General features: G+C 46.0%; 44 protein-coding genes (1 of these 44 running past the window's edge). 22 read left to right on the top strand and 22 right to left on the bottom strand.

Features of this window, described 5'->3' with window-relative positions:
* A protein-coding gene (locus K4039_RS26900) for a hypothetical protein (protein ID WP_265239553.1) crosses the window boundary here: on the bottom strand, positions 1 to 183 show its 5' portion. It extends 63 nt beyond the left edge of the window; 183 of the gene's 246 nt are visible here — the first part of the coding sequence; the start codon lies at positions 181 to 183; its stop codon lies off the left edge, out of view.
* A 160-nt stretch (positions 184 to 343) separates the two neighbouring features.
* Here K4039_RS26900 and K4039_RS26895 point away from each other — a divergent pair, with 160 nt between their 5' ends.
* Both K4039_RS26895 and K4039_RS26890 read left to right on the top strand, forming a co-directional pair.
* Complete coding sequence (locus K4039_RS26895) at positions 344 to 595, top strand: DUF2281 domain-containing protein (RefSeq protein WP_265239557.1); 252 nt, start codon at positions 344 to 346, stop codon at positions 593 to 595.
* Positions 596 to 988 carry a type II toxin-antitoxin system VapC family toxin gene (locus K4039_RS26890; RefSeq protein WP_265239556.1) on the top strand — a complete coding sequence of 131 codons (393 nt, stop codon included), beginning with the start codon at positions 596 to 598 and terminating at the stop codon, positions 986 to 988.
* Between the two features lie 159 nt (positions 989 to 1,147).
* On the opposite strand, the gene K4039_RS26885 is transcribed toward K4039_RS26890, so the two are convergent.
* The 6 genes from K4039_RS26885 to K4039_RS26860 form a co-directional block, all read right to left on the bottom strand.
* Positions 1,148 to 1,369 (bottom strand): hypothetical protein, encoded by a 222-nt coding sequence (locus K4039_RS26885; protein ID WP_265239555.1) that lies wholly within the window; start codon positions 1,367 to 1,369, stop codon positions 1,148 to 1,150.
* A gap of 153 nt (positions 1,370 to 1,522) precedes the next feature.
* Complete coding sequence (locus tag K4039_RS26880; protein WP_265239554.1) at positions 1,523 to 1,768, bottom strand: hypothetical protein; 246 nt, start codon at positions 1,766 to 1,768, stop codon at positions 1,523 to 1,525.
* 31 nt (positions 1,769 to 1,799) lie between these two features.
* Positions 1,800 to 2,045, bottom strand: a complete 246-nt coding sequence (locus K4039_RS26875) for a hypothetical protein (protein ID WP_265239553.1) — start codon at positions 2,043 to 2,045, stop codon at positions 1,800 to 1,802.
* 280 nt (positions 2,046 to 2,325) lie between these two features.
* Positions 2,326 to 2,598 carry a hypothetical protein gene (locus K4039_RS26870; RefSeq protein ID WP_265239552.1) on the bottom strand — a complete coding sequence of 91 codons (273 nt, stop codon included), beginning with the start codon at positions 2,596 to 2,598 and terminating at the stop codon, positions 2,326 to 2,328.
* Positions 2,599 to 2,786: 188 nt separating this feature from the next.
* On the bottom strand, positions 2,787 to 6,878 hold the full coding sequence (locus K4039_RS26865; protein WP_265239551.1) for a S8 family serine peptidase: 4,092 nt from the start codon (positions 6,876 to 6,878) through the stop codon (positions 2,787 to 2,789).
* A gap of 438 nt (positions 6,879 to 7,316) precedes the next feature.
* Positions 7,317 to 8,201: a 4-hydroxybenzoate solanesyltransferase gene (locus K4039_RS26860; protein ID WP_265239550.1), complete on the bottom strand. Its 885-nt coding sequence runs from the start codon at positions 8,199 to 8,201 to the stop codon at positions 7,317 to 7,319.
* Positions 8,202 to 8,296: 95 nt separating this feature from the next.
* Here K4039_RS26860 and K4039_RS26855 point away from each other — a divergent pair, with 95 nt between their 5' ends.
* Positions 8,297 to 9,913 carry a Ppx/GppA phosphatase family protein gene (locus tag K4039_RS26855; RefSeq protein WP_265239549.1) on the top strand — a complete coding sequence of 539 codons (1,617 nt, stop codon included), beginning with the start codon at positions 8,297 to 8,299 and terminating at the stop codon, positions 9,911 to 9,913.
* 110 nt (positions 9,914 to 10,023) lie between these two features.
* The gene (locus K4039_RS26850) at positions 10,024 to 11,451 is read left to right on the top strand and encodes a YdiU family protein (RefSeq protein WP_265239548.1); all 1,428 of its coding nucleotides are present in this window, start codon (positions 10,024 to 10,026) and stop codon (positions 11,449 to 11,451) included.
* A gap of 41 nt (positions 11,452 to 11,492) precedes the next feature.
* Here K4039_RS26850 and K4039_RS26845 read toward each other — a convergent pair whose 3' ends face one another.
* Positions 11,493 to 13,682, bottom strand: a complete 2,190-nt coding sequence (locus tag K4039_RS26845; protein ID WP_375339841.1) for a tetratricopeptide repeat protein — start codon at positions 13,680 to 13,682, stop codon at positions 11,493 to 11,495.
* A gap of 227 nt (positions 13,683 to 13,909) precedes the next feature.
* Positions 13,910 to 16,105, bottom strand: a complete 2,196-nt coding sequence (locus tag K4039_RS26840) for a tetratricopeptide repeat protein (RefSeq protein WP_265239546.1) — start codon at positions 16,103 to 16,105, stop codon at positions 13,910 to 13,912.
* 374 nt (positions 16,106 to 16,479) lie between these two features.
* Here K4039_RS26840 and mnmE point away from each other — a divergent pair, with 374 nt between their 5' ends.
* Complete coding sequence (gene mnmE, locus K4039_RS26835) at positions 16,480 to 17,865, top strand: tRNA uridine-5-carboxymethylaminomethyl(34) synthesis GTPase MnmE (RefSeq protein WP_265239545.1); 1,386 nt, start codon at positions 16,480 to 16,482, stop codon at positions 17,863 to 17,865.
* Positions 17,866 to 18,064: 199 nt separating this feature from the next.
* Here the strand turns inward: mnmE and K4039_RS26830 are convergent, their stop codons facing one another.
* On the bottom strand, positions 18,065 to 19,603 hold the full coding sequence (locus K4039_RS26830; protein WP_265239544.1) for a SagB/ThcOx family dehydrogenase: 1,539 nt from the start codon (positions 19,601 to 19,603) through the stop codon (positions 18,065 to 18,067).
* A 228-nt stretch (positions 19,604 to 19,831) separates the two neighbouring features.
* Here K4039_RS26830 and K4039_RS26825 point away from each other — a divergent pair, with 228 nt between their 5' ends.
* The 5 genes from K4039_RS26825 (at position 19,832) to K4039_RS26805 (ending at position 26,283) form a co-directional block, all read left to right on the top strand.
* Positions 19,832 to 20,353, top strand: coding sequence for a pentapeptide repeat-containing protein (locus tag K4039_RS26825; RefSeq protein WP_265239543.1), 522 nt, complete (start codon positions 19,832 to 19,834; stop codon positions 20,351 to 20,353).
* Between the two features lie 195 nt (positions 20,354 to 20,548).
* Entirely contained in the window at positions 20,549 to 20,887 is a 339-nt protein-coding gene (locus tag K4039_RS26820; protein WP_265239542.1) for a hypothetical protein, read from the top strand.
* Between the two features lie 140 nt (positions 20,888 to 21,027).
* On the top strand, positions 21,028 to 23,106 hold the full coding sequence (locus K4039_RS26815; RefSeq protein ID WP_265239541.1) for a dynamin family protein: 2,079 nt from the start codon (positions 21,028 to 21,030) through the stop codon (positions 23,104 to 23,106).
* Positions 23,107 to 23,230: 124 nt separating this feature from the next.
* A complete protein-coding gene (locus tag K4039_RS26810; RefSeq protein ID WP_265239540.1) occupies positions 23,231 to 24,907 on the top strand; it encodes a dynamin family protein in 1,677 nt (558 codons plus the stop codon).
* Between the two features lie 377 nt (positions 24,908 to 25,284).
* Positions 25,285 to 26,283, top strand: coding sequence for a VOC family protein (locus K4039_RS26805; protein ID WP_265239539.1), 999 nt, complete (start codon positions 25,285 to 25,287; stop codon positions 26,281 to 26,283).
* 210 nt (positions 26,284 to 26,493) lie between these two features.
* On the opposite strand, the gene K4039_RS26800 is transcribed toward K4039_RS26805, so the two are convergent.
* Positions 26,494 to 27,855, bottom strand: a complete 1,362-nt coding sequence (locus tag K4039_RS26800; RefSeq protein WP_375339840.1) for an NAD(P)/FAD-dependent oxidoreductase — start codon at positions 27,853 to 27,855, stop codon at positions 26,494 to 26,496.
* Between the two features lie 458 nt (positions 27,856 to 28,313).
* Here K4039_RS26800 and K4039_RS26795 point away from each other — a divergent pair, with 458 nt between their 5' ends.
* From K4039_RS26795 to K4039_RS26765, 7 genes are all read left to right on the top strand, one after another.
* Positions 28,314 to 29,126 carry an SDR family oxidoreductase gene (locus K4039_RS26795; protein WP_265239537.1) on the top strand — a complete coding sequence of 271 codons (813 nt, stop codon included), beginning with the start codon at positions 28,314 to 28,316 and terminating at the stop codon, positions 29,124 to 29,126.
* A 39-nt stretch (positions 29,127 to 29,165) separates the two neighbouring features.
* Complete coding sequence (locus K4039_RS26790) at positions 29,166 to 31,796, top strand: glucosidase (RefSeq protein ID WP_265239536.1); 2,631 nt, start codon at positions 29,166 to 29,168, stop codon at positions 31,794 to 31,796.
* Between the two features lie 306 nt (positions 31,797 to 32,102).
* Positions 32,103 to 32,597, top strand: coding sequence for a DUF2231 domain-containing protein (locus K4039_RS26785; RefSeq protein WP_265239535.1), 495 nt, complete (start codon positions 32,103 to 32,105; stop codon positions 32,595 to 32,597).
* Positions 32,594 to 33,211: a DUF2231 domain-containing protein gene (locus tag K4039_RS26780; RefSeq protein ID WP_265239534.1), complete on the top strand. Its 618-nt coding sequence runs from the start codon at positions 32,594 to 32,596 to the stop codon at positions 33,209 to 33,211. The genes K4039_RS26785 and K4039_RS26780 overlap by 4 nt, the downstream gene beginning before the upstream one ends.
* Before the next feature lie 61 nt (positions 33,212 to 33,272).
* Positions 33,273 to 34,190, top strand: a complete 918-nt coding sequence (locus K4039_RS26775) for a cytochrome c oxidase subunit II (protein ID WP_265239533.1) — start codon at positions 33,273 to 33,275, stop codon at positions 34,188 to 34,190.
* A gap of 312 nt (positions 34,191 to 34,502) precedes the next feature.
* Positions 34,503 to 36,176 carry a cytochrome c oxidase subunit I gene (gene ctaD / locus K4039_RS26770; RefSeq protein ID WP_265239532.1) on the top strand — a complete coding sequence of 558 codons (1,674 nt, stop codon included), beginning with the start codon at positions 34,503 to 34,505 and terminating at the stop codon, positions 36,174 to 36,176.
* 481 nt (positions 36,177 to 36,657) lie between these two features.
* Entirely contained in the window at positions 36,658 to 37,254 is a 597-nt protein-coding gene (locus K4039_RS26765) for a heme-copper oxidase subunit III (protein ID WP_265239531.1), read from the top strand.
* 20 nt (positions 37,255 to 37,274) lie between these two features.
* On the opposite strand, the gene K4039_RS26760 is transcribed toward K4039_RS26765, so the two are convergent.
* From K4039_RS26760 to K4039_RS26745, 4 genes are all read right to left on the bottom strand, one after another.
* A complete protein-coding gene (locus K4039_RS26760) occupies positions 37,275 to 37,613 on the bottom strand; it encodes a hypothetical protein (protein WP_265239530.1) in 339 nt (112 codons plus the stop codon).
* 201 nt (positions 37,614 to 37,814) lie between these two features.
* Positions 37,815 to 39,389, bottom strand: coding sequence for a GMC family oxidoreductase (locus K4039_RS26755; RefSeq protein WP_265239529.1), 1,575 nt, complete (start codon positions 39,387 to 39,389; stop codon positions 37,815 to 37,817).
* Positions 39,390 to 39,434: 45 nt separating this feature from the next.
* Positions 39,435 to 39,866, bottom strand: a complete 432-nt coding sequence (locus tag K4039_RS26750; RefSeq protein WP_265239528.1) for a fasciclin domain-containing protein — start codon at positions 39,864 to 39,866, stop codon at positions 39,435 to 39,437.
* Positions 39,867 to 39,928: 62 nt separating this feature from the next.
* Positions 39,929 to 41,077, bottom strand: coding sequence for a major royal jelly family protein (locus tag K4039_RS26745; protein ID WP_265239527.1), 1,149 nt, complete (start codon positions 41,075 to 41,077; stop codon positions 39,929 to 39,931).
* Between the two features lie 261 nt (positions 41,078 to 41,338).
* On the opposite strand from K4039_RS26745, the gene K4039_RS26740 reads away from it, so the two are divergent.
* Positions 41,339 to 42,241, top strand: a complete 903-nt coding sequence (locus K4039_RS26740) for an SMP-30/gluconolactonase/LRE family protein (protein WP_265239526.1) — start codon at positions 41,339 to 41,341, stop codon at positions 42,239 to 42,241.
* A gap of 195 nt (positions 42,242 to 42,436) precedes the next feature.
* Positions 42,437 to 42,985: a DoxX family protein gene (locus K4039_RS26735; RefSeq protein WP_265239525.1), complete on the top strand. Its 549-nt coding sequence runs from the start codon at positions 42,437 to 42,439 to the stop codon at positions 42,983 to 42,985.
* 61 nt (positions 42,986 to 43,046) lie between these two features.
* Here K4039_RS26735 and K4039_RS26730 read toward each other — a convergent pair whose 3' ends face one another.
* Complete coding sequence (locus K4039_RS26730) at positions 43,047 to 44,336, bottom strand: endonuclease/exonuclease/phosphatase family protein (RefSeq protein ID WP_265239524.1); 1,290 nt, start codon at positions 44,334 to 44,336, stop codon at positions 43,047 to 43,049.
* An 80-nt stretch (positions 44,337 to 44,416) separates the two neighbouring features.
* Positions 44,417 to 44,806: a VOC family protein gene (locus K4039_RS26725; protein WP_265239523.1), complete on the bottom strand. Its 390-nt coding sequence runs from the start codon at positions 44,804 to 44,806 to the stop codon at positions 44,417 to 44,419.
* 165 nt (positions 44,807 to 44,971) lie between these two features.
* Between K4039_RS26725 and ilvC the strand changes: the two genes are divergently transcribed.
* On the top strand, positions 44,972 to 46,021 hold the full coding sequence (gene ilvC / locus K4039_RS26720) for a ketol-acid reductoisomerase (protein WP_265239522.1): 1,050 nt from the start codon (positions 44,972 to 44,974) through the stop codon (positions 46,019 to 46,021).
* Positions 46,022 to 46,731: 710 nt separating this feature from the next.
* On the opposite strand, the gene K4039_RS26715 is transcribed toward ilvC, so the two are convergent.
* The 3 genes from K4039_RS26715 to K4039_RS26705 form a co-directional block, all read right to left on the bottom strand.
* Positions 46,732 to 48,390: an alpha/beta hydrolase gene (locus tag K4039_RS26715; protein WP_265239521.1), complete on the bottom strand. Its 1,659-nt coding sequence runs from the start codon at positions 48,388 to 48,390 to the stop codon at positions 46,732 to 46,734.
* Positions 48,391 to 48,869: 479 nt separating this feature from the next.
* Entirely contained in the window at positions 48,870 to 50,870 is a 2,001-nt protein-coding gene (locus K4039_RS26710; RefSeq protein ID WP_265239520.1) for a cation:proton antiporter, read from the bottom strand.
* A gap of 308 nt (positions 50,871 to 51,178) precedes the next feature.
* Positions 51,179 to 52,576 (bottom strand): amidase, encoded by a 1,398-nt coding sequence (locus K4039_RS26705; RefSeq protein WP_265239519.1) that lies wholly within the window; start codon positions 52,574 to 52,576, stop codon positions 51,179 to 51,181.
* 305 nt (positions 52,577 to 52,881) lie between these two features.
* Between K4039_RS26705 and K4039_RS26700 the strand changes: the two genes are divergently transcribed.
* Entirely contained in the window at positions 52,882 to 54,141 is a 1,260-nt protein-coding gene (locus K4039_RS26700) for a type IV pilus twitching motility protein PilT (protein ID WP_265239568.1), read from the top strand.
* Between the two features lie 88 nt (positions 54,142 to 54,229).
* Positions 54,230 to 55,033, top strand: coding sequence for a circadian clock KaiB family protein (locus tag K4039_RS26695; RefSeq protein WP_265239518.1), 804 nt, complete (start codon positions 54,230 to 54,232; stop codon positions 55,031 to 55,033).
* A gap of 149 nt (positions 55,034 to 55,182) precedes the next feature.
* On the opposite strand, the gene K4039_RS26690 is transcribed toward K4039_RS26695, so the two are convergent.
* Both K4039_RS26690 and K4039_RS26685 read right to left on the bottom strand, forming a co-directional pair.
* On the bottom strand, positions 55,183 to 56,823 hold the full coding sequence (locus tag K4039_RS26690) for a thioredoxin-like domain-containing protein (protein WP_265239517.1): 1,641 nt from the start codon (positions 56,821 to 56,823) through the stop codon (positions 55,183 to 55,185).
* Positions 56,824 to 57,172: 349 nt separating this feature from the next.
* Positions 57,173 to 57,671 (bottom strand): HNH endonuclease (locus K4039_RS26685; protein WP_265239516.1); only part of this gene is annotated, 499 nt, incomplete at its 5' end.

Genomic DNA, 57,671 nt, shown 5'->3' with positions numbered 1-57,671 from the left:
TTCAAAGCTGAAAGCTTCTGAGTCTAGAAAACTAGCGATCGCCATTTCGATCGCAGATTCGAGAGAGCATTCTAGCTGCGTAGCTTTTTCCATCAGGGCGACTTTCACATAGTCAGGCAAATGGGTCATCAGCGAATGAATAGCTTCTGGTGGCAAGTGTTGGATGTTGAGGGTATGATTCATTGTTCTCTGGGATAGCTGAATTTGAATCTCGGAGAGAAAAGAAGAGCGCTCTTTTTAGCAACCGCAACAGATGCCTGATGGACGCGGATGGAATAATGGCGACTAAATGAACTATAATTACTAAAATAAAGATCAGCTGTACTTTATCTATAATCTAATTATGACTGTTCTTGAACAAATCTACGCGATCGTCAAAACCCTTCCCCAAAACCAAGCTAGCGAAATTCTCACTTTCGCTGAGTTTATTCGTGCCAAATACCTGAATGATAACCAATCCACCGATACAGTAGATTCTTTAACTTCTTGGCAGGAATTGATTTATTCCCTCGCTGGAGCATGGGCAGATGACTTTCCTACTCTGGAAGAAATTCGTACCGAGTCGGGGGAAGACATTTTGCGGGAGAGCTTTTAGATGTACATTTTGGATACAAATACATTAATATACTACTTCAAAGGACAAGGACAAGTTGCTCAAAACCTTGTCAATATACCTCCTCAAGAAATTGGTATTTCCACGATCGTCTTGTTTGAATTGCAAGTTGGTATTGCTAAATCTACTTCACCCGCAAAACGCACTGAACAACTTCAGCAACTCTTGAGCCGAGTTAATCTTGTTCCTTTCGATCGCGATTCTGCTGTTGCTGCTGCCACAATCCGCGCTCAATTGGAGCAACAAGGCACTCCCATCGGGCCGATAGATGTTTTGATTGCAGGGACAGCTTTAGCATTTCAAGCAACTCTTGTTACTCACAATGTCAAGGAGTTTTCGAGAGTTGCAGGACTTGCGATCGCGGACTGGTATTGAGTATTTGGCATCATCAAGTACGGCTGGTTGTTGTTCAAAATTAAAGTACATAAATTGTAGAAACAGCTTATATAATTGACTTGCCAAAAGCAGGTATTTGATAACACGGCGATCGCCCTTTGCGGATAGTTCCAAAAGGGCGATGACTATCGAATCTAGCTATCCAGATACTTCCCAGTCGGTAATCGCTTGAGTTTGCCATTCTTCATCCCATCCTAAATCGAGTTCGTCAACTAGCTTGCAAGCTTCTGCTAAAGCTTGGTTTTCTTGCTGTTTTCGCCATTGTTGCAAGAGTGATTCTATCAAAGCGCTGGGGTTTTGCACTTTTTGATTGATGTATGTGAGTAAGTCTTCTGGTAAGCAGATAGAGATGTCGTTCATTGGTTAATAAGAATATTTTTTTTGTGACTATTCTAGCAATAATTGGATGAATCGGCAATTTTTTGTTACTTGAATGCAAAAATGGAAGGGCGAGATCTCTTTCGGATAGTTCCAAAAGGGATCTCGCACTTTCCAATTTTCTCAAAAATGGGTTTATGCTGCTTCCACTTGTAGCCGACTTTCTACTCGTTCGTATTCATCTTCTAACAGCCAGAGTTTAGCTTCTTGATAACTTGAACTGGCAAATACGATCTGATAATTTTGAGCAGGATCGTAGATAGAGCTATTACCTGAATTGTCACCCAGTAAAATTAGGACGTAAGGGGGTGATGCTGTCGGATCTACCCATAATTCTGTGAATTCCCAGTTATCGGCTAGGTTTGGTTCTGGGGATGACATGATATTTATCTCCTTTAAAAATATCTCGCATCTATTTCCTTTGAGGAGATTCTACCAATTCTGATTCCTGAAGACGTTGCGATAATAGGCAATCTTCAAAGCTGAAAGCTTCTGAGTCTAGAAAACTAGCGATCGCCATTTCGATCGCAGATTCGAGAGAGCATTCTAGTTGCGTAGCTTTTTCCATCAGGGCGACTTTCACATAGTCAGGCAAATGAGTCATCAGCGAATGAATAGCTTCTGGTGGTAAGTGTTGGATGTTGAGGGTATGATTCATTGTTCTCTGGAAATTTTTACGTTGTAGGGAGGATGTGCAGCTTGAAGGATGAGGGTTTCTAATTCATATAATAACCCTGGTCTTTGCCATTGGTTGAGGGTAACGAAAAGTAGAATCGAGATACCTTTGCGGATAGTTCCAAAAGGGATCTCGCTTTTATTGTTGGTGAGAGTTAGTGGAGGGCGATCGCACTTTCGTCTCAAATAAAAGGCGAGATCCCTTTGCGGATATTTCCAAAAGGGATCTCGCTCTGGTTAAAGAAGGGATCTCGCTCTTTGACTTACTGAGCATTTTCTTGCCCTAGAAGTCGATCGAGTTTGTTTTCAATTGTAGTGAGCTTTCTCAGCATCGTTGGACGATCTTCATCCAGAGAAGTCAGCAAGTTAGCAATTCCTGACTGAACGTTAATCAATTGCACGACAGCATTTTGCAATTGTACCATTCCGTCTCGAAGCTCCTGTCGTTCGAGTCTTGCTTCTGCCATGTTATCTAACATAGCTTGAGTTGCTCTAGCGTTGCTTTCTATTAGTTGCTTCAGTTCTTCATCGGTCATGTCGATGGCTGTTGGTAAATGAGATATTACTGAAGATTATAGCAGATGGAATCGGGGCGATCGCCCTTTGCGGATAGTTGCAAAAGGGATCTCGCTTTTATTGTTGGTGAGAGTTAGTGTCGGGCGATCGCTCTTCCCGCAAAGAAGTGCGATCGCTCTTGTTTTCAGAATAGCGATTGCTCATGCAACTATCTGGTAATTTTCTTTTGTGCCTCCCAAAAAGCCTGTAAAGGACTCATCGTTTTTGCGGTAACTGCATTAATCGAAGCTTGTTCTTGAGTGACACCAGGCGAGTTTTTGTACCAGTCTTTATTGACATTTAAAGCTGCATTTTCATCTGGTATAGTTGCAACAGTCAAATGAAGGTGAGGAGACATACCTGGTATATTCCCAGGATTACCAATTTTTGTTGTATTAGCTTTCACGTTTGTGTCAATACTTGTACCACTTGCTAGATGTAAATACCACCAAAAACGATTTACTGGCTTTCCGTCTACTTTTTCCTGAACAACAATAGCCCTGCCACTACTATGATAGTTAGGTATGTCTCGAACAACTGTGCCATCGACTGGTGAGTAGATATTATCTGTTGTCTTAGCTGAGATATCTATTCCAGTGTGAATCCAGCCAACTTTACCATCTACTACTGCTTTATCGATGTATACTTTGTCATAAGCATAACCAGAATCTGATTCGATTAAGCGACCTTGAAAAATTGCTTTGGAAAGCTCTACATACACTTGACGTACTTGTTGACTGCGTTCAATCTTCTGAAGTTCAGAGTATAACTTAGAGTTATTCTTCGGCTCTTCTTGATTAGAATAAAGCAAAGAATCACCTGTCTGCAAATCCCACCAACGATCGTCGCTAGAGATTGGCTGATTAGGCTTGGATATAGACGGAACAGATACAGATGGCAAAGCAGTACCTTCTTTGTAAGCGATCGCCTTAACGCCATTCCAGGAAATGTAACCCTTCTCAAAGTATTGGATTAGCGTTCCATCCCCTTGGCCCTTTTCCGCACTCTTCGGAGCACCCAACCAGCCATCCAATCCACCTGTTTTCAAGAATTTCTGACGGATCGCACCATAAAGCGGGAAAGTTCCATTTTTACTGCTAACAATTGATCCTTTATCAAATAGCTGATAGCTGGCACCATTATAGTTGATGACATCAGAAGTGGGATTGCCCAGCGTTCCTTGATAATTCTGGAAAACCGGATAGAAATTGCCGCCGACGTTGTGACCGTTGAGATTAATTGAAGTGGGCGGCACGACAATGGGATTGTCTGTGGGCGGCACGACAACGGGATTGTCTGTGGGCGGCACGACAACGGGATTGTCTGTGGGCGGCACAACAACGGGATTCTCTGTTGGAGGTAGTAAGGGCGGGTTTCCAGGCGGGTAGCCATTCGTGAATGCACTCGGTACCCAGTAAGATTTGCCGTTGTAATTTGTCCGAAACCACAAAGCATCTGGCTCTTGTGTGGTGATATCCTTGACTGCTTCCCCGTAAGTCCAAGCATCGAAAGTGAAAGTCTGACCTTTGTATCCCACATTCACATCGCTTTTATCGCTCAAATTAGTCCCAGTACGAAGATTTACACCAGTAGTTGACCAAATAATCGATGTAAAACTTCCTGTCTTTATGTCATAAGTCGCCCTTTCCCAAGGCGTGACTTTTCCTTCTAAGCCCCAAGTTGTCGGACTCAAGAAAGGACTAGGGGTGTAACTTTGTGGCTTGGTTTCCTTGGCCAAATCCACAGCCTTATTGAAATTCACCACCCCAAAACCCGTTTCTTCATCCCATCCGGGCGCCTTCAAATCGATCGCACTTCCAGTCAAAACATCAATCACTTGAGAAGCATTCAAAGCCGGATTGCTTTCCCAAACCTTAGACAACATCCCCGCCGCAATCGCCGCCGACGCAGAAGTTCCCGCCATTTGGCCGACATCATCACCAACCGTAGATAAAGTCGGATTGTCGATCGAACCACCGGGCACTAAAATATCCAAACCATAGCCGTAACTCGAATAATCCGATCGCCCAACTCCATTAGACGAACCAACCGTGATAATATTCTCAAACTCCTGAGAAGATTGACCCAAAACCGACATCACACCGCCATCATTACCCGCCGCCACAACCAACAGCACACCACTTTGACGCGCATTTTCCAACACAGCCCGCTCTCGCGCTGTAAACTCGTAACGAGTAGTAATGCTACCGTCAGCATTCTTTTGAGTTAAATCGAGGGGAAGCAGGGCGATCGCATTCTTCTTCTTTTGTCCCTTCGCTTCACTCACAAAATCATTTAAAGCTAAATCCCATTCCCCAGAACCAATCGCCCGACTTAGGTAAACATTCGCCTGATCGTTATAGCCATCAATCCCTTTATCATTGCCTTGAATTGCGCTTACCAAACCCCAGCTAAACGTGCCGTGTTCGTTTCCTTCTCCAGCATTTAACAACGGGTTGCTATCTTTGTCGATGCGATCGCGCCCCATCGTCACCTTAGAGTAATCCAAATCGGCATTCTTCGCAGCAAACCCAGTATCGATGATGCCCACAAAAGTGCGATCGGGCGCTGGCGGCAAAATAGTTTCAAAAGGCGGTTTAGTCTCTGGCGATTGTTCAGTGACAGGCGGTTGTGGGTCGATCGCAGGTGGTTCTGAGGGAGTCGTTGGGGCGATCGGAGGTTTTATTAGTACAGGCCCTGTAATCATCACAGGCGGTACAACAGCAACTGGCGGCGTTGTCTCAACTGGCGGTACAACAGCAACTGGCGGTACAGCAGGCGGCGTTGTCTCAACTGGCGGTGTTGTCTCAACTGGCGGTACAACAGCAACTGGCGGTGTTGTCTCAACTGGCGGTACAGCGGGCGGTACAACAGCAACTGGCGGTGTTGTCTCAACTGGCGGTACAACAGCAACTGGCGGTGTTGTCTCAACTGGCGGTACAACAGCAACTGGCGGCGTTGTCTCAACTGGCGGTGTTGCCGGCGGTACAACAGCAACTGGTGGTGTTGTCTCAACTGGCGGTACAACAGCAACTGGCGGCGTTGTCTCAACTGGCGGTGTTGCCGGCGGTACAACAGCAACTGGTGGTGTTGTCTCAACTGGCGGTACAACAGCAACTGGCGGTACAACAGCAGGCGGCGTTGTCTCAACTGGCGGTACAACAGCAGGCGGCGTTGTCGCTACTGGCGGTGTTGCCGGCGGTACAACAGCAACTGGTGGTGTTGTCTCAACTGGCGGTAAAACAGCAGGCGGGGTTGTGGCTACTGGCGGTGTGGGAGTGACATACTCGATCAATTTCTTGCCGCCATCGAGTTTAGTCCAATCCTTACTCGGATTGATTACTTTGTCGATCGACACAGCCTTACCAGTCGCACCGGTCAACTTGAAAACCAAATCGTTGTAATCTTTATCCGAACCCGTATCAACCCGCTGATCCTCCATCGCAAAGGCCTTGCCGGTGCCAGTAACATCAGCTATTTGACCGTACAGCCAAGCATCATCTGGATTAGTGCTAGATAACGACAGCAGCGGGCGTTTGTCACCGCCAGCATTGGGCTTATTAAAGATATCTTGCACAGTAGCGTTCGGCACCAACATCACAGCAAAAGCCTCACCCGGTTTCATCCCAAATGTTTTCGGGCCGCTGTAGGTTCCTTCGTTATAGTTGTCCTCTCCTAAAAGACCGTCAAACAGCGGATTTGCGCCTTCTGTAGGGTCGGAAATTACTACGTGACCAAAGGTAGAATTGCTCAGAGCTCGTCTTGCCGCTTCTTTGATAAACTCCTGAGAACCTGGAGTTAATTTCTCCATGCCCTGCACGCTGAAAATGGCAACTTCTCCTTGATAATTGCCACCGTCGTGCAACCAGTCAAAGCCAACTTGTCCCGTAGAATCTGTAGCGAAAAAGCCGGAATCAACTCCCAAACCTGTCAGCGGGTCAACTTTGCCGTCTGGTGTTAAACTAACTTGATAATTTGTATCGCGCGAAGGTGCAGAAATTTTGAGTGCATAATTTGTTGCACCCAAATTATCGATGCTAAATGTACCGGAATTTGTGCCGTCGGTGGCGATGTCTTTGACGACTTTTCCGTCACTGTCAAGCAGTTGCATCCCCACCACGGAAGTGAAACCTTCGGCGGTGACACGGAAACTTCCTGTATTCAGTCGATTGAAGCGATAGGTATCGATGGGGTCAGTTTTTCCCGCAAAGTCGATCGAGAAATAGTTGTCGTTGAGATTGCCGATAGAAGTAGTAGACATGGTGCACCTCGATTAATCCGATAATTTGGGCTGACATTTATCTATCTGGAGTGCGTCGGAGTTTTTATGCGGTTTGTAATATAACTTCACACAAGGTGTGGGTCAAACTCGCTGAACTTGCGCCGCTACTTATCTATCTGGAGTGCGTCGGAGTTTTTATGCGAAATTTCGGTTTTTGTAATATAACTTCACACAAGGTGTGGGTCAAACTCGCTGAACTTGCGCCGCTACTTATCTATCTGGAGTGCGTCGGAGTTTTTATGCAAAATTTCGGTTTTTGTAATATAACTTTACAAATACTTGGCAAAATCCCCGTTTTTAGGGGATGCAGAATGACGTTGAAAGAGATATAGGGCGGTTGAAACCGCCGTCTGTTCTTCAACCCGCGCACCATCCGGGTTTTGTTTGTATAGACGCGGTTTCAACCGCACGGTATTCTCAAAAAATATCCCCAACAATCATCCCCGCCAATATGACAAACCCAACCCAAACATTTTGGCGAAAGATTTGACCATAAACAGGTGTGGGAATATCATCCTTTCGCAGTTGACTGTACTGCAAAAACCACAAAATCGCCGCCGCACTAATCGCTATCCAAAAACCAACGTGCAACTGCAAATTAATGCCCATTGCTGCTAACAAACCGACCGTACCAACAAAGAAAAAACCCACAGCATTAGCTGCATTATCCCCGAAAAATATCGCGCTGGAATTTACGCCCAAACGCAGGTCATCTTCTCTGTCGCTCATCGCGTAAACTGTGTCAAATCCCATTGTCCAAAACACGACTGCTCCCCACAGCAACCAAGTTGCTATTTCTAATTGATTGACGGCGGCGCTCCAACTAATTAATACTGCAAATCCCCAGGCTATTGATAATACTAATTGCGGCACCGGAAAGAATCTTTTTGCTAGCGGGTAGCAGATAATTACTGGTACGGCTCCAACGCAGAGCCAGAAGCTTAAAGGATTGAGATAAAATGCCAGAATCGCGGCGCTTGCTAAGGAAATTAAGGCAACTCCTATTGCTGTTTGTACGGTGAGGGCGCGGGATGCTAGGGGGCGCGATCGCGTTCTTTCTACTTCGGGATCGATATCGCGATCCCACAAGTCGTTAATCACGCATCCAGCCGCACTCGTGGCTAAGGTGCCCAACACTATCACACCGACTAATGCTGCGGGCGGCGTTCCGTGGGCTGCTAAAAAGACGGCCCAGAGGGCTGGAATCATTAAAATTAGTCGCCCTGCTGGTTTGTCCCACCTCAAAAGCTTTACGATGGTTAGTAATTTGGATTCGGTTGGGCGATCGGGCTCTATAAGCATTTTAATTCTAGATTGGAGATTCTTAATATTTTAAGCCGATGGCTCAGTAAATTCATGGAATAATTAAAAATATCTGTCAACCCCGATACACTCCTATGGTTAATTCACTTGCTTCTGCGGAGTCAAATCGCATTATTGCCGCTATTGATATGGGTACTAACTCGTTTCACATGGTGGTGGCGCGGATCGATCCGAAATTGCCCGCGTTTACGATTATTGCTAGAGAAAAAGATACGGTTCGATTGGGCGATTGCGAGGCTAAAACAGGGTGTTTGAAGTCTGAAGTTATGCAAAGGGCGATCGCAACTTTGCGCCGTTTTCAAGATATTGCTAAAACTTTTAATGCTGAACAAGTCATTGCTGTAGCTACGAGTGCGGTTCGAGAAGCCCCTAACGGGCGCGAGTTTCTCAAACAAGTTGCTGACGAATTAGACCTAAATGTTAGCTTAATTTCCGGTCAAGAAGAAGCGCGGAGAATTTATCTCGGCGTACTTTCGGGAATGGAATTTAACAATCAGTCCCAGGTAATTATTGATATTGGCGGCGGTTCTACTGAGTTGATCTTAGGAGATAGTTCTGAACCGCGCTGTCTCACCAGTACCAAAATTGGTGCTGTACGCCTGACTGGAGAATTTGTCAAAACTGACCCGATTAGCAAGGAGGAGTTTGCCTATTTGCAAGCTTATATTCGGATTTCGCTGGAAAGACCGATCGACGAATTGCGATCGCAATTCAAGGCTGGCGAAACTCTGCGCTTGATTGGCACTGCTGGAACCATCGAAACTCTGGCTGCAATTAACGCTCGCGAAAAGCTGGGAACAGTTCCGAGTCCGCTGGCGGGCTATCAATTAAGTTTAAAAGATTTGCGCGATTTAGTCAATCGCTTTCGCAAACTTTCTTACTCGGAAAGGCTGGCAATTCCCGGAATGTCTGATAAACGGGCGGAAATTATTCTCGCCGGCGCTTTGATTTTGCAGGAGGCGATGGCACTATTAGGGATGGAATCGCTCACTGTGTGCGATCGATCTTTGAGAGAAGGCGTCATTGTTGACTGGATGCTGAGCCGAGGTTTGATTGAAAACCGCTTGCGCTATCAAGGTTCAATCCGCCAGCGCAGCGTTCTACACATGGCTGCAAAATATCAAGTTAACTTAGAACAAAGCGAAAGAACCGCAGAATTTGCGCTGAATTTGTTTGACCAAACCCAAGGAATTTTACACAATTGGGGAACTGAAGAACGCGAGTTGCTGTGGGCGGCGGCGATTCTGCACAACTCCGGTTTGTACGTCAGTCATTCGGCGCACCACAAGCATTCTTACTATTTAATTCGCAATGGTGAGTTATTGGGATACACTGAAACAGAGATTGAAGTAATTGCTAATCTAGCTCGATATCACCGCAAAAATCCTCCCAAAAAGAAGCATGAAAATTTTCAAATTCTCCCGAAAAGATACCGAGAAGTAGTGAGTAAACTGCATCCTTTTCTGCGGTTGGCTGTGGCTTTGGATAGGCGGCAGATTGGCGCTATTGCTGATTTCAAATGCGAACACCGCCCGGAAGTGCGAGAGTTTCACTTGCGGCTGCAACCGCTCAACCCCGCGGACGATTGCGCTCTGGAAATGTGGAGTTTGGATTATAAAAAGCCATGTTTTGAAGATGAGTACAATCTCAAATTAGTGGCAACTTTAGAACCGAGTCTGGTTGGAGTTTAAATACCAGCCAGAGCAACTGTAGGGTGCGCACTGCGCACCTTACGCATATATAGAACGACAATCAGCTAAAATATTTGGATCGATCGCCATTTTCAACATAAAATAGACAAATGTCAAATCCCTTACTTTCCCTCAACTACGAGCCCGCCCTCGAATCCCTCGGCGGCGACTACTTTGATGAAGTCCCGGCGGCCGATTTTCCCCAGCACATCCTCCGCTTCCGCAACGACCAATTATTACCGACATTGGGTTTAGACCCCTCAGAAGTAACCGACGAGCATTTCATCCAAGCATTCGGCAAATTTCACTGCGTGCGTCCATTTCTCGCACTCCGCTACCACGGCTATCAATTCAACGAATACAACCCCAATTTAGGCGACGGTAGAGGCTTTTTATACGGCCAAGTTCGCGGCACTGACGGCAGACTTTATGACTTCGGCACTAAAGGTTCTGGTCGCACTCCCTACTCGCGCAGTGCTGATGGTAGACTCACTCTCAAAGGGGGAATTCGCGAAGTTTTAGCTGCTGAAGCTTTGCAGCGATTGGGAGTTCGGACATCTCGCTGTTTTAGTTTAGTTGAAACCGGCGATGCTTTGTGGCGAGGTGACGAACCTTCTCCGACGCGATCGTCTGTAATGGTTCGTTTTAGTGAATCTCACATTAGGTTTGGCACTTTTGAAAGGCTAAATTATATCCGCCGCCCGGACTTAATTAAAAAACTTTTAGATTTTGTAATTGAATATTACTATCCTGAACTGCATTTAGCAGCTAGCAATTCTGGTGCTTCTTCAGAAGAAAAGTATGCACTATTTTATGCGGATTTAGTCAAGCGAGTAGCTGAATTGGTCGCTCAGTGGATGGCGGCAGGTTTTTGCCACGCGGTGCTGAATACTGATAATATGTCGATTACTGGTGAAAGTTTTGATTATGGGCCTTTTGCTTTTATACCAACTTATAAACCGGAATTTACGGCAGCTTATTTTGACCATTATGGTCTTTATTGTTACGGCAATCAACCGTTTGTTTGCAAGGGGAATTTGGAGAAGCTTCAGCAACCGCTAGCAGCCGCGATTTCTCAAGCTGATATGGATGCTGCTTTGGCAAAGTTTGGTGAGTATTATAATGTTGCTTACCGTCAGTTGATGCTGAATAAATTGGGATTTGAAGATTTGCCAGAGGCGGATGGTGATGAGCTTTTGAAGTTGACAATTAAGATGTTGGCGGAGTCTCAAGTTGATTATCATGATTTCTTTTGGCAATTGCGCAGACAGTTCGATCGCACTTGGCGAGATGATGTCAATCAAATTTTTAGTGACGCGGAACCTGGGGAGTTGTTAGCACCTTGGCGGGAGTTTTATTGTCACGTTTTGCAAAGTTTGTCGGCGGACGATATGGACAAAATGGCCCAAAGGTTGCGGAAGCACAATCCTGAACAATCGCTGTTGAGACCTACGATTGAGGCTGTTTGGGAACCGATCGCTCTTGAGGATAATTGGCAACCTTTTTATGATTTGGTTAAGCGAATTCAAGACTCTTAACGGTAATTTTGCAAGGTGCGCAATGCGCACCCTACGAATAACTATTTGAGCTTTTCAATCTCAAATTGTGTGTCTTTATAACCGCCAGTAAGTCCTTGATCGAGAAAGATTTTGCCCGCTTTTTCTAAGTCGCTAATCGCTCCTGCTTTGTCTCCTAACGATCGCCTAACCATTCCTCTACCGTAGTAAGCACCAGCATAATTTGGATTGATCCGAATGGCTTGCACGTAATCGCCGATCGCACTATTGTAATTATTTAACTGCTGGTAAACCTTGGCCCGATTGGCGTAAGCTTCAGCATCGTTGGGATTCAGCCCGATTGCTGCGGTAAAATCTGCGATCGCCCCTTGGCTGTCGCCCGCTGCGTTGCGAGCCAAACCCCGGTTGCTGAAAGCATTATAATCCTTGGGATTCACTGTCACCGCTTGAGTGCAATCGGCAATTGCTTTCGGATAATCCTTCAAATTTATATAAGCAATACAGCGATTGTTATAGGGAACCCCATCTTCATCGCTCAGCGCAATTGCTTGAGTGCAATCGTCAATTGCGGCTTGATAAGCTCCCAAATTTAACTGCGTACTGCAACGATTCGCGTAAGCATCTCCACTCTTGGGATCGATCGCAATTACCTGAGTATAATCCGCCAATGCTCCCTGATAATCTCCTAGGTGAAAGCGAGCTCTCCCCCGACTGTAAAAAGCATCAACATTCTGAGCATCCAGTTTAATTGCTTCTGTATAATCTCCAATCGCCCCCTGTAAATCGCTGTTACCAGCGCGAGCAATCCCCCGCGAATGATAAGCTTTAACCATGTTCGGCTGCAATCGAATTACTTCGGTAAAATCCTGAATAGCCGTCTTGTAATCTTGTATTTCTAAATAAGTAACTCCTCTTTCATAATATGTATTAATATCGTTGGGCTGGAGCTTCAAAACCTGAGTGTAATCCTCAATTGCTCCGCGCTTGTCGTTGAAATCACGACGGGCAAGAGCCCGGTTAAAATAAGCCTTGAAATATTTAGGATTGAGAGCGATAGTCTGACCATAATCGGCAATTGCTTCTTGATATTTTTTGAGGTCATAATTAGCATTACCCCGCTGATAAAAACTCTCAGCATTTTTAGGGTTTAATTGAATAGATTTATCAAAGGCTTGCAAAGCGGCCGCCGCATCTTGATTTCGAGAGCTTGCTACTCCCTTTTCGTAATATTCCTTAGCTTTGATTGGATTCGGGCGGCTACAATAATTAAACAAAAATACCAGAGCAATCGCCCCACAGCCAGCAAATATCAGCCACCAAAACCGAGTCCCCAACCGTAACCCAAAATTATTAGAAGACAGTAAGCTCGACGGAGATTTTTTTTTGTTTTGAGTCGTATTTCCCGCGTCTGGGCGGTGTCTCAACTTGCTGAGAGCTGCCAAAATTTCCTCAGCCGATAGATAGCGTTTGCTAAATTGGTGGCAGACCATTTTGTCGATTATATTTGCCAATACCGGAGAACATTGAGTTCGGTTGCGCCAAACAATTTCCCCGGTGTGAGAAGGATTCGGATCTTGCAATTTTGGCAAATCCGTACCGGGCAAACCCGTGATAGCTTGGATGGCCATCATCCCCACTGCATAAAGGTCACTGCTAAATTGTGGGTTGCCTTGAAATTGTTCGATCGGCATATAAGCCGGAGTCCCAGTCGCAATGGTGCGCGGAAATTCTGTATCGTAGTCGCTGACATGATTAGCAACTTCTTTAACTGAGCCGAAGTCAATTAAAACTAATTTGCCGTCTGGTTTACGGCGGATTAAGTTGGAGGGATTAACATCGCGGTGAATCACTCCCTGAGAGTGTACAAAAGCCAGAAGTTGTAACACTTCTTCCAATAGCAACAGCACTCGCTCTTCCCGCCAAGGTTGACCGGCCACAATTTCCCGATTTAGGGCGTGTCCGGGTACAAATTCTTCTACGAGGTAGAATTGATTATTTTCTTCAAAATAAGCGAGTAAAAAGGGAATTTGATCGTGTTTTCCCAGTTTTTCTAATATTTCTGCTTCTTGTTTAAATAAGCGGTAAGCTGTTTTGAGAACTGTGGAAGTGTTGCTGGGAGGCCGAAGCTGTTTGACTACACATTGAGGGTGGCCCGGACGGCGAGTATCGACAGCCAAATAAGTTTGTCCGAAAGCTCCCGAACTGAGAATTTGCACTACGCGATAACGCCTGTCTAAAAGTTGACCAACCATGTTCATATCAATAATTGGGAATTGGGAATTGGGAATTGGGAATTGGGGATTGGGGATTGGGAATTGGGAATTGGGGATTGGGAATTGGGAATTGGTAGTGGGTGATTTTGACTTCTTTCTTCTTCCTTGTTGGTTATTCATTTTCCTACCTAATGACTAATGACAGTTGACTAATGACTGATGACTGATGACTGATGACTGATGACTAATAACTGATGACTAATAGTTTATTTAGGGTCGTTGATTTGTGCTTGTGCGTTTTGAAAACCATCGGCTCTTCCTTGTTCTAAAAACAGGGTTGCAGCTTTCTGAAAATCCTCGATCGCCCCAGCCCGATCTTTGAGTTGGCGACGGACAAGGCCTCGGCTGTAAAAAGCGCTAGCATTGTTGGGGTTGATCCGTAGCGAATGAGCGAAATCCTCAACCGCTAAAGGGTAATTTTTTAGTCCTGAGTACAGAGTACCGCGATTGCTGTAAGCTATGGCATCACTGGGATTAAGCCGAATTGCTTGAGTAAAATCTTCCACAGCCCCCTGCTTGTCTCCCGAAGCCGATCGAGCTAATCCTCGATTGCTGTACGCCTTGGGATTGTTGCTGTTGAGTCCGATCGTCAAACTGCAATCTTCGGTAGCCTTTTGAAATTGTTTTAAATTCAGATGAGCAATGCAGCGGTTGTTGTAAGCTGCTTCATCTTTGGGATCGAGGCGAATTGCTCGGCTGCAATCTTCAATCGCTTTGTCGTAGGTTGCCAAATTTAAGTAAGCGCTGCACCGATTAGTATAAGCATCAGCTTGGTCTGGTTCCAATTCGATCGCCCTACTGTAATCTTCCATCGCTCCTTGATAATCTGCCAGATTAAATCTCGATCGACCGCGACTGTAGTAAACCCCAGCTTCCTTGGGGCTAATTTGAATCGCCTGGGTAAAATCCGCCATTGCTCCGGTTTTGTCGCCCGATGCCGATCGAGCTAAACCCCGATTGCTGTATGCTGTCGCATCGTTGGGATTAAGCCGAATTGCTTGAGTGTAGTCTTCAATTGCCGTGCGGTAGTCTGCCAAATCGTAGTAGGCTAAACCCCGCTGGTAGTAGGCCTCGCCGTCGTTAGGATTGAGCCGCAATACTTGGGTAAGATCTTCCAATGCCCCCCGCTTGTCGCCGGTGTCGCGGCGCGCCAGAGCTCGATTGTATATGGCTTTGGTGAAGCTGGGATTAACTTTAATTGCTTGGGTGTAATCCTGTATTGCTTGCTCTGTCGCGCCCATATCATAACGAGTATTAGCCCGCTTGTAGAAAGTTTCGGCATCACTGGCATTCAGGGCGATCGCTTGAGTATAATCGGCGATCGCACCTGTTTTGTCACCTTGCTGCGCCTTGGTAGCGCCCCTGGCCAACAATTCTTTTGCCCTCGCCGGATTTTGACTCTGCCAAAAGTAAATTATGACTGCTATCAAAATTAAAGCTGCCGGTATTGCAGCGAACACCAACAGTCTGGTTGGGCGCTGTCTCGGCCGTTGACTCGTAGCCTTCCTGATGATCGTGGCTGGCGACGGCTCAAAATCGTATTTTACGGCGATTTGCTTGAGGTCGGTCAACACTTCGGTGGCATCTTGATAACGTTCCTCGCAGTCGGAGTCCACCATGCGATCGATCATATCTGCTAGGGTCGCCGAACAAGTCGCCCGATCGCGCCAGGGAATTTCGCCTTGGTTTTTTAAGGCACTCAGTTCATCGGGCGAGAGTCCCGTCACCGCAAGCTGGGCGATCGTACCTAGAGCGTAAATGTCGCTATTGTAACGGGGGTTGCCGATCGATTGCTCGATCGGCACATATAATATTTCAGCAGCCAACTCCTGTTTTTTTCCCAAAGGCTTTTTAACAGAGTTCGGGGAGGTTGGCGCCAACAAATGACAATTAGCGAGTTCCGGGTTAATTTCTTTGTCTAAGCTAAAGTCAATCAACACAAATTTGTCATCTGACTCGCGCCGGATCACTCTATCTGGTTGAATTCTGCGATGAATGAACCCGTTATCGTGTATAAACACCAAAACTTCTAATATGGATGATAGCAGAGCAATTACTTTCTCTTCTGCCCAAGGTTCACTGGGTATCAGTTCTTCGCTTAAAGGTTGACCCGCAATAAATTCTTCAATTAAGTATAAACTTTGATTTTCCTCAAAATACGCCAGTAATTCGGGGATTTTGTCGTGTTTACCCAATTTTTCAATTATTTCTGCATTTCTTTGAAATATAATTTTGACTAATTCTGGAGTTTGCGAACTTGTGCCGAGAAGCCGCATTTCTCTAACCGTGCATTGCGGATATCCGGGACGGTGAGTATCTGCTGCTACATAAGTTTTTCCCACTTCACTTGAGTCTGTGACTTTAATGATGCGGTAACGTCTGTCTAGAAGTTGACCAATCATGCTATGCCCTCTGCCCTGTTAATGTTCGATTATCGCATGAAACCAGGATAGCAAAAAGATGTTGCTGACTAATTTAAGTTCGAGCAGGCCGTGAATGGGGCTTTCCGGGCGAGGGCTGTTCTGCAAGCCTCGTTAACAGTTGACAGTTGACAGTTGACAGTTGACAGTGAAGTTTTTAGGCAGGGGATTTAAGCCCCTGCCTAAAAACAATCCACCTAAAGGTGGGGGCTTAAATCCCCTGTGCCTCGGTAACGGATTCGCGAGCGAAGTCAAGCAGGGCGGGCACGCTCTTTTAATATCTTGGAAAAACCTCGCTAAAATTGTTTATCCTGTCAATGAGATCTGTATAACTTTTGAATGTGTGAACAATAAAAATGTCTGAATCCCTAACAAAAGGAGGAACGATCGCAGCGATCGCCACTGCCATAGTACCGCAACAAGGCAGCGTCGGCATTGTGCGAGTTTCAGGTTCCGCAGCCTTAAAAATTGCCGAAACCCTGTTTCGCGCCCCAGGACGGCAAATTTGGGAGTCTCACCGCATTCTTTACGGTCACATCCGCCGCCCCAAAACTCAAGAATTAGTCGATGAAGCCTTGCTGTTAATCATGAAAGCACCACGTTCTTTTACCCGCGAAGATGTGGTGGAATTTCACTGTCACGGTGGCATTATGGCGGTGCAGCAAGTCTTGCAGTTGTGTTTGGAAAATGGCGCGAGATTGGCGCAGCCGGGAGAGTTTTCGCTCAGGGCTTTTTTGAATGGAAGACTAGATTTAACTCAAGCTGAAAGTATCTCGGATTTGGTGGGAGCCCAATCGCCGGCAGCCGCGCAAAGTGCTTTAGCTGGTTTGCAGGGAAAATTAGCTCAACCAATTCGCAAGTTAAGAGCAATTTGTTTGGATGTGTTGGCAGAAATTGAGGCGAGAATTGATTTTGAGGAAGATTTGCCACCTTTAGATGAAGGTCAAACTTGTTTGGAAATAAATCACATTTTGAGCGAATTGTCAAGAATTTTAACGACGGCAGATCGCGGTGAATTGTTGAGAACTGGTTTGAAAGTGGCGATTGTCGGTCGGCCGAATGTGGGAAAGTCGAGTTTGTTGAATGCGTGGAGTAAGAGCGATCGGGCGATCGTCACAGATTTGCCCGGAACGACGCGGGATGTGGTAGAATCGCAGCTAGTTGTGGGCGGCATTCCGGTGCAGGTACTCGATACTGCGGGCATTCGGGAGACGGAGGACAAGGTAGAAAAAATCGGCGTTGAGCGATCGCGCGCCGCAGCAAAACAAGCCGATTTAGTATTATTGACAATTGACGCAGAATCTGGTTGGACACCAGGCGATTGGGAAATTTACGAACAAGTAAAACACCGCCAGCTAATTATAATTATCAACAAAATTGACCTAGTAAAAACAATCCCAGAATTGCCTTTTACCTCTGAAATTCACCCGATAGTCACCGCAGCCGCCGCCCTCGATCGAGGCATAGAAGACTTAGAAACAGCAATCTTAGATGCTGTCAGCGGGGGGAATTTGCAAGCAGCAAACTCGGATTTTGCAATCAACCAGCGACAAGCAGCAGCCTTAACTAGAGCCAAAATTTCTCTGGAACAATGCACGGATACTATTAAAAATAAATTGCCTTTCGATTTTTGGACAATAGATTTGCGCGGCGCAATTCAAGCATTGGGGGAAGTTACGGGGGAAGAAGTGACAGAATCAGTGCTGGACAGAATATTTAGCAGGTTTTGTATTGGGAAATAGATCAGACATACGGTTAAAACCGCGCCTACAAAAACTAAGTCCGCCGACGCGGACTAAAGAAAACAGGTAATTTTAAGCGCCCGGTCTTCTTATCTTCAACCCGCGCACCATCCGGGTTTTGTTTGTGTAGACGCGGTTTCAACCGCTCAGTTTTATGTGGATTATTTCATTTAACGAATATTATATTTACTAGAACGAGTTACGATCGCGGTCTTCCCAGCGTTGTAATATAAAGCACGGCCTCACTCGTAGGAATACCGAGAACGTCATTCACGCGATCGTCAAAAAAGCCCGCAATACCGCTGACACCCAAACGCAGTTGAACCGCTGCTAAATTCAATCTCTGGCCCAAATGACCGGCATCCATGTGCAAATATCGGTAAGCCCGATCGCCATATTTTGCTACAGCCCTGTTCAAATCCGCCGTATGAAACAACAGCGCCCCCGCATCTCTGCCCAAATCTTGCCCCAAACACAAAAAATGTAGCTCCCTGCGGAAATTTTTAAACCGAATTTGCCGCAATTCTTGAGCTTTCGGAGCGTAATAATAACAACCTTCTTCCAACCCATTCACTCCCGAAACAGCAATAAAAGTCTCGATCAAACTCAGATCGAAATAGTCGGGATAACCGTCTAATCCTTGGTCGATATAGTGCTGCGGCTGGTAAGTAAAATCCAGCATTGCCAGCAGTTCACCCAAGCTCAAAGAAGCACCTGTATAAGCACGGGTAGAACGCCTTTTGAGCATTGTATTTTCTAAACCTTCCAGGTTGACTCCCCAAGGAATCGAAGGAGTTACCGTCGAAACTTTAGTACAAAACGGAAAGTTGTATTTATCGTCTAAATCGCCTTCACTTTCATCGAATTTCCACCCATCAAGTCCGGTAGGATCTGATTCTAACTCTGTCGCTTTATGGAGGTATCCTAAGAGTTGACCTTCGGAAATCTGCGGGTAATCTGTCGTGGTGTTTCCAGGCAAAGCTGTTTTGAATTTTGGCAAGTTTTGGTCGATATCTAGCAAGTCGGCTAAAGCAACTAAACAGATCGCTCCTTCTTGTTCCGAGTCGATGTACAGTAATTGATTGATAGCTTCGTCGGCAAATCCTCCAATCAGGTGAGGTCGGTAATCGTTGACGGCGCAAGCTAACTCGATATTGCTCAATAAATGACCAGTGTCTAGGAAAATTCGTCGATAAGCTCGGTCTTCGTAACGCCAAGAAGAACGGAAGAAAACAGTCGTAATTGCGATCGCCAATTGGGTATTTTCTAGCACTGGCGATCCAAAACAAGCTGTTTGCAACGCCGGCCAAACTTGACTGTCCCAAAAATGAACCAGCGTATGAGTTCTACACTGATAATTGTAGAGCCCCGCCGGCAAATGTGGCGTGCCACGGGAGATTAAATAAACTTCTGCTGGGTAGAGCCCGCCCGCCGACGGTGCCGATCGCAAATACAGGTAGCTTTCATCTACCGTCTGCACCTTCGCCGTCAGCCCGTAGCTGCACAGCAACAAGCTAGACAACCGATGCCACCAACCGGCATCGGGAGCGGCATTTGGATCATCTGAGGGGTCTTTTAGGTGAGGCTTGAGGTCAAAATACGCTCCAATTTTATATTCTTTGAAGGGTACGGGTTGCTCTGTCCAATCTAGCTGTCTGCTTTTGGCAGCAATGGTTTCAGGATCGTATTTCGTCCGTTCGTGGTAGTGCTGAGCAATGGAAATGGGAAGTTCTGGCATATTTCAGTAGAGGATGGGCTTTGGTTTGTCGATCGATCTTGACATTACTGACGGCAAGCATGGTCTAGCAACGCAGAAATTTACAAATATAAAAAAAATCTTAGAAAAAATGCGATCGTTGTTACACAAGCTTAACATGAGAAGTGCCTAAGTATAAATACGCAAAATAATAACCATCAATTATCGTTATAGATTGGCTGGTATAGCTGACTTAATAAAGGGATGAAAATGCAAAAGCTAAGCGCTGAGCAATTGCTCGCTCAGTATTCTGAAGGCAAGCGAAATTTTGACGCAGTAGACTTAAGTGGAGATAACTTGTTTCAAGCAGATCTGGCAGAAATAAACCTTTCTGGTAGCGTTTTGAGGCGAACTTATTTGCCCTACGGAAATCTGACTCAAGCCAATCTTTACAAAACTCAGTTGCAGGATGCTGAATTAGGCGATATTCAACTTTATCAAGCCAACTTGTCGGAAGCTAATTTGAGGGGAGCTAATTTATCAAGAGCAAATTTACGCCACGCCAATTTACAAGGTGCTAATTTGCAAAAAGCGAATTTACAAGGTGCGGATTTGTACAATGCAGATTTGAGCAATGCCGATTTGAGATATGCCGATTTGAGTCGAACTAATTTGGAGAAAGCAAAGTTAACCAAAGCTCAATTGGCTGGCTGCAACTTCTTTCGATCGCGCTTGGTGGATTTGTCCGACGCTGAGTGCGATCGCACTACCATCGGCCCCGAAGGATATTGATTTCGCAGCAATGCGTTTGGGCGATCGGCCGAAAAGAGCGTCAAGCGTAGCTATCCCGTAGGGAATCGTCCTTTTTGACATTTTTTAACATTTCTCGACACCGCTGACAATGTGAGTTAGAATCGTAAAGAACTTATCTCTCTGCAATATTGACAATCAACAACACATATTTCCACATAAAAAACGGTCAAATCTATGAATGATCCAGATGAAAAAGCCAGAGAACTCCGACACAAAGAACAACAACTTAGAAAACGAGAACAAGAACTTCGACTTCGCGAACTAGAAGCAGAAATCGAAAAATCGGTGCCAGAACATATAACGAGAAAGTACGAAGAACCAGATAGCGATCCTCAGGCAAAACTTAAAATATGGCGTCGAAAAATTATAGCAATCACTCAATTTACAGGTCTGGCAATTGTCGCGCTGGTTGCGATTCGCGTAGCATCTTGGCTGGGAACTGCGGTACTGGTTGGAGCAATTGCTTTGATTGGTTACAAAATATTGTTTGAAGATAAGAACTCTAAAAAATAACTGGCAGGGTATTGTAGTTATTGCAGGTTTGCACTGCGCACCTTATTGCTATCAATAACGCATCAAACCAATTTTACATAAACCATGACAAAATTATTTTGTTTGGAAATACCCCAGTAGTAAACAATCAGAAAATAACCATGAACCTCAAAGTAGAAACTAGCAGCTTTCTCAACGATTTAGAGCGAGTATCCGCAGTGCGCCGAGAAATTGCCGATCGCCTCAGCAACATCGCCACAGCCATCGAGCGATCGGAAGTAGCAGGAACCGAAGCATCAGGAAAACTCGGCTTAGAAACAGACAACGCCGACATCAATCTCGCCAGCAAAAACTTGCGTCAAGGAGTTTTCCGGCTGCTAGTATTAGGCGACATGAAACGCGGCAAAAGCACTTTTCTAAATGCCTTAATCGGCGAAAACTTGCTCCCCAGCGATGTCAATCCCTGTACGGCTTTGCTGACAATTTTGCGCTACGGTTCCGAAAAAAAAGTCACCGTTTATTTCAACGACGGCAAAAGCCCCAAACAGCTCGATTTTAAAAGTTTTAAACATGACTACACAATTGATCCCGCCGAAGCAAAACGCCTAGAATCAGAAAAGAAACCAGCATTTCCAGATATCGACTGCGCCGTAGTAGAATATCCCTTACCTTTGCTAGAAAAAGGCATAGAAATAGTAGACAGTCCCGGACTGAACGACACAGAAGCCCGCAACGAATTATCTCTCGGTTACATCAACAACTGCCACGCTATTTTGTTCGTACTCAGGGCAACTCAGCCTTGTACAATGGGCGAAAGACGTTATCTAGAAAATTACATCAAAGGCCGCGGCTTGAGCATTTTCTTTCTAATCAATGCTTGGGATCAGGTGCGGGAAAGTTTGATTGACCCGGATGATGCTGAAGAAATGGCAGAAGCAGAACAGAAACTGGGGAGGGTTTTCAAAGCTAATTTGGCTGAATATTGTTTAACAGAAGGACACGATATTTACGACGAGCGAGTGTTTCCAATTACCTCAATTAAGGCGCTCAGGTTGCGGATCAAAAATCAGGATGCAGATTTGGCAGGAACTGGTTTTCCTGAGTTTATGGCGGCACTGAATACATTTTTGACCCAAGAAAGGGCGATTTCGGAATTGCGTCCGGCGAGGACTTTGGCGCGTCAAATTTCTGCTCGCGTCCGCGAAGCTGTTGGACGGCGCTTACCATTGCTCGATCGCGATGTCAATGAGTTGAAGGATAAGATTAATTCAGTTGAACCGGAGTTTAAGAAGCTGACTCAGATTCGCGATGAATTTCAACAAGAAATTAGCCGAGTTAGAGATAGTAAATCGCGGGCGATCGCAGATTCTTTCCGCGCCTACGTTCTCAACTTAGAACATACCTTTGAAACCGACTTTTTGCGGTATCAACCGGAACTGAGATTTCTGGATTTCTTCAGCCAAGACAAGCGAGAAGCCTTTGAAGCATCGCTCAAACGAGCATTCGAGCAGTACATCAACGACAAACTAGCAGCTTGGACTCTCACCGCTGAACAAGAGATGAATTCAGCATTTTCGCAGTTGTCACAAAGTGCAGCAAATTACGGAGCATCTTACACAAAAGTAACTGAAAAAATTACCGAAAAACTGACCGGGCAAACAATCCCCACGCCAGTCAGCAACTCGAACGAAGATAACTCACCAGCTTGGGCAAAATGGGCGATGGGATTGTTTTCGTTAACGACAGGAAACCTGGCAGGCGTAGCAATGGCAGGAGCGGGTTTTGACTGGAAAAATATCCTGCTCAACTTAATTACTGTGTTGGGCGTTAGTACGATTTTTGCTAGTTTTACGGGGATTGTTTTGGGGCCGCTGTATTTGGCTTTGTTGGGAATGGGTATTGGGGTTTTGCAAGCAGATGGAGCTCATAAACAGTTGGTGAAAGCGGCGAAAAAAGAGTTGGTGAAATATCTGCCACAGGTGGCCGAGCAGCAGTGGCAGCCGATTCATGATGCTGTGAAAGAGTGTTTTGATGTTTATGGACGCGAAGTGGGCGATCGCATGAATGATGATATTAACTCTCGGAAAGCTGAATTGGATAATTTGCTAGAACAAAAGCAATCTCGCGAGATTAATTGTCAGGCTGAATCTGAGCGGTTGGAAAAATTGGAGGCTGATGTTTCTGCCGAGTCGCAGAGTATTGAATCGGTTTATCAATGTTTCTTAGCATCCGCTAGTTAAATTTTTCCTAATCGTTCAAAGTTAACCGGTGCGCAGTGCACACCCTACAAACTCAACTCTTGTGGGGTGGGCATCTTGCCCGCCGCAAAACTTAAATTTAAATGTTATAATAGCTTGAAAAAATATGCAACAACCCGAAACTTATCAAGATCTAACTAACAATCTCAAGTCAGCACTCGGCATTCTCGAACTAGATAAAAACTCCCAACTTTACCGAGATACAACCTCAATCTGCGACTATCTTGCCAAACCAACTTTTCAAATCGCTGTCTTCGGCCCGTTTAATTACGGCAAGTCAACTTTGCTGAATGCTTTGCTGGGAAATCGTGCTTTGCCGATCGACCTTGTGCCAACTACAGGTGCCGCCATTTATGTCAACTACGGCGATGAATTGCACGCAAAAATCACGCTCAAAGACGGTACAGAAGTCAGCGAACCGGGGACGGATGTGTTGAAACGCTACGCCATCCTCGACGACGCTAGGCAAATGCGGGATGATGTGGCAGCCGTGAATGTGTACTGTCCCCACCCATTCCTAAAAACGGGCGTGGAATTGCTGGATTTGCCGGGAACTAACGATCGCCAAGAACAGGATAACTTGGTTAGGGATAAATTGCTCACTGCTGATTTAGTGGTGCAGGTTTTGGACGCTCGAAAATTGATGACTTTGGGCGAACGGGAGAACTTGAGAGACTGGTTGAGCGATCGCAACATCAACACAGTCGTTTTTGTTGCCAACTTTATCAATCTACTCGAACCAGACGACCAAAAACAAGTATACAATCGATTGTTGTTTGTTGCCGAAAGTTTTCGCTCCAACTTGCCGAACAACATCAGCAATATTTACCGCGTCGATGCTTTACCCGCGTTGAGGGCGAGATTAAAAGGCGATGTAGCGGCGGCTCAAACTACAGGAATTGCCACGTTTGAATCGGCTTTGCAAAGTATTGTAGTAGCTCAACAGGAACAACTAGCAGTTAAGTTGCCCAGAATAGAAGCCATAGCTATTAAGATTTGTCAATCTCTGCGAGCTAAATCTGAAACTGTCGCCGCCGAAATAGCAGCAGCTCAACAAAAGCAAAAAGACAGAATAGAAATTAAACAAAAAGCTGAAAAACTGATTTCAAAAGGCTTTCAAGCCAGCGTTTCTGACTTCGAGATTTGGCTTTATCAACCCACATTTTTGCAGCGATATCAATCTGAAATGGCTCTGTCGCTTCAGGAAGGCAGTTTTGATGCGTGGAAGATAAAATTTCAGCGAGAGGTCTTAAATCAGCAGCAAACCATCGCAGAATGGGTAAATAAAGCTTGCGAGTTCTTTGACAAAGAACAGCCGATCGCCCTTTTGATCGCATTTCCACCAGCCCCGCAAATCGCTTTACCAGAGCCACCGCCAGCTCCGGCTGCTAAAAGGTCGATCGACAGCGAAGTGACTCCAGTGGCGATCGCCACCGGCTTAGGTTGGCTGTTGGGCGGGCCTGTGGGAGCCGCAGTAGTCGGCGGTGCTAGCTATATTTTGAACAAAAGAACTGGGTATGAAAAGCCGCCTGAATCCTCAGAAGCTTATCTCAATCAAGTCGCAGAAATTTGCAATGATGCTGCTAAAAACTATCTTGCCCGCTTCAGTACAGATACTTTTTCGATGCTGCAACACTACAAGGAAATCGCCGCCAAAGTTATCTGTTTTCAAGACAGCCAAGAGCCATTAAAAGTTAATGTCCAGCAGCATCAATTACAGTTATTAAATACTTTAACGGAGAACTTAGAGCAAGAATTGGCAACCATACAAGTCAGGTTATAGCTGCCATTTGCGGAGCCGGATATCGATCGCCCGCAGCAATACCTTTCGGTGCGACGGCTTCAATTCGCTGCAAGCGTAAAGAGCGCAACCACGAGGGGTTGCCCCTACAATAATTATACAACTGATTTAGGATTGCTATATCTACCAGACAATCTGTGCACTCTAAGCTTTCAACTCTTACAATCCTAGGGAGGCAGCAGGGCGATCGCATCTTTCCAAGGACATAATGCTATTGTTGTATTTAAAATGCTAGGCTGTGAGAAATAATTAAAATTTGAGGCCGAACAAGCGGGGTCGAGCGGCGAGGTATTAGGAAATTTTCCCCAAGTTTTTTCGCATCTGGCTGCAATCTTCGGATCGGCGTGAAATTGAGATAAATGACTCTAAAGTTTATGAATAATTCTCCTCTACAAGTGCAGAAAATTCGAGCTATTGCATTGACGGTGACAAATGCCGATCGCTCCCAGGAGTTTTATACCAAAGCGCTTTGCTTTGAATTTGTTTCGGATATTACGGTTGAAGGGCAAAAATACAGCGAGATCGAAGGTGTTGACGGGGCAAAAATCCGCATTGTTACTTTGCAGCTTGGAGATGAACAAATTGAGTTGATGGAATATCTGAACGTTGAGGGAAAACCCATCCCCAAAGATTCCCAAAGTAATGATTTGTGGTTTCAACATTTGGCAATTGCAGTCAGTGACATCGATCGCGCTTTTGCACACCTGCGCTCTTTTCCCATTCACCCCATCTCCACTGCACCCCAAACAATACCGCCGGAAAATCAAGAAGCTGCTGGCGTGCGAGCTTTTAAATTTAAAGACATTGACGGCCACAATTTAGAGCTAATTTGGTTCCCGGAGGACAAAGGACAAGAAAAGTGGCATCAAAAGGGCGATCGCTGCTTTTTAGGAATCGATCATAGCGCGATCGCGATTAGCAACACCGAGCAAAGTCTCCACTTTTACCGCGACTTACTGGGAATGCAAGTTAAGGGAGGCAGCCTCAACCAAGGCGAAACCCAAGTTCGCCTCGATAATTTGCCAGAAGCTAAAGTCAAAATCACCGCATTGCGGCCGATTCAAGGCGGTTTAGGAATTGAACTATTAGACTATTTAGTTACTCCAAAAGGCCGCCCCATACCGAGGGATTGGAAAAGTTGCGATCTTGCTCATATGCAAGTCGAACTAATGGTTAACGATCTTGAGCAACTATTAGAAAAGTTGCAGGAAAATAAAGTTGAGTTCGTCTCACCGGGACTTGTGCAATTTGGAGATAATTCCAGTTTTTCCCGCCAAAGTTGCCTCGTCAAAGATCCTGACGGACACGCAATCTTACTGACATCTCCTGTCGCTGAGGGCGATCGCCACAGCCACTAATATTCCCGTTCGTAGTGAGGACTTGCATACGCCCCAAATGCGATCGTACCCACCGCAAAAGCCCGATCGCGCTCCCGTTCGTAGTACGGACTTCAGTCCGTTCCATGAAAGCGGACTGAAGTCCGCACTACGAACCATGTTTGTTATGGTAATCGACCGGACAGGATTTCACTAACTAAGCTATTTCAAAATATTGCTAAGATTTAGCCATTAACTATCTGTATTGTCCTTGCTATCTCCTAACATTTGCATCAATTTTCTAGCCACGACAACCCCCACTACAGCACCGCCAACCCATTTAACCACATCAGCAGTGTGAATCGGGTGCAAGTGGCGATGGAAAATTTCATCCTTCAGCCATTCCTCTGTTACTTTTAAATTATGAACAGGAGTGGGCAATAACTCTAAATAAGTACCTTGGCGGATTAAATGACCTACCTCTCCGGTAACTTCAAAGCTATTGTAAATGTTAGCCACACTTTCTTCTATCCCCAGCTTTAACAGCGTTCCCCGCAGATTAACTTCCGCAGGTTTTAGCTCATTTCCCAAAGCCAGAGCATTCAAATTGTGAGCGATTGCAGCTCCCTGCTGATAAGCAACTTGAGCGGTTGGAGGTAAAGAATTGCCTTGCACTGCTGCACAATCTCCCCCAGCAAAAACTTCAGGAAAATCCAGCAATTGTAGTGTAGGGTTCACTAAAGGGCGACCGTGTTTGTCTCGGCTTGCCTCAGAAATCTCTAAACCTTTAATCAGCGAATTAATGTTAGTTCCTGTAGTCCAAATTACTGTAGCTGTTGATAAAGTTTCCGCCTGTCCGTGGCGCTGATATTCTACTTCGTTGGGGCGAATAGCAGTCGCTTTTGCCTCCATAATAAATTCTACGGGTACAGTGCGTTTTTGCAGAGCATTTTTCGCAATTTCGCGCAGGTGACTATTAATATCGTTATCAAGGATTTGCTCGCCGTGATTGACTAAAACGACCCGCACTTCCTCTGCATTGCCACCCATAGCAGCATACCAATTAGGCAGTAAATCGCCTAATGTACCTGCCATTTCCACACCGGAAGCTCCAGCACCTATGACGGTGACAGTCAGGAATTTGCGCCGCTTTTCTGCATCTTGAATCTGAAGAGCTTGTTGCAAGCAGTCGCGCAGGTGTTTGTCAATGGCGATCGCATCTTCTCCGGTACGAAGAGGGAACGCATTTTCTCGCGCGCCCTCAACGCCAAAATATCCTGTAACGCTACCTAACGCCAAAACTAAATTGCTGTAATTGTAGGAATCTCCCGATGTTACTTTGACTAACCGCTGTTGCAAATCAATCGATTGAACGGCATCTTTAACAAAAATTACACCGCTACCTTTTAGCAATTCCTCATAGCGCGGCCAAACTTCTTCTGCACCCATCTCGCCACTAAAATATTCGTAAAGTAACGGCTTAAAGGAAAAGCGATCCTCTTTTTCGATCAAAATTACAGAACGGGGGTAGTGTTGGTGGCTCAAGTGCAAAGCTGTAAATAGTCCAGCAAAGCCGCCACCTACAATTACAGTTTGATAGATTGTGTTGTTCATCATACTGTTTGTTAAATTTGATAATTTTCTTGATGTACTAATTATTATACAAAAATGCTGCTTGATTCTAACTAACTTCAACTTAGATCGCCTTTGGTCGATTACGATCGCAAAAAAGGTTTGCAGTCCGCCCTCCAGCAAGCTCCCTGTGGAGAACCCAACTCCGCAATAGGAACTAATCTTACTGCGGTTAATCGACAGGACATGATATTAGAGGTAATAGTTATTCAAAGGTATCTGCCTTAAGAAAGACATAATTTTAAACTATATACTTCTTAAGGCATAAATAAATTTTTGTTTAAAATGACTAGACGCTATAATTAGCAAGAGTTTGAACTAAAGCAATTTCTTATAGTAGCTATTTTTATTACAAATTTGACAAAAGTTTGTTATCAATTTGACAAATAGAGTCTATATAATAAATGTCTAATAAATTTTCAAAATGACGGAGAAAAAATATGAGCTTTTCCCCTGAGCTTCTTAAAGGCCAAAAAGCTCTGGTAACGGGCGGAAGTTCTGGTATCGGCGAAGCGATCGCCCGTGCTTTAGCTCTAGCAGGCGCATCTGTTGCAGTCAATTACCACTCGGAAGCTGAAGACGCGCAGAAAATTGTCGAGGATATCAAAGCCGGGGGTGCAGAAGCGATCGCCATTGGTGCCGACGTTAGCAAAGAAGACGAAGTTAAGGCTATGTTCCATCAGGCGATCGAGGAATTTGGTACGATCGACATCCTGGTTAATAACGCAGGTCTGCAAAAAGATTCGCCCTTGGTAGACATGACACTCGACCAATGGAACCTAGTCATTGGAATCAACCTAACCGGACAGTTTTTGTGTGCTCGCGAAGCTGCCAAAGAATTTATGCGGCGGGGCGTACAACCTCATATTTCTGCGGCGGCGGGCAAAATTATTTGCATGAGTTCAGTACATGAGGTAATTCCTTGGGCGGGTCACGTCAACTATGCTGCTAGTAAAGGCGGTATAAATATGATGATGCGGAGTATTGCCCAAGAACTTGCACCCCATAGAATTCGAGTTAATAGTATTGCGCCAGGGGCTATAAAAACCCCCATCAATACATCAGCATGGAACACACCAGAAGCAGAAGCAAAGTTATTAAAACTGATTCCTTACGGTCGAGTTGGGGAAGTGGAAGATATCGCTAAAACTGCTGTTTGGCTGGCTTCTGATGACTCGGATTATGTCTGCGGTGCAACGCTATTTGTGGATGGCGGCATGACATTGTATCCAGGGTTTGCAGCAGGAGGCTAATCGAAATTATGCAATCAGAAATATTCTCGGATAACTGCAATGGATGCTGAACAGGAACGAATTCAAGAAAACAGCGAAATGAAAGCGCACTGGAACCGCTGGGGTTCTTATTTAAGCGATCGCCAGTGGGGAACAGTCCGCGAAGATTATTCGCCAAACGGTGAGGCTTGGGAGTATTTCCCTCACGATGTGGCGCGATCGCGCGCCTACCGCTGGGGTGAAGATGGATTAGGCGGATTTTGCGATCGCCACGGTCAAATTTGCTTCGCCCTAGCAATGTGGAACGGCCGAGATCCGATTTTGAAAGAGCGTTTATTTGGACTTACCAACAGTCAAGGAAATCACGGAGAAGATGTCAAAGAATACTACTTTTATTTAGACAATACGCCAACTCATTCTTATATGCGCTGGCTGTACAAATACCCGCAGCAGGAATATCCTTATACTTTGTTGGTTGAGGAAAATGCCAGACGCGACAAATGTCAGCCAGAATATGAGTTGATGGATACGGGAATTTTTGAGGGCGATCGCTATTTCGACATCGTTGCTGAATACGCCAAAGCATCCCCAGAAGATATTTGCATTCGCATCAGCGCTACTAACCGAGGTGCAGAAACAGCAATCCTTGACTTATTGCCGACTTTATGGTTTCGCAATACTTGGTCTTGGACTGATAGCAAAAAATCAGCGTATGTGGCTCGATCGGGCGATGGAGTTATCAAAGCTAACCATCCAAAATATGGCGATCGCTGGCTATTTTGTCAAGACAATCCTCCCCTGTTATTTACTGAAAATGAAACCAACCTACAGCGCCTGTACGGTGTCGCCAATACCTCACCTTATGTTAAAGATGCTTTCCACGAATTAATCGTTCACAATCACCAAGAAGCTATCAATCCCGCTCAAATTGGCACTAAAGCTGCCGCCCGCTATCACCTAAAAATTGAGCCAGGAGAAACCGCAGTTATTCAACTCAGATTTACTGATGTTTATACCGACACTCCTTTTAACCAAGAGTTTGCAGACACCTTCATTCAAAGGCAAAAAGAAGCCGATGAATTTTACGAATCCCTAACTCCAAATCTTGAGGAAGATGTCCGCAACGTACAGCGTCAAGCCTTTGCTGGCTTATTGTGGACTAAACAGTTTTACGCCTACGATGTTTGCACTTGGTTGCGAGGTGATCCAGCAGAACCAACACCGCCGGCGCAGCGTTTAAATGGTCGCAATTCTGACTGGCGAAACTTCTATGCCGAAGAAGTCATTTCCATGCCAGATACATGGGAATATCCTTGGTTTGCGGCCTGGGATTTGGCATTTCACTGCATACCGATCGCCTTAATCGATCCTGACTTTGCCAAGCGCCAATTACTACAGCTAACTCGCCAGTGGTATATGCACCCAAACGGTCAAATTCCGGCCTATGAATGGGCATTTGGAGATGTTAACCCGCCAGTGCAAGCTTGGGCGGCATGGCGAGTTTATAAAATTGAAGAAAAGCGAGTAGGTAAAGGCGATCGCGACTTCCTCGAACGGATGTTTCACAGAATGTTGCTGAACTTTATTTGGTGGGTAAACCGCAAAGATCCGCAAGGTGCAAATTTGTTTCAAGGTGGCTTTTTAGGCTTAGATAATATTGGAGTATTTGACCGCAGCAAACCCTTGCCAACTGGCGGCCATTTGGAACAAGCAGATGGTACTGCATGGATGGGAATGTTTTCGTTAAATATGTTAGCAATCGCCTTAGAACTTGCCCGCGAAGATCAAGTTTACTCAGACATGGCGATCAAATTTTTTGAACACTTCCTTCACATAGCCGATGCTGTCAACCATGTCGGTTCCCAAAAAATCGGTTTGTGGGATGAGGAAGATGGGTTTTATTACGATGCCCTGTCTCAGCCAGACGGTGAATGTTCCTTGCTAAAAGTCCGCTCAATGGTGGGGATGACGCTTTTATTTGCTGTCGATACCCTGGAAGCTGACTTATTACAAACTGTCCCAGGATTCAAAGAGCAAATCGATTGGTTTCTCAAGAACCGCCCAGAACTAGCAAAGAATATTGCTTGTATGGAAATTCCCGGAGTCGGTGAGCGCAGGCTGCTTTCAATTACCACCCCCGAAAAATTGCAGCGCGTCCTCAAAAGGCTGCTAGATGAAAATGAATTTCTCTCACCTTACGGCATCCGCTCCCTCTCTCGCTATCATTTAGAACATCCGTTTATCTTTGAGTGGGATGGCATTAAATATCAGGTAGACTATGAGCCTGCCGAGTCTACAACTGAGCAATTTGGTGGCAACTCAAACTGGCGCGGCCCGATTTGGTTTCCGTTAAATTTCTTATTAATTGAATCCTTGCAAAAATATTACCATTATTTCGGTGATGACTTCAAAGTAGAATTTCCTACGGGTTCTGGAGTTATGATGAATTTATGGGAAGTTGCCTTGCAATTAGAGCAGAGGCTCAATAGCATTTTTCTCAGAGGTAAAGATGGTAAAAGACCAGTCTATGGCGGTTTGGAAAAGTTTCAAAACGATCCTCACTGGCACGATTTGATTTTGTTTCACGAATACTTTCACGGCGACAACGGTGCAGGATTGGGCGCGTCGCACCAGACGGGATGGACTGCTGTGGTGGCGAAACTGATCCAGCAAGTGAGTGACAAACCATGAAATTGACAATGTTTTGGTTAAAGGGATCTATAGATATGAAAATTGAAATTTTTAGCAAACCGAATTGCGTTCTAACCATAAAGACAAAATTGGTTTGTAGTGAGGACTTTAGTCCTTCTGATTGCGGACTAAAGTCCTCACTACAAACCTGTATTGCGCTCTAACCATAAAGACAAGATTGGTTCGTAGTGAGGACTTTAGTCCTTCTGATTGCGGACTAAAGTCCTCACTACGAACCTGTGAATTGTTGATATTTGGTAATTGATTGGACATGATATAATTCATTGATTCCGTAAGGACAAAGCAATGCCTACTCTACCTCTAAATAGCGAAAATCTACCTTACCCAGATCCGCTCCATCCGATTCTTGTCCACTTTGTAATTGCGATGGTAATTTTCTCGTTTTTCTGCGACGTTGTGGGATATTTCACTCGCAATCACCGCTTGTTTGAGGTGAGTTTCTGGAACTTGTTTGTGGCGACAGTTTCCATTTTCCTAGCTGTGATGTTCGGTCAGTTTGAAGCTGGTTTGTCGCAACCTTACGAGGTGGTTAAGCCGATACTGAATTTGCACACGATTACGGGATGGTCACTGGCGGCAATTCTGGCGGGAATTATGGGTTGGCGCTTTGTAATTCGCAGGCGCAATCCCTTGAAAGTACCGCCGGCTTATCTGGGGGCGACAACTTTTTTGAGCTGCTTGGTTTTATTTCAAACATATCTGGGAACTCGGCTGGTTTGGGTTTACGGGTTGCACGTAGAGCCGATCGTTGAAGCGACGAAAAGAGGGATTTTGCAATGAATTCGCAACTTGTGCAGCAACTTGTCGATCAATTGGGGTTCAAGCTAGGTGCAAATAGACTGCCCTACGAAGTGCCAATTCATCCGAATTTGGTGCATTTTACCCTTGGTTTGTTTATAATTGCCATCTTGTTTGATATAGCAGGAAATCTTTTTCCCTTAGAAAGACCGATTTTGAAGTTTTTGGCTGTCCCTGCGCTGCGATCGGGCTTTTATGATGTGGGCTGGTACAATTTGGTGGCAAGTGCGATCGTCACATTTTTTACTGTAGCAGCCGGATTTTTCGAGATTCTGCTCGCAGACCCCCCGGCGAATGTCAAGAGTGCGTGGGGATTGGGTGCTGCGCCGACGATGCTATTGCACGGTTTGGGCGGAGTTTTGCTCTTGGGGGCGATCGTGGCCCTGACCGTGTGGAGGGGGTTTCAGCGCTACCGTTGGCGCAAAGAAGCCAGCAGACAAGTGCAGTGGAGCTATTTGCTAGCAGGGGTTGTCATGCTGGGTTTACTATTTGTTCACGGGACGCTGGGAGCACACATGGGAGACCAGTTTGGCATTCACAATACGGCTGCGGGTTTGCTCCGACAGGGATTAAATCCTAGTTCTGCACTCCAGTAAATAGGTAAATAAATTAGAGTTTTCAGTTACAATACGCATCTTTTCAAACAGCAGGAATTTTATGAAAGTTTTCATGAGCTTGCTATTGGCGATCGCGATCGCCTTAGATATGATAGCCAGCCACTGGGTGGGACAACAGGCCTATACTTGGATGCCCAGTCAGGGAACAGCAGAAGCCCAACAAGTTGACAATCTGTTTAGCTTCTTGGTGTCTATCGGAACGTTTATTTTTGTGGGAATTGTTGCCATTATCCTCTATTCTATTCTCACTTCCCGCGTCCAGAAAGGAGACTTCAGCCACGGTCATCCTGCGAGGGGAAATTGGAAAATTGAGATACTTTGGGTAGTTGTTCCGGTGTTGTTAGTGACGTGGATTGCCGCTCAAAGCTACATGATTTATCAAAAAATCAACATCCAAGGTTTGACGCCGATCGCCCACTTGCACCTGGCTCTAGAAGAACCTGTTTATGCCGCCAGCAAACCCACGGAAAACAACAATAATCCTAAACCAGTTGCTGAAGAGATTGAGGTAATTGCTAAACAGTGGTCTTGGTCTTTCCGCTATCCGCGCCAGAATGTTACCAGTACAGAATTGCACCTACCAGTTAATCAAAACGTGCGGCTGACATTGCAATCACTGGATGTTATTCACGGTTTCTACGTTCCTGAATTCCGCATCAAACAAGATATCATTCCCAACCGCAGTATTAATTTTGTGTTTGCGCCGATCCGAGAAGGCAAATATCGGTTGAGAGATTCTCAATTCAGCGGCACTTACTTTGCCCTGATGGATGCGGATGTGTACGTTGAATCCCCCGCAGCTTACGATCGCTGGCTGACCAAAGCTGCGAAGCAATCGCCAACTCCTGCAAGCAATCGGGCGGTTTCCGAACACACAAAGCAAGTGCAGAACGCCAAAGGCAGCTTCTGGCCAACTGTGAAACCGGCTGCGCCTCCTGTGGTGAATCATCCCAACTGATCGGGAGCATCTCCTGCATTGCAATAAGTTCTACAATACGCGAGCGAGGACGATCGCACTATTATATATAAATCAATACGCTTCACTTAAGACAGATCCCCCCTAACCCCCCTTAAAAAGGGGAGTAGGGGGTGGGACAAGAATGCCCTCAAAGTCCCCCTTCTTAAGGGGGATTTAGGGGGATCTCCGGGGCATAAATATGTTAAGTGAACCGTATTGATATATAAATGCAAAACACCAGATGCTCCCAACTAATCGAACTATTCGGCAAAAAACAGAATTTTCTCTCGATTAATAACTAACAACTGAAAAATGACAAATAACTCGATTGAAAACATAGCCAACGGTGGCGAGATTGAAAGCGATCGCAGCGAAAATCCGATTAATTGGCGGCGCTACATCAGCTTCAGCAAAGATCACAAAGTTATCGGCATTCAGTACCTAATTACTGCTTTTATCTTCTTTTTAATCGCGGGTTTATTCTCGATGATTATGCGCGCCGAACTGATGTCTCCAGCATTAAATCTAGTCGATCGCCCGCTGTACAATGGCTTATTCACCATGCACGGGACAATAATGATCTTCCTGTGGGTTTTCCCCTGCATGGTGGGTCTAGGCAACTACCTGATACCGCTGATGATCGGGGCGCGGGACATGGCGTTTCCCCTCCTCAATGCCCTCTCCTTCTGGATAATTCCCCCCGCAGGCATCCTGCTGATTTCCAGCTTCTTGCTGCCCAGCGGCACCGCCCAGGCCGGCTGGTGGTCTTACCCGCCGGTCAGCATCCAGAACCCGTCAGGCGATTTAATCAACGGCCAATTTATCTGGCTGGTGAGTGTGGCGCTGCTGGGAATCTCGTCGATTATGGGGGGAATTAACTTCGTAACGACGATCGTCAGAATGAGAGCACCGGGCATGACTTGGTTCCGAATGCCAATCTTTGTGTGGACGGTTTTGAGCGCCCAGTTGCTGCAACTTTTTTGCCTGCCAGCCCTGACTGCGGCTGCGGTGCTGATGTTGTTCGATTTAGCCTTGGGGACAACCTTTTTCGATCCTTTTAACGAAGGTAGCCCGATTCTCTACCAGCACTTATTCTGGTTTTACTCGCACCCCGCAGTTTACGTGATGGCGCTGCCGGCCTTCGGTATCTTCTCGGAAATTTTGCCGGCTTTTTCCCGCAACCCTTTGTTTGGCTATAAATCCGTAGCGATCGCATCCTTTGCAATTTCTCTACTCAGCATCTTCGTTTGGGTACACCATATGTTCGCCAGCGGCACTCCCGGCTGGATGCGGATGCTGTTCATGTTCTCCACCATGTTAGTCGCCGTGCCGACTGGCGTTAAGGTATTCGCTTGGACTGCTACCGTTTGGGGCGGAAAGCTGCACCTGGAAACGCCGATGCTGTTTGCCTTGGGTGGCGTAGTCATGTTTCTGTTCGGTGGCATCACGGGCGTTATGCTGGGGGCCGTGCCTTTTAATCTGCACGTAAATAATACTTATTTTATAGTCGGCCACTTCCACTACATTGTGTTCAACACCATCACAATTGCGATTTTTGGAGCAATTTACTACTGGTTTCCCAAGATGACTGGGCGGATGTACGCCGAGGGCTGGGGCAAAATCCACTTCTGGCTGACTTTTATCGGGGCTAATCTGACTTTCTTTCCGATGCACCCGTTGGGCTTGCAAGGGATGGTGCGCCGGGTTGCTTCCTACGATCCGCAATACCAAGGCTTGAATGTCCTTGCCAGTTTGGGGGGATTTCTACTGGGCGTATCGACGCTACCTTTTATCGTCAATATGGTGGTTTCCGCGCTGCAGGGCCCGAAAGCAACTAACAATCCTTGGCACGCTACGGGGTTGGAGTGGACTGTTTCTTCGCCGCCGCCTGTTGAGAATTTTGCCCAGATTCCGATTGTGACTTTGCCGCCCTACCACTATGTCGATTCTCCCGATCGCATTACCCAGGCTTCTACTCAAGAATAGCTGCAATTTCAACCGCTGATTTCAGGCGGATAAACACAGATTAACGCAGATATTTTCAAGCTTGAATGACTGATGAGATGAGGGCGGGTTTTGTCATTTATTTAGTCATAAGTATCAGATATCCTCTTCTAAACCCGCCCCTACAAAATGCTGATGACTAATTGCTAATGACTGATGAGATGAGGGCGGGTTTTGCCATTTATTTAGTCATAAGTATCAAATATTCTCTGCTAAACCCGCCCCTACAAAATGCTGATGACTAATGACTGATGACTGATGAGATGAGGGCGGGTTTTGCCATTTATTTAGTCATAAGTATCAGATATCTTCTGCTAAACCCGCCCCTACAAAATGCTGATGACTAATGACTGATGACTGAGAGGCGGGTTTTGCCATTTATTTAGTCATAAGTATCAGATATCTTCTGCTAAACCCGCCCCTACAAAATGCTGATGACTAATGACTAATAATTTCTTTACTTATGGCAAATCCTACGCATTCAGGCCGATCGCCCCAAGCAAGCAACGAAAATTCTGAAGATCACAAAAAGCGGATGTTTGGCTTTACCGCATTCTTGCTTTCCGAGAGTATGGTCTTCCTCAGTTTTTTCGCCGCCTACATTATCTTGCGGCAGACAACTCCTAACTGGCTCCCTGCTGGTGTCCCGAAATTAGAGGTGCTTAAACCTGCGATTAGCACGGCGGTACTGGTTTCGAGCAGTTTTGTCATTTACTTTGCCGAACGGGCCCTCGATCGCCGGAAAGTGGGTTTATTTCGCTTGCTGTGGCTGACGGCATCCTTGATGGGAACTTACTTTTTAGTTAATCAGGCGATCGAGTGGAACCACCTATCTTTTGGGCTGACTACAGGGTTGTTCGGCGCGACATTTTATCTACTGACTGGGTTTCACGGTTTGCACGTTTTTGTCGGGATTATCTTGCAGCTAATTATGCTTGTCCGTTCTTTCATTCCTGGCAATTACAATGCCGGTCACTTCGGGGTGAGTGCAGCTTCTTTGTTTTGGCACTTTGTTGATGTGATTTGGATTGTTTTGTTTTCGCTAGTTTATCTGTGGTAGTTCTATTTTTTGCCAAAACCCTACCCTTGCGGTTTTGATAGTGCTTGTAATTCTTCCCAAGTGTAGTGTTTTGGCAATTCAATTGGCTCAGCATTAGCGCCTAAACCTAACCCGATCGCAGGCTGAATTTCGGCGATCGCCTCTGAAGCAACATCAGCCACCGCATTGCCGGCAATTCCCCCCGCGATCGCCCCTGCGATGCTACCAATTGCAGCACCAAACTTTCCCCCAACAGAATTACCAATGGCCGCACCGGCTACACCGCCACCGACTGCGCCTAATCCTGTGGCGATCGGGTGAGATTCAAATGTTTCTGATGGTTCTTGATCGTTTTCATTCTGCTGTTTAGGATCATTCATTGCCATTATTTCCTCAAAAATTTTGCTAGTTTTCAATCTCTTCTTAATTGGTTCGTAGTGAGGACTTTAGTCCTTTCCTTCTCAAGGGACAAAAAGAGTTTATTTGATATCAATTCCGTCAGCATCAGAATCATACATATTTCTTCTCTCTCTGTGCCCTCTGCGTTCTCTGCGGTTAAATCATTCCGATACAACCGGAATTTATTTGAGCCGCTCAGCGATGCGATCGCCAACTCGCAGCGCATTTGCCATAATTGTCAGCGTCGGGTTAACGCCAGAATTGGAAGGGAAAAAACTACCATCCACAACGTAGAGATTATCCACATCGTGGGTGCGACAATTCAAGTCGAGGACTGAGGTTTTGGAGTCTGTACCAAACCGACAAGTGCCGCATTGATGGCCGATTGATTGTAGCGGCATCTCGGCGCGGGGATACAGGCTAAAGGGAATAACGTGCTTGGCTGAACGGTTGAGGGATTTGAGGACAGATGTCCAGCGGTGAATTAGCCGATCGCCCGCTTCGACATTATTAGGCGTATAATCCAAGTAAATGCGATCGCCCGCCACCCGAACGCGATTGTTTGAATCTGGCAAATCTTCTGTTTGCAACCACCAACCAACCGATCGCTCAGCAATCAAATCCCGCTCGTATTTAGGAACCAATTTTACCAGCGGAGCCATCAGCGCCGGAGCCTCAGCCGGCAGCATATCAGCTAACACATTGCCTGTATTTTGTATCATCCCCATTGGATAAGGAAAATCCGGCTCTCCCCAATAATAATCATTGATAGCAATGGTTTTTTGAAAGTTAGCTTGATTCACTTCTAGGTGCATCGAAACTAAAGCGGTTGCTAGGTGTTTCATTAAATTTCTGCCCACCTGATCGGAACTATTTCCTAATCCTTTGGGGTGCTGTTCGTTAGCAGATTGCAGTAACAACACAGCCGAATTAATTGCACCGCAGGAAACCACCACAATATCGCCTGTAAATTGCTGTCGTTCCCCTAAAATTTCGGTTTCTACCCCCGTCACTTCTCGCCCGGATTTGCTAGTATGCAGCCTCAAGACTTTGGCATTAGTTATTAGGGTGAAATTGTCATATTTTTCGCGGGTTGGGCGAATCGCATTCACCTCTGCATCGGCTTTCGCACCTACTAAACAAGGATAGCCGTCAAAGGTATCGCAGCGAATGCAAGGGCTGTTTGTGCGATCGGCTTCATTCAGCTTTAATCCTAAAGGCAAATTAAACGGATTGTAACCGAGCGATCGAATATCATCGGCGAGTAACTGCATATCCGGTTCGTGGCTCACAGGAGGATAAGCATAAGGTTGGCTGCACGGCGGTTCAGTTGGATCGGTTCCTCGCGCTCCATGAACGTCATAGAGTGCTTCAGCTTGCGTGTAATAAGGCTCAAAATCTGCGTATTTGAGCGGCCATTCTGGAGAAAATCCTTGTTTGTGAATTACGCGATCGAAATCTCGTTCCCGCAGCCGCAAAAGAGCCGCACCATACACTTTTGTATTGCCGCCAACCCAATAGCCAGTCTGGGGTCGAAACTCCTTTTCTTCCCTATCGTACCAGCGCTCGTCCGTGTGATAGCGCTCTTTTTGATAAACTTCCAGCGCACTCCAATTTGCTTTTTCCCTGGGCAAAAAGTCGCCTCTTTCTAACACCAAAATCTTTTTACCAGTCGGTGCGAGACGGTGAGCAAGCGTACCTCCGCCCGCTCCCGTGCCAATAATAATGATATCGTAGTGGTTCGCCGAATTTACCATTGCCAAGTCTTTACCAAATTGTGCTGGTTTGAGAATAATTTTACCTTAGCTCACTGGTTCAATCTTACCCAAAGATTCAGGAATCAAAACAGTGTCAATGATGTGGATTACACCGTTATCTGCTTCCACATCTGGCGTGACTACCTTAGCATCGTTTATCTTAACTCCATCAGAAGTATCAATCTTCAACGTTGAACCTTCGGAGGTGGTGACGGAATTAGTTTTGCCAATTTCTGCTGCTGTGATTTTCTGCTTGGGAATCACATGATAGGTTAAAACTTTAATCAACTGCGGGATATTTTCCAGCAAAGCTTCTACAGTTCCCGATGGCAGTTTAGAAAACGCTTCATCAGTTGGTGCAAACACGGTAAACGGGCCTTTCTCTTTTAAACCTTCTGCCAAGCCAGCAACATTCAGAGCTGTGACTAAAGTATCGAAGCATCCGGCATTGATTGCAGTATCTACAACATCTGGCATTGTGATTATCCTTAATATTTACAGGTAATTTTGCACTGAAAGTTGAAATTGCCAACGTGATTTTAGCTGCGATCTAGCAACACTTGCCCTGCATCAATTCGGATGCGAAATAGGCTATAAGGTTTCTCGCGCAAGTCTTCTCCATTATGATAGCTGGGATTCCGATTCCACTGATCTACCGTAAAGTAGAGATAGTCGTCTTGCGCCACAAACAGGCAATTCGGCCACAGCATTCGCGCATCGTGGGCGACTGTTTCCCACGTACCATCAGGGAGGCGGCGCAAAATCGAATTGTTTTCGTAGTTAGTCACATAAAGGCGATTTTTTGCATCGGAAACCATGCCGCCAGAAGCACCTTTTTCACCGTGATCGATGACTGTGGCGGCAACTTCTTCATCAGGCATATTTTGATTAACTAATGCTTCAATGCTAACACTGTAAAGGTGCCGACTTGCTAGGGGACAATAGAACAGTCTTTGACCGTCACCGCTGAGGGCAATGCCATCGCTACCGGTGTGGATGTGCTTGGGCGGTTTACCTGGATGTCGCACCATCATCGGTTGACCTTCGACTACTGGTAAAAAGCCGGGAATTGGTTTAGTTGAAGGATGATCGTTGAGTTTGCGCCAACTGTTTCCCGTTGCTAAATCCACGACAACAATGCCGTTCGGGCCTTCTTCCGATGAGTCGGTAATAAATGCAATTCCATCCTCTCCCCAGCGCAAATCGACGCGCACATCATTGAGGGTAGAATTGGCTGAGGCGATGGATTCGGGAAAGAGAATTTTCTTGACAATTCGATCGCCCTCCAGGTCAATTCCCATCAGTTTCGGGCCGCCGGAGGGGACTGAATTTTGCTTAATTTTTGCGTGATCTAGCAGCCACAGGCGATCGCGCGCGTCGATGGTCATCCCTTGAACGCACAGCAACTTTTCTGAGGGCGAAGCTAAATCTAACTTGTGGATTTCTGCATTCGGGTAGGGAACGGGATTACCGTTTTTTTCCTGTGGCTGCTTGAGTTCGGCAACAGTGAATTCTACATCGTCAACCAGCCGCGGGTAGCTGATGAAAATTCGCCCTTGCTTGGATACCGCAACACCGATCGGCATCGCATCCTCGAACAGCGCCACGAGTTCTAGATTACCAGCGGATTTGTCGGTAGGCAGTGAAGGTACAGCAGCAACAGATTGGGTAGTGGCCAAGTTCACCATTGCACCCATCCTCTTGAGAATAGCCACGATTCAAATAACCAAAAAATCAAAGTTTCATTCCCTCTCCGACAGGTCGAGCCTGTTATTTATCAACAAAACTCAACTGTTTTATGAATAATTCAATGCGTTAAAAGTAACAATTTACAATTCAAACATTTATCTATCTAATGGCTTAGTTGTAATTTATATCTCAAGATAGATATGTGGATTACTCATCCTTATCTAACTATATAAATGAGTATTAAATGGTATAGAATACTAATGCCTGAAGCCATCAGTATTTATGACGATCGCCTGAAACCGCTGCTGCGCCCTGATGCTTCACTCCAGAAAGTTGTCAGCGGTGCCGTCTGGAGCGAAGGCCCGGTTTATTTCCATGAAGATGATAGCGTGGTGTGGAGCGACGCTCACGGCAACCGCTTGCTGCGTTGGAGTCCCCGTGAGGGAATGAGCGTTTTGCGCGACCCGTCAGACTATCAAAGTGGCAATTACCGCGATCACGAAGGTCGTCTCGTCTCCTGTTCGTCGGGTTTGCGCGCGATCGTCCGGCGCGAACACGGCGGCGAATGGCAGGTGTTGGTCGATCGCTACCGAGGAAAGCGCCTCAACAGCCCCAATGACTTGGTAGTCAAGAGTGACGGCACGATCTGGTTCACTGACCCCCCCTACGGCCTCACCCAGCCCAACCAAGGATACGGCGGCGAACAGGAACAGCCTGGATGTTTTGTGTACCGCTTCGATCCGGTGACTGGTGCGATCGATGCGGTGGTGACGGATATGTTGCGCCCCAACGGCCTCGCCTTCAGTCCAGACGAACGCATCTTATACGTGTCGGACAGTTCTGCCTTCAATATGCCCCAAGGGTATCACCACATCAGCGCCTATGATGTTGTGGGCGATCGCGATTTGGACAATGGCCGGGTGTTCGCAGTCATCGAACCCGGTGAACCCGACGGGTTGCGAACAGACGAACACGGCAATATTTTTACGACTTCCAAAGATAGCGTGCAGGTGTACGCGCCCGACGGTACTCGTTTGGGGAAAATTCTGGTGCCGGAGACTTGCGCTAACCTGACTTTTGGGGGGAAAAAACGCGATCGCCTCTGGATCGCTGCTGGCACATCTTTATATGCGATCGATCTCAACACTCGCGGGGTGCAATAAGTATCAAGGACAAGGGAAAAGCTTGTAATCGCCGGCTATTTAACTAATCTAAGGATCGCGCGTGCGGAATGCAGGTTCTCCGCAGGAAAGCGGACTTAAGTCCGCACTACAAACGAACTGAAAGTGGACTTAAGTCCGCACTACGAACGAACTGATGTCGAGTTGGAAAGATATCGATGGATTGGAAACCACAAAATGATTTATAAATTTGCTATGGGTGTGGCGATCGCGCTGCTGTTCGCTCAAGTTTCATCTCCTCTACCAGAACTAAGTTTAAAACTGCTCAGTTCACTCAATCCCGTCTATCCGATCGGCATTCTCGGCTGGGCACTTTTATTACTGAGAGTTGGTGTCGGCGCGCTATTTATGCTGCACGGCTACCCAAAAATAACACATCTTCGAGTGTGGTCTGATGCTATGAAAATGCCGCTGTTTCTGTGCTTTCTCTCAGCAGCTTCCATGTTGGCTGGCGGAGTTTGTCTGATTCTGGGATTTCTCACACTATTAGCAAGTTTGCCGATTCTCGGTTCTATGCTATTCGCGATTTATTTAGATTTATCCAAAGGGTTGCCTTTTGTTGCTAGCGATCCCTATTTAATTCCCCAAGGGCAGTATGAAGGGCCAAATGGCAAGGGCGAACCGCCAAGCTGGGAGAAAGCCTTTATGTACTGTTTGATGCTGATGGCGATCGCAGTTTTAGGGCCTGGTGCCTATTCGCTGGATGCTTTCATTTTTCGAGGGTGAATTATTAGCAGACGGCCAGCTTGGATTATTAGCATAGGTTATGGCCGATCGCATCCTGCCTTTAAATCACCAAATCTGTAATTAACGGCAAATGATCAGAACCGACTTTTGGGCCTGTATGAATATTCAAAACACCAATTTCTTTGCTGACTAAGAAATGATCGATCGGAATATAAGCCAGCGGCATAAAAGTCGGCCAAGTCGGTAAAATGCCAAAGCCCGATCGCGCATTGTGCAGTTTTCCAGTTTTTACCATATTTTTGTAGAACGGCGACCACATTGTGGTATTGAAATCCCCAACCACAATCAGCGGATTTTTGACTTGGGCTGCATACTCGCCGATGGCTGCTAGCTGTTGATTGCGATCGATAAAACTCTGCTGTTTGATCGGCACAGTCGGATGAACAAGAATCAAAGAAATAGTTTTACCTTGAAATTTAACATCCGCAGATAAGCTCTTTCTTTGCTGTGAAAAAGCTTTAACAGAGGCGTTTTCTAAAGGCAGCTTGCTGTAGATTGCACTGCCAAATCTCTCCGATTCTTGCAGGTTGGAAGAGTAAGGGAACATCTCGCTTAAAACGGCTAACTTCTTCGCCCAAACTGTGCTAACTTCCACAAAAACCGCGATATCAGGCTGTTCTCTTTTGACCAGTGAGATCACATCAGCATATCGCTGATTACTCGTTAAAACATTTGAATGCAAAATCCGCAAGTTTTGTCCGGGAGCCGCTCCTGCTAATGCTGGCGCTGGAAAATACCAAGGAACAATTTCTGCCAAATTAATGATTATACAAAATGCGCTCACCAGCAACCAGATTTTTTTTGAGCGCACCAGAGCGAAGAATATAAAAATAGATATACCGATTAACATATATTGTAGTTTAAAATGAGAATTTAATTCAAAAAGTAGGTTAAATTCTCCTAAGTAACCTGCGATTGACAATACTGAATCTACAATTGCTGCCAGAATAAACCATTTCAAAAATATGTACTTCAAGCCAATGATTTTGCTATTGCTGTGCAGCACTGCCCATTTAAGCTTAATTTTGAGGTCGTTGGTAATCGGCAATTTGTCAATTTCTATTACCAATTCTTCTGGCTGTTCCAAATCTCGCCGCTTTAGATAAGACCTCACCAGCAAGCTATCTACCACAAAATAACTAAAATAATTGGCAACAAATCCTGCAATTACCAACACACTTAAACCGCTGAGCACACCAAAGGAAGCGCCTACTTTCCTCAAACCAGACCAGACGGCTGCATCACCTGTTTTACCTGTAGCTACTATGGCGATCAATAACATTAAAGCAGGTAATGCGATCGTGATTATATTTCTAGCGAGATAGTCCATTATACAATTTTAGATTTTAGCTTGTAGTGTACACTGCACACAGGTTGACTTAATAGCTGTTTTATAAAATCGGATACTCTTTAAATTTCATAGATTTCTAACGGTAAGTTGTCGGGATCTCTGAAAAATGTAAAGCGTTTTTCTGTAATTTCGTCAAGGCGAATTTCTTCTACTTCTACTTGTTGGGATTTTAAGTAAGCAACTGATGCTTCTATGTCCTCAACTGCAAAAGCTAAATGTCTTAAACCGCAAGCTTCAGGATTGTTCACTCTTGCGGGAGGATGGGGAAATGAGAACAGCTCAATCATCGCGCTGCTGTTTCCGACTTGCAAATCTAGTTTGTAAGAATTCCTTTCGCTGCGGAAAGTTTCTGTGATAATCGAACATCCCAATACTTCTACATAAAACTTTTTTGATGCTTCGTAATCTGAGCAAATAATCGCTACATGATGTATTGCTTTTATTTTCATTTGAAAAAAGTTAGTTATTTTTTTTCAACAGCACAGCAGGTTATTGACAATTATATTGGACTCCGCAACAAAACCTGCTAAATTCAGCGCGATCGCCCTTGATTTTCCCCCATCCAAATTTTAATCTGTAAAATTCTCCAAAAAAAAGCACCCTACTTTGATAAAATGAGAGTTTTGCAGTCAATCACCAAATTTGCATCTCAGGAGACAAGCACTATGGCCCGTATGTATTACGACACCGACGCTAACCTAGACCTCTTAGCCAACAAAACGATTGCTATCATCGGCTACGGTTCCCAAGGACACGCCCACGCCCTCAACCTCAAAGACAGCGGCATGAAAGTCATTGTCGGTTTGTATCCCGGTAGCAAGTCTGCCGCCAAAGCAACCGAGGCGGGTTTAACCGTTCACCCGGTAGACAAAGCCGCCGCCGCCGCTGACTTCATCATGATTTTATTGCCCGATGAAGTTCAAAAAACTATTTACAAAGAACAAATCGAACCGAACCTTTCAGCAGGAAATGTTTTAGCATTTGCTCACGGTTTTAACATTCACTTCGGCCAAGTTGTGCCCCCAGCCGACGTAGACGTAGTAATGGTAGCCCCCAAAGGCCCCGGACATTTGGTGCGCCGGACTTACGAACAAGGGGAAGGTGTTCCGAGTTTGTTTGCAGTATATCAAGATGCTTCCGGTCAAGCGCGCGATCGGGCAATGGCCTATGCTAAAGGTATTGGCGGCACCAGAGCCGGCATCCTAGAAACCACTTTCCGCGAAGAAACAGAAACCGATCTTTTTGGCGAACAAGTAGTTTTGTGCGGCGGTTTGAGCGCCTTAATTAAAGCTGGATTTGAAACCTTAGTTGACGCTGGATATCAACCAGAATTAGCTTATTTTGAATGTTTGCACGAAGTTAAACTTATCGTTGACTTAGTAGTAGAAGGAGGCCTCGCCAAAATGCGCGATAGCATCTCCAATACCGCAGAATACGGCGACTTAACTCGCGGCCCCCGCATCGTCACCGATGACACCCGCGCCGAAATGCGGAAAATTCTCAGCGAAATTCAATCCGGCCAATTTGCCCGCGAATTCGTTCTCGAAAACCAAGCCGGGAAACCTGGTTTTACCTCCATGCGCCGTCAGGAAGCAGAGCATCCGATTGAAGAAGTTGGTAAAGAATTGCGCGCCATGTTTAGCTGGTTGAAAAAGCACGGTTAATCAATTTGAGATTTGAGATTTTTAGTCCAATCCAAAATCTCAAGTGCTAACTAACCGTAGGGTGCGTCAGGAAGAAAATTCTTGAGTAGGTGGTCGCCACATTCAGACCTGACGCACCCTACAATAACTGAGATGCTCCCTTCTTCCTTCTTCCTTCTTCCTTCTTCCTTCTTCCTTCTTCCTTCTTCCTTCTTGCAAAACTATCGACTGGGAGTAGGACTTTTTTGTAATTTCTCAATATCCCGTTCCCTTTGTTCGTTGAAATCTCTCGGTCTCAACCAACTTGGCCACAACCCGACGAAGAACTTTTTACTTGCTACGCTGGTATCTCTTATTGGTTTGGGGAGAAAAGTTAAACTGTCACCGTAAAGGGTAAACAGGGCTATAAACAGAATCAACAGCGGGATAACATTTTTTTTAGGCATGGCAGTTTGGGAGTTGAGTTTGTAAAAGTGCTTTTCTATATTTTGCCCTTGCACGGACAAAAAATATCAGCAACGGCTCAAAAATCTCACTAACCATAGGGTGCAGTTCTTGAGTTGGTACTCGCCACATTTAGCCGACAATGCGCACCCTACAAACTCAACTGGTGCGAATTTCGTACCCTACAAACTAATGACTACTGTCAACTGCCAACTGCCAACTGTCAACTGCCCACTGCCAACTGCCCACTGCCCACTGTCAACTGTCAACTGTCAATTGACTAATGACTAATGACTCTGCTGGATGAAAGTTTGCACGACTGCATTAGTTTCAGGGGAAATTTCTGTTACCAGGCGCACCGGAATTGCATTTGTTGAAGCAAATTGTGCGTATTCTGGCGTTAGAAAAATAGCATATTTGTCAGATTCATCTGTTAGTTGAGCAGCCATTGCCAGACTGATAACTTTAATATAATTGCGTATGCTCGCGGCTTGGTCGCCGACAACTTCATCGCCAGTAATTACTGTGCTCGGCCTACCAACTTGGTCTAAGGTTTTACTCGGATCTTTGACGCTTAAGTGGGTTCCTCCTACAAATCCGACTAGCCATTTGGGTGATGGAATTTTGGGGAATCCGGCAATTTGTTCGACTAAGGCTGGTGTTGTTTTGTCGGCAGAACCTGCTACTATTAATGTGGGAATTTGAATTGCACTTAAACCTGTTTCTCCAAATAATAATGATGTTGTCGGATTCATGACGATCGCCCTTTTAATCCTCGCATCCCGCAATTGATACCGTTCTTCGGGCAATCCAGCCGCCGCGCACTGAATGCCTTCGCCCAAGCTAAACCCAATCAAATCGCCCTGACAGCGCTGTTTGAGCCCGCTCAATTGCAGTTCGGCACCGGCTACGGACAAGGCTGTTGCGCCGCCGAAGGAATAGCCAATGATCATCGATCGCTCGATCGCGATTTTCCCCCGTAAGTTATCATCCGTTTGGTTCAATTTTGCTAGTTCGTCAAGCACAAAACTGATGTCTTTGGGACGCTCTAAAAACTCTTGAGGAGCTAATAACCGAGACTTACCCGCGATCGCAGCATTGGTGTTCGTTTCGTTGCTTCCCGGATGTTCCAAAGCAGCCACAACATAGCCGTAAGACGCTAAATGCTCGGCTAAATAACGCAAATCCGTGCGGACAGAGCCCATACCGTGAGAAAAGACGATCGTCGGTTTGTCAGCAGTCGCAGCTTTAGACCAGTAGACATCAACCGGAATGCGCCGATTGCGGGCGCTGTCGTTCAAATCTAGCTTCAATACCTGCACCGAATTCGGGCCCGGTAGGCTAGGGTCGAAAGGTGGGTTAAACGCGGATTTAGTGGCTGCTAACTGAGGTGCGATCGCCGCCATAAACCTCTGAGTTTGCCAAAAACCAGCGTTCAAATTTCCCAAAACTGCGAAAGCTCGATCGAGATCCACGACTACCCGCGAACTCGGATAAGATTCTATGAAACTCAATACTGATAAGCCTTCCGGGGCGTTCGCACCCAACACCAAAGCCGCTCGCAGCGCTTGGACACCGGCACCGTCGCGCCTCGGTATGACTGTTGTCAAATCCGTCAAAATCGCAGTCCCGATTCCCGTATTTAGCAAGTTGCTCAAACCAACTACATTCAGCGGAATTTTCGCTCGCAGTGCTCCATAGATTTGACTGCGCTGTGCCTCAGACAGCAGATTGGCATAAGCTTGCAGTCTGTCGGGGACTTTTCCGGTTTTTGCGAGTTCGCGCAAATCTGCCACCGAGATTGACGATTCTAAAGGGCCTTTGCGGACAACAACGGTTTCTGCGGCTTTTGCAGGGGATGTGACGCTGCTGAAAGTGCCGATCGCGATCGCGCTACAAACGCTCACCATTGACGAAAACCATTTGAAATTGGGTCTAATGCTCATTTTTACTGATTCAACTACAAACTATATCACTATATTCTCAGAAGTCTCTCAGATACCGAAAAATTGCCCCAGATGTCGATAAATTGTGTTGAAGTGCGATCTAATTTTTGTAGAATTTTTTGTATTAGTGCGATCGGCTTTGCTCGAAGGGCTTCCATAACCGAAAGCCAACAAGGACGATCGCACAACCTTAAAGCAAAACACAGATGATCCCATTGCACTATACCTCTTGTACTCAATCGCACACAAGATCGAAAGCATCTGCGTCCATCAGTGTTTATCAGCTTAAAATCTGCACTTAACCGGCTCTATAAAATATTTATGCAACTCAAGTCTACTTTGCTTGTCGCTGCTAATCCAATACAGTTCAGATAAGCCAGCAAGCGAGAGTAAAACCGCTGTCAAAATAGATTCTCTATCTGATATTTTAACCGCAGATGAATGCAGGTAGATCAGACGATCTGCGGTTAAAATATTAATTAAGATTTGGGGAAATAAACAACAAGCATCGAAAGCTCTTGGTGAGCGCGGGCGATCAATTCCGGTTCTTTAAGAGTTCCCGGTTGTTCCCACAAATTCTGCGGCTGATAAATTGTGGGTAAAATCAGCAAATCATGTTCTAGCAACTGCTGCGAAACCTGCTTGACAAAATTTCCCCGCACCCGATTTATCGGTATCTCAGAAAGAATTTCTACCTCAACGGCACTTTTGTTAGCTTGTTCGCGTTTTGTCGCCACTAACAGCACTTGCAAAGTCGCCTTAAGTTCGTCTGCTAAACTCTTAGCAATATCCACTGTTTCCGCAAATCCAAACCGAGTCAAATCGCTGTCAGTTATCGCCAAAACAACTCTGGCTGTATTCTGGATAGGATGGGGAAATCGAGCAATCAGTACCGGTACGGGCGATCGCCTCACTATATTATCAATGATGCTGCCAAAAAAATTGTCGCGAGTCGTGGAAAATCCCTTCCAACCGCAAACAATTAAACTAGCCTCGCGTTCGGTTGCGCTGCGGAGAATTCCGCGATCGATCGCATCATCTACCCTCGCGATCGGTTCCACCGCACAATCAGCCGCGTTAGCGACAGTTTCCGCCGCCCTCAAAAGTTGAGTTTGCTGCGTTTTTTGTGCCGGCGAAATTGCTTCCCCGCGATCGGACAAAATATGCAGAGGTAGCAAAGTTCCCTGAGATGTTTTAGCTAAAATCAAAGCCAATCGCAGCAAATTATCTTCGGTATTCGGGTTAGCAACAGGTACTAAAACTCGATCTCCCCATGAATGCTTGGACGAAGCAACAGCCGGCAAACTAGACTCCGGCTCCTGCATTTGTTGACCCCACCGAGATACAATCCAAGGAGAAGCGACACAAGTTACTAAAATCATGAAAATGATGCCGTTCACCACTACGCGATCGACCAATTTAATCTCAAAAGCAACCGTAATTGCAGCCAAAGTAGAAGCAGCTTGAGCAGCAGAAAGACCGAACATTACCATAATATTCGGAAACTTAAAACCAAAGATTTTCCCCGGTATCCAAGCTGCCAAAAACTTGCTCAACAATTCTGCTAAAATTATCACCCCCGCCACCAACAAAGACTGCGGCTGCTTCACCAAAATTAGCGGATCAATCAACATCCCCACAGAAATCAGAAAAAACGGCACAAACAGCGTATTCCCAATAAACTCAATCCGATTCATCAGCGGACTCATTTTGGGGATGATTTGAGTAATGGCAATTCCCGATAAAAACGCCCCAATAATTGCCTCAATTTGAATCATTTCGGCTGCGTAAGAAACCAAGAACAGCGTAGCCAGTACAAACATAAATTCGGCGTTTTCGTCGTGACCAAATTTCTTGAAAAACCAGCGGCCAATTTTGGGAACTCCCCACAAAGTAGCAAAAGTGTAGATAGCAAGAGAAGGAATTAAAAACAGCCAAAACTCTAGAGTCAGATTTCCTTTGAAAGCTTTAACAACAATTGCAAGCACCAACAGTCCCAAGACATTTGTAATTAAAGTCCCGCCCAAAGTCGCAGTAATAGTCTGAGTTCGCATCAATCCCAATTTTGTCAGAATCGGTAGGGCTAAAAGGGTATGGGTAGCTAAACAAGAAGCGACTAAAATAGAAGCCAGTAAGCTATATCCCAATAGCAGCATTGCTCCAGTCCCCAATATCATCGGTAGGGCAAAAGTAGCCAGCCCAAATATGATAGCTTTGTCAGCATTTAGTTTGAGGTCATCAAGGCTAGTTTCCAGTCCCGCTAGGAACATCAAAAATAGCAATCCTACGGTTCCTAACAAAACCATAGTAGCGTCCCGTTCCAGCAAATTAATACCGTTGGGCCCGACAATTACGCCTGCAATAATCAAACCGACTATTCCCGGTAGTCGCAAGCGCTCAAATATGAGAGGGGCGATTAGCATGATTGCTAAAAGAACAAGAAAGACGGGAACTGGAGCGGTAATTGGGCCGGTTAGCATAAATTTTTATCCTACATATTCGCACAGAATTCTACCATCTTTTCCTTAAAAACTCTAAATATTTATCAATCTAAAGAGGGATTTTGGAAAAATTGCAGTTTTTATTGTTAATAACTACGATTGACCGGAATTGACCAGGTTTCTTCGCAAAATATCGGTTCGTAGTCAGGACTTTAGTCCTTATCTAAATCTAGCGGACTAAAGTCCTGACTACAAACCTACTTGATGCTCGTTGTTCAAGCATACAGGTTCGTAGTGAGGACTTTAGTCCTTATCTAAATTTGAGGACTAAAGTCTTTACAACAAACCTATTGAAAATCCAAAACCGGGAAAGGTTTTGCTGCTTCCATCTGTGCCGCCAAAGCAATTAAAGTTGCTTCCGCTGCTGGCCGCCCGATAATTTGAATGCCCACGGGTAAACCATTATCATCTAAAATTGCCGGAAGTGCGATCGCAGGCAAACCGCTAGCATTAAACGGCGGACAAGGAGCAACCCAATTAATAATCCGCTGCAAAGTTTCCTCACAACTCAAATCGGCCCACTCACCGATGCCAATGGTTGAGTGCATATAAGTTGGCAAAACTAAGACATCAAAATTTTCAAAGAATCCCACAATCCGCCGTGAAATAACCTGCATTTGATTCACCGCCCGCAGATATTCTCCAGCAGAAACAGTTCTTTCCAACAACCAGCGATTCATCGGTTCCAAAACTTTGCTGGGAATGCCGCTTGCACCCGCCCCAGACTGCCAAATGACTGTAAAGGGTTCGATTAAACCCGTAAAATCAGGGCATCCCGGTTCGACATCGTGACCCAAATCTGCCAGTAATTTTACGGTATCGAGCACCGCTTGCTGACACACAGGCGCTGCCTCACCCACGGGAGCAATATTGGTAGAAAAAGCAATTCGCAGCTTGCCCAATTTTTCACTGGCAGCCTCTAGAAACGTGGGATTTGGGTCTGGTAGCCAGTACGGATCGCCGGTTGTGTACCCTGACATCACGTCTAAAAGTGCGGCCGCGTCAGCCACGGTACGCGCGAGAGGGCCGTTGGCAGAAATGCCGCTGAGATAATCTCCGACTGGTGCCCAGGAAACTCGCCCGCGCGAGGGTTTGATGCCGACTAAACCGCAGGCGGAAGCTGGGCCTCGGATCGAACCGCCGCCGTCTGAACCTTGGGCGATCGCGCATAAACCCGCCGCTACAGCCGCTGCTGAGCCGCCGCTGGAACCTCCGGGCGTGTAGCCTAAATTCCAGGGATTGCGCGCGGGCCGGAAACCTGGGGGCTCGGTGTAAGGCAATGAGCCGATTTGAGAGGTTGCTGTTTTGCCCAGAATGTTAAATCCGGCTGCTTTGATTCGCCAGACTACTGACTCGTTGTAGGGAGATATGTTACTGTGCAACGCCTGAACTCCGTAAGTACAGGGAATGTCGGCAACTGGTGTCAAGTCTTTGATCGCGATCGGCACTCCGAAAAATGGCGGCAATTCCTCTGACTTGTTTAAGCCTGCTAGGTGTTCGGTTTGCGCTGTCGCTAGTTCGATCGCCCGATCGGCCGTTACTGTAAAATAACTACCAAGCTGATGGTTTAATCGATCGATCCGTTCCAAGTACAGATTGACAATTTCTAGAGGCGACACTTCCCGATCGCGGATCGACTTCGCTAATTCTAGGGCTGGAGTAAAAGCCCGATCGACAGAATTCATCGGTTTAAGTCCTTAACAATTTTATTGAGTATCAATTTATACTTTTAGATCGAATGTAAAATATTGGCTGGAAAAAAAATATTTCCCATGTCAAAAATCCATATTCGATAGTAGCTCGATTTGACTCGCATCCTGCAAGGGGCAGAATATTTCCTTACGGGTGCAGCAGTGTGCTCTTCTTTTGGGATAGACTGATCGAAAGAGTCAAGCTTTTGTGCAAGAGAGGCACAATGGCGATCGGCATTGTGCAACTTCCACAAATCCTCTGTTCGAGTCAGCCTTCTCAGCAAATCAAGGTAGCGCATATGACACAACAGCATCCGCCAGCACCTCGCCCACCCCTACCCGGAGCACCCCCACCACCAGGGCTGCCCCGCCCTCCAGCTCCAGGCGTTCCCAGAGCAGCAGGAATGCCGCCGGCCCCCCCACCGCCAGCACCAGCGCCCGCAGCACCAGCGCCCCAATCCTTCGCCACACCTAAAAACCCCAGCTCCAACAGCGGTGGAAATCCGACTTTGAAAGAGCTAGTCATCCGAGCCAAAGAAGAAGGAGTATCGGATCTTCATCTCGGAGTAAACGAATTTCCCCGCTTCCGCAAGCGCGGTGAGATTGGCGACATTGGCTATCCACCAACGGATTTGGATACATTTTTTGCCTGGCTGAGCGAGTGCATGAGCGATGAAGAAATTGAAATTTTCCAAAAAAACCTAGACTTTGACGGCGCTTTCGACTTCGGCTTTGTCCGCATTCGGATCAGTTGTATGGACTCCTTGGCAGGCCCGGCGATGGTGCTGCGGCTAATTCCTGCCAAAATATTGACAATGGAGGAATTGAACCTACCCGAAGTCTTTAAGAAAATATGTGGCTTCCACAAAGGGCTGATTTTGGTTACGGGCCCGACAGGTTCGGGCAAGTCTACCACCTTGGCCGCGATGATCGATTACATCAATAAGAATAAAGCCTACAACATCATTACGATCGAAGACCCGGTAGAATTCGTACACGAAAGCAAAAAATCCTTGATCAAGCACCGGGAAGTCGGCAGGCATACCCTCAAGTTTATTAATGCTCTCAAAGGCGCTCTGCGGCAAGACCCGGATATGCTGCTAGTAGGAGAAATTCGGGACAGAGAGACCGTGGAAATTGCCCTCAAAGCCTCTCAGACGGGTCACTTAGTTGCAGGAACCCTGCACACCAACAGTGCGGTTAAAACCCTGAACCGGATTCTGGATATGTTCGGGGCAGAAGAACAGGACGCCATACGGGTGTCAATTTCCGAATCCCTAGTGGCGATTATTGCTCAACTGCTGTGCAAAACCACAGATGGCAAACGCGCTGCTTTCCACGACGTTATGATTAATACTGACGTGGTTAAGGAATACATTCTGAAAGGGCAGAATGAGGAAATCAATCAAATCATGATCAAAGATACTTATGAAGGCATGACGACGATGAATAAGTCGCTCTATGGTCTTTATCAAGAAGGTCGGATTACCGAAGAACTTGCTGTAGAAAACTCGCCGTTCCCGAACGAAATGGCTCAGATGCTCCGAGGTCGAGTTTAAAAATCGAGTTTAAAAATCGAGAGTTAACAGTTAACAGTTAACTTTTAATTGTTAACCGTTAACTGTTAACTTTAATTGGTGTACTTTATTGAAGGTCGATCGCCCGATTTTGCCGAAAATTTTCAAAGGCATTGCACTATTTACGCCAGGGGGAGACTTAATCTATTGCATAGATCCCCGCAAGCAAACTCAGTGGCATTTGCAGTTGTGCGTAGCTCTACAGGAGATACTCGGTTTGTCGGAACCGCCACATTTTCTGATACCTTGCTATACGGCAACCATTGACTGCTGGCGCGATCGCAGCGATCTACAGTTGCGGGTTGCAGCCGAGGCATACCCCCTGGTGCTGCGACATCAAACACTGCTGAATGCCATTTTTGGCACTGGGGACTTGGTTTGGGAGGCCCGCAGCGACGAAATCTGCGAACCAATGGCGATCGCAACTTATCATGAACAATTCCCCGAACTTTGGGAAAATCACGATTTAGTTGTACAATTTCCGGTCGCCCAAGGTCGATCGGACTCCCATAGTTCCACAATCATACCTCCCTCCCGCTTCCGGCAATCTCCGCTCTTACCGCCCACCAAACCAACAGCACTCACCCCACCGCCACCAACTCAAGGGTACGTTTTACGCCTATTTGTTTCCGGGAGCAACCCCAGCACCGAACGTACCCTCGAAACTTTATACCAATTCCTAGAGCAATGTCTCGATCGCCCCTACACATTGAAAGTAATCGATGTCTTGAAACATCCCGAACAAGCTGAAGCAGATCAGATTTCAGCAACACCTACATTGATTAAAATCTGGCCGAAACCCGTGCGGCGAATTGTCGGCGAATTGAACGATACCGAAAAAATAGTGCGGCTGCTGAGCAATTCAGAATTTTAGATTTGTGCGATTATTAGAAGACCAGGCGGTTGAAACCGCGTCTACACAAACAAAACCCGGATGGTGCGCGGGTTGAAGAGTGCAGGGTTAAAATCACCCGATCTTATTAATTTTCTTCAGATCGGGCGGTTTCAACCGTACGTCCGATCTCAACCAGGAAGACAAACATCCGGCGCGCACAAATCGGCGAAATCTAAAGTTGTGACCTCCAGCGTATCCAACTCAACTCGCCGAATAGCATGATTGTTCGTATCAGCAACAAACAAATGAGACCCGATCGCACTTAAGCCAGAAGGTTCAAAAAATCGAGCCTTGAGACCCGTAGCATCAACCAAACCTGCTTTACCATCTCCAATCATCGTGATACAGGTACCCCCCCGGTGGTCAATCCGCTTAATTTTGTGATTATAAGTATCAGCAACCCACAGATAATTTTGAGCATATTCAACACCTAAACAGTGCTGCAACCTGACTTCATCACCGCGGCCATCTTTATCCCCAAAACCAAACAATTCACCACTACCGCAGACAGTACGAACCTTTGGATCTTCATCAATACCAACAGCCCGAATCGAACTAATTTCGCTGTCAGCCACAAACAACTCCAATCGATCCGTAGCCAGGCCGCTGGGCTGCGAAAAAGCAGATTCTGCCAGATTCCCATCAACACAGGATTCTCGACCAATACCCGCATAAGTGCCGATCGTACCAGTATCTAACTGCATCTCCCAAATTTGGTGCGAGCCCGCCATAGCGATAAAAAGTCGCTCGCCAACTCTTTCTAAATCCCAAGGCGAATTCAATTGCGTCTCTAAAGCCTTGCCACTACGAGGTGAAATTTCCTGACTTTGTTCGCCAGTACCAGCAACAGTTTGCACCCGTTGAGTCGTAAAGTCGATCGTTCTGAGAGCGTGATTTTCCGTATCAGCAACATAGAGAATTTGACTTTCTGCATCAAAAGCCATACCTTGAGGAGCAAAAAACTCAGCCTCTTCAAAGTTGCCATCAGTTAAACCCGGTTTCCCAGTACCAATGACGTGCAACACCTCACCTTCGGTACTACTGACAACAATTCGATTGTGTCCAGAATCTGCAACAAACAAGCAAGAACCGACCAAGCTTTGTTGAACAGAGTTCGCAGGCCCCGGCAGTACAGTTTCATCTACAGATTGATTGTCCTCAGTCATTTCGCCCAAAAGCGCCTCATGTTGGTGAAGCTGTTTTGCCTCCGTTGAAGTAATGGCAAATGCCAGCACTTTACCGGGAAAAGCCAAGGGAGTTGACAGAGGTTTGCGCTGTTTTTCTAAACTGAAACGAAGTTCTTTAAAGGCGATCGCATTTTTATCCTTATATTCAGTAATTAACTTGCCAACTAACTGGTCAAGTGCTTCTCTATTGCCCTCGCCGGAAACAAAGCCGACGACATAACTTTCGGGATCGATCACCATTAAAGTCGGCCAAGCGCGAACAGCGTAGCTTTGCCAAACTTTCATGCCGCTGTCTACAATTACCGGATGTTCAATATCGTAGCGGAGGATAGCTTGACGGATATTTTCTACTTCTTTTTCGTTTTCAAACTTAGCCGAGTGCACGCCGATAACTGTCAGGGAATCTTTATATTTTTGTTCGAGGTATTTTAAGTCTGGGAGGACGTGCAAGCAGTTGATGCAGCAGTACGTCCAGAAGTCTAGGAGGACGACGCGCCCTTTTAACGATGCAATGGATAAAGGTTTCTCGGTGTTAAGCCAGGGGTATTTTACGGGGAATTCTGGTGCTCTGACGCGGGGCATGGGATCTCCTTGGTGGGGCGTGAATGATTTTTACCTTCTTTAATTTAGCGGGAAGTTTCACCGGATGGGGGAAAAGCTGGTTAAAGCTGGGCTTTTGGAGACAGCCAAGATGCCATTGCCACAATAAATAGGAGGAAATTGACATACTCCCCATGCCTAAAGGCGAGGGGATTCTAAACCTAGACTAAAAGAAATTAGATAGGTTTAGGCTTAGCACTTCATCGCCCGATACTACCGAAGTAGTTTTACTCAAGCTCTGTGGTTAGAGTCGATGCCTATGTTGCCACAGGACACCTCTCCTTCAGAACTGTACGTGCAGCTTTCACTGCATACAGCTCCTAGTCGATATCTACTTTTCCTTTTGGGAATTTCGAGCTACACGCGCTTCTCCGTGGATAGGCCGGTGTTGGTGACATTGACGGTGGAGCATCTGTAGATTAGATTTCTGCCAATTATTATGGTTTCCATCCGCATGATGTAGCTCTACCTTGTCGCCACTGAGAAATGACAATCCACAAGCTTTGCATTTATGATTTTGTTGCTTCAGAAGTGATGTGTTGATCGCTGAGTAATTCTTGTTTTCTCTCTTAGCCCAGTAGGTTAAATCGCCATCGAACGGGGATTTATTTCCGGTCACATTGTTATGGGAACAAGCTCTCCAAGGTACCATAGGGAATGCCTTATGGATTACTTCCGTTGTACCTTGACGGTCAAAACTCCCTTGTTTGCGGATATATTTCCATGTCCAATAGGCTTGTGCCCATAGGTCGTGTGAGGTCATATCACAGAATTGATTATAGTTTCTCCAGCCTCTTACCAATGAGCCGCATTTGGCGATTCTTTGAAAG

It is taken from the genome of Lyngbya sp. CCAP 1446/10 (assembly GCF_026130175.1).
Taxonomy (GTDB): domain Bacteria; phylum Cyanobacteriota; class Cyanobacteriia; order Cyanobacteriales; family Microcoleaceae; genus Microcoleus.
Note: the sequence above shows the minus strand (reverse complement) of the source record. Positions and strands in the feature narration are given on the sequence as shown.

Excerpts from the sequence above, each read along its gene's own strand:
- K4039_RS26895 (WP_265239557.1), top strand. The coding sequence starts at position 344 with ATGACTGTTCTTGAACAAATCTACGCGATCGTCAAAACCCTTCCCCAA.
- K4039_RS26890 (WP_265239556.1), top strand. The coding sequence starts at position 596 with ATGTACATTTTGGATACAAATACATTAATATACTACTTCAAAGGACAA.
- K4039_RS26885 (WP_265239555.1), bottom strand. The coding sequence starts at position 1,369 with ATGAACGACATCTCTATCTGCTTACCAGAAGACTTACTCACATACATC.
- K4039_RS26880 (WP_265239554.1), bottom strand. The coding sequence starts at position 1,768 with ATGTCATCCCCAGAACCAAACCTAGCCGATAACTGGGAATTCACAGAA.
- K4039_RS26875 (WP_265239553.1), bottom strand. The coding sequence starts at position 2,045 with ATGAATCATACCCTCAACATCCAACACTTACCACCAGAAGCTATTCAT.
- K4039_RS26870 (WP_265239552.1), bottom strand. The coding sequence starts at position 2,598 with ATGACCGATGAAGAACTGAAGCAACTAATAGAAAGCAACGCTAGAGCA.
- K4039_RS26865 (WP_265239551.1), bottom strand. The coding sequence starts at position 6,878 with ATGTCTACTACTTCTATCGGCAATCTCAACGACAACTATTTCTCGATC.
- K4039_RS26860 (WP_265239550.1), bottom strand. The coding sequence starts at position 8,201 with ATGCTTATAGAGCCCGATCGCCCAACCGAATCCAAATTACTAACCATC.
- K4039_RS26855 (WP_265239549.1), top strand. The coding sequence starts at position 8,297 with ATGGTTAATTCACTTGCTTCTGCGGAGTCAAATCGCATTATTGCCGCT.
- K4039_RS26850 (WP_265239548.1), top strand. The coding sequence starts at position 10,024 with ATGTCAAATCCCTTACTTTCCCTCAACTACGAGCCCGCCCTCGAATCC.
- K4039_RS26845 (WP_375339841.1), bottom strand. The coding sequence starts at position 13,682 with ATGGTTGGTCAACTTTTAGACAGGCGTTATCGCGTAGTGCAAATTCTC.
- K4039_RS26840 (WP_265239546.1), bottom strand. The coding sequence starts at position 16,105 with ATGATTGGTCAACTTCTAGACAGACGTTACCGCATCATTAAAGTCACA.
- mnmE (WP_265239545.1), top strand. The coding sequence starts at position 16,480 with ATGTCTGAATCCCTAACAAAAGGAGGAACGATCGCAGCGATCGCCACT.
- K4039_RS26830 (WP_265239544.1), bottom strand. The coding sequence starts at position 19,603 with ATGCCAGAACTTCCCATTTCCATTGCTCAGCACTACCACGAACGGACG.
- K4039_RS26825 (WP_265239543.1), top strand. The coding sequence starts at position 19,832 with ATGCAAAAGCTAAGCGCTGAGCAATTGCTCGCTCAGTATTCTGAAGGC.
- K4039_RS26820 (WP_265239542.1), top strand. The coding sequence starts at position 20,549 with ATGAATGATCCAGATGAAAAAGCCAGAGAACTCCGACACAAAGAACAA.
- K4039_RS26815 (WP_265239541.1), top strand. The coding sequence starts at position 21,028 with ATGAACCTCAAAGTAGAAACTAGCAGCTTTCTCAACGATTTAGAGCGA.
- K4039_RS26810 (WP_265239540.1), top strand. The coding sequence starts at position 23,231 with ATGCAACAACCCGAAACTTATCAAGATCTAACTAACAATCTCAAGTCA.
- K4039_RS26805 (WP_265239539.1), top strand. The coding sequence starts at position 25,285 with ATGACTCTAAAGTTTATGAATAATTCTCCTCTACAAGTGCAGAAAATT.
- K4039_RS26800 (WP_375339840.1), bottom strand. The coding sequence starts at position 27,855 with ATGAACAACACAATCTATCAAACTGTAATTGTAGGTGGCGGCTTTGCT.
- K4039_RS26795 (WP_265239537.1), top strand. The coding sequence starts at position 28,314 with ATGAGCTTTTCCCCTGAGCTTCTTAAAGGCCAAAAAGCTCTGGTAACG.
- K4039_RS26790 (WP_265239536.1), top strand. The coding sequence starts at position 29,166 with ATGGATGCTGAACAGGAACGAATTCAAGAAAACAGCGAAATGAAAGCG.
- K4039_RS26785 (WP_265239535.1), top strand. The coding sequence starts at position 32,103 with ATGCCTACTCTACCTCTAAATAGCGAAAATCTACCTTACCCAGATCCG.
- K4039_RS26780 (WP_265239534.1), top strand. The coding sequence starts at position 32,594 with ATGAATTCGCAACTTGTGCAGCAACTTGTCGATCAATTGGGGTTCAAG.
- K4039_RS26775 (WP_265239533.1), top strand. The coding sequence starts at position 33,273 with ATGAAAGTTTTCATGAGCTTGCTATTGGCGATCGCGATCGCCTTAGAT.
- ctaD (WP_265239532.1), top strand. The coding sequence starts at position 34,503 with ATGACAAATAACTCGATTGAAAACATAGCCAACGGTGGCGAGATTGAA.
- K4039_RS26765 (WP_265239531.1), top strand. The coding sequence starts at position 36,658 with ATGGCAAATCCTACGCATTCAGGCCGATCGCCCCAAGCAAGCAACGAA.
- K4039_RS26760 (WP_265239530.1), bottom strand. The coding sequence starts at position 37,613 with ATGAATGATCCTAAACAGCAGAATGAAAACGATCAAGAACCATCAGAA.
- K4039_RS26755 (WP_265239529.1), bottom strand. The coding sequence starts at position 39,389 with ATGGTAAATTCGGCGAACCACTACGATATCATTATTATTGGCACGGGA.
- K4039_RS26750 (WP_265239528.1), bottom strand. The coding sequence starts at position 39,866 with ATGCCAGATGTTGTAGATACTGCAATCAATGCCGGATGCTTCGATACT.
- K4039_RS26745 (WP_265239527.1), bottom strand. The coding sequence starts at position 41,077 with ATGGTGAACTTGGCCACTACCCAATCTGTTGCTGCTGTACCTTCACTG.
- K4039_RS26740 (WP_265239526.1), top strand. The coding sequence starts at position 41,339 with ATGCCTGAAGCCATCAGTATTTATGACGATCGCCTGAAACCGCTGCTG.
- K4039_RS26735 (WP_265239525.1), top strand. The coding sequence starts at position 42,437 with ATGATTTATAAATTTGCTATGGGTGTGGCGATCGCGCTGCTGTTCGCT.
- K4039_RS26730 (WP_265239524.1), bottom strand. The coding sequence starts at position 44,336 with ATGGACTATCTCGCTAGAAATATAATCACGATCGCATTACCTGCTTTA.
- K4039_RS26725 (WP_265239523.1), bottom strand. The coding sequence starts at position 44,806 with ATGAAAATAAAAGCAATACATCATGTAGCGATTATTTGCTCAGATTAC.
- ilvC (WP_265239522.1), top strand. The coding sequence starts at position 44,972 with ATGAGAGTTTTGCAGTCAATCACCAAATTTGCATCTCAGGAGACAAGC.
- K4039_RS26715 (WP_265239521.1), bottom strand. The coding sequence starts at position 48,390 with ATGAGCATTAGACCCAATTTCAAATGGTTTTCGTCAATGGTGAGCGTT.
- K4039_RS26710 (WP_265239520.1), bottom strand. The coding sequence starts at position 50,870 with ATGCTAACCGGCCCAATTACCGCTCCAGTTCCCGTCTTTCTTGTTCTT.
- K4039_RS26705 (WP_265239519.1), bottom strand. The coding sequence starts at position 52,576 with ATGAATTCTGTCGATCGGGCTTTTACTCCAGCCCTAGAATTAGCGAAG.
- K4039_RS26700 (WP_265239568.1), top strand. The coding sequence starts at position 52,882 with ATGACACAACAGCATCCGCCAGCACCTCGCCCACCCCTACCCGGAGCA.
- K4039_RS26690 (WP_265239517.1), bottom strand. The coding sequence starts at position 56,823 with ATGCCCCGCGTCAGAGCACCAGAATTCCCCGTAAAATACCCCTGGCTT.